At 44.3% G+C, this 45459-nt stretch carries 48 protein-coding genes and 1 other annotated feature; of the genes, 16 read left to right on the top strand and 32 right to left on the bottom strand.

Going from position 1 to position 45459, the window contains the following annotated elements; translation table 11 throughout:
- Positions 1 to 342: 342 nt before the first annotated feature.
- The 3 genes from AS888_RS09320 to AS888_RS09310 all read right to left on the bottom strand — a co-directional run bounded on the left by AS888_RS09320 (position 343) and on the right by AS888_RS09310 (position 2295).
- Positions 343 to 1110 (bottom strand): HAAS domain-containing protein, encoded by a 768-nt coding sequence (locus AS888_RS09320; RefSeq protein ID WP_061141908.1) that lies wholly within the window; start codon positions 1108 to 1110, stop codon positions 343 to 345.
- A 2-nt stretch (positions 1111 to 1112) separates the two neighbouring features.
- Complete coding sequence (locus AS888_RS09315) at positions 1113 to 1442, bottom strand: PadR family transcriptional regulator (RefSeq protein WP_061141913.1); 330 nt, start codon at positions 1440 to 1442, stop codon at positions 1113 to 1115.
- 166 nt (positions 1443 to 1608) lie between these two features.
- Entirely contained in the window at positions 1609 to 2295 is a 687-nt protein-coding gene (locus AS888_RS09310; protein WP_061141912.1) for an ArsR/SmtB family transcription factor, read from the bottom strand.
- Between the two features lie 103 nt (positions 2296 to 2398).
- Here AS888_RS09310 and AS888_RS09305 point away from each other — a divergent pair, with 103 nt between their 5' ends.
- Positions 2399 to 3010: a flavin reductase family protein gene (locus AS888_RS09305; RefSeq protein WP_061141907.1), complete on the top strand. Its 612-nt coding sequence runs from the start codon at positions 2399 to 2401 to the stop codon at positions 3008 to 3010.
- 107 nt (positions 3011 to 3117) lie between these two features.
- On the opposite strand, the gene AS888_RS09300 is transcribed toward AS888_RS09305, so the two are convergent.
- The 4 genes from AS888_RS09300 to AS888_RS09285 all read right to left on the bottom strand — a co-directional run bounded on the left by AS888_RS09300 (position 3118) and on the right by AS888_RS09285 (position 7277).
- On the bottom strand, positions 3118 to 3774 hold the full coding sequence (locus tag AS888_RS09300) for a phosphatase PAP2 family protein (protein WP_061141906.1): 657 nt from the start codon (positions 3772 to 3774) through the stop codon (positions 3118 to 3120).
- A 180-nt stretch (positions 3775 to 3954) separates the two neighbouring features.
- Complete coding sequence (locus tag AS888_RS09295) at positions 3955 to 5304, bottom strand: amino acid permease (RefSeq protein WP_061141905.1); 1350 nt, start codon at positions 5302 to 5304, stop codon at positions 3955 to 3957.
- A gap of 60 nt (positions 5305 to 5364) precedes the next feature.
- Positions 5365 to 5602 (bottom strand) — a binding site (T-box leader).
- 677 nt (positions 5603 to 6279) lie between these two features.
- Complete coding sequence (locus AS888_RS09290; RefSeq protein WP_061141904.1) at positions 6280 to 6984, bottom strand: cytochrome c biogenesis CcdA family protein; 705 nt, start codon at positions 6982 to 6984, stop codon at positions 6280 to 6282.
- 47 nt (positions 6985 to 7031) lie between these two features.
- The gene (locus AS888_RS09285) at positions 7032 to 7277 is read right to left on the bottom strand and encodes a hypothetical protein (protein ID WP_061141903.1); all 246 of its coding nucleotides are present in this window, start codon (positions 7275 to 7277) and stop codon (positions 7032 to 7034) included.
- A 200-nt stretch (positions 7278 to 7477) separates the two neighbouring features.
- Between AS888_RS09285 and AS888_RS09280 the strand changes: the two genes are divergently transcribed.
- A complete protein-coding gene (locus tag AS888_RS09280; protein WP_061141902.1) occupies positions 7478 to 8638 on the top strand; it encodes an MFS transporter in 1161 nt (386 codons plus the stop codon).
- Positions 8639 to 8690: 52 nt separating this feature from the next.
- Here the strand turns inward: AS888_RS09280 and AS888_RS09275 are convergent, their stop codons facing one another.
- From AS888_RS09275 to AS888_RS09250, 6 genes are all read right to left on the bottom strand, one after another.
- A complete protein-coding gene (locus AS888_RS09275) occupies positions 8691 to 9332 on the bottom strand; it encodes a response regulator transcription factor (protein ID WP_061141901.1) in 642 nt (213 codons plus the stop codon).
- On the bottom strand, positions 9325 to 10371 hold the full coding sequence (locus AS888_RS09270; protein ID WP_061141900.1) for a sensor histidine kinase: 1047 nt from the start codon (positions 10369 to 10371) through the stop codon (positions 9325 to 9327). Before AS888_RS09270 ends, AS888_RS09275 begins: the two co-directional genes overlap by 8 nt.
- Positions 10368 to 11114 carry a cell wall-active antibiotics response protein LiaF gene (gene liaF / locus AS888_RS09265; RefSeq protein WP_061141899.1) on the bottom strand — a complete coding sequence of 249 codons (747 nt, stop codon included), beginning with the start codon at positions 11112 to 11114 and terminating at the stop codon, positions 10368 to 10370. Before liaF ends, AS888_RS09270 begins: the two co-directional genes overlap by 4 nt.
- Before the next feature lie 156 nt (positions 11115 to 11270).
- Positions 11271 to 11906 (bottom strand): PspA/IM30 family protein, encoded by a 636-nt coding sequence (locus tag AS888_RS09260; RefSeq protein ID WP_061141898.1) that lies wholly within the window; start codon positions 11904 to 11906, stop codon positions 11271 to 11273.
- A gap of 19 nt (positions 11907 to 11925) precedes the next feature.
- Positions 11926 to 12270, bottom strand: a complete 345-nt coding sequence (locus tag AS888_RS09255) for a lmo0954 family membrane protein (protein WP_061141897.1) — start codon at positions 12268 to 12270, stop codon at positions 11926 to 11928.
- A 357-nt stretch (positions 12271 to 12627) separates the two neighbouring features.
- The gene (locus tag AS888_RS09250; protein ID WP_061141896.1) at positions 12628 to 13242 is read right to left on the bottom strand and encodes a TetR/AcrR family transcriptional regulator; all 615 of its coding nucleotides are present in this window, start codon (positions 13240 to 13242) and stop codon (positions 12628 to 12630) included.
- A gap of 176 nt (positions 13243 to 13418) precedes the next feature.
- Here AS888_RS09250 and kynU point away from each other — a divergent pair, with 176 nt between their 5' ends.
- From kynU to AS888_RS09220, 6 genes are all read left to right on the top strand, one after another.
- Complete coding sequence (gene kynU, locus AS888_RS09245; RefSeq protein ID WP_061141895.1) at positions 13419 to 14696, top strand: kynureninase; 1278 nt, start codon at positions 13419 to 13421, stop codon at positions 14694 to 14696.
- 68 nt (positions 14697 to 14764) lie between these two features.
- Complete coding sequence (locus AS888_RS09240) at positions 14765 to 16186, top strand: amino acid permease (RefSeq protein ID WP_061141894.1); 1422 nt, start codon at positions 14765 to 14767, stop codon at positions 16184 to 16186.
- 48 nt (positions 16187 to 16234) lie between these two features.
- Positions 16235 to 17089, top strand: coding sequence for a tryptophan 2,3-dioxygenase (gene kynA / locus AS888_RS09235; RefSeq protein WP_061141893.1), 855 nt, complete (start codon positions 16235 to 16237; stop codon positions 17087 to 17089).
- Positions 17090 to 17113: 24 nt separating this feature from the next.
- Positions 17114 to 17740: an arylformamidase gene (kynB, locus tag AS888_RS09230; RefSeq protein WP_061141892.1), complete on the top strand. Its 627-nt coding sequence runs from the start codon at positions 17114 to 17116 to the stop codon at positions 17738 to 17740.
- A 174-nt stretch (positions 17741 to 17914) separates the two neighbouring features.
- Positions 17915 to 18160: a DUF2164 domain-containing protein gene (locus AS888_RS09225; protein ID WP_061141891.1), complete on the top strand. Its 246-nt coding sequence runs from the start codon at positions 17915 to 17917 to the stop codon at positions 18158 to 18160.
- Positions 18161 to 18320: 160 nt separating this feature from the next.
- Positions 18321 to 18953 carry a LysE family translocator gene (locus AS888_RS09220; RefSeq protein ID WP_061141890.1) on the top strand — a complete coding sequence of 211 codons (633 nt, stop codon included), beginning with the start codon at positions 18321 to 18323 and terminating at the stop codon, positions 18951 to 18953.
- Positions 18954 to 19127: 174 nt separating this feature from the next.
- Here AS888_RS09220 and AS888_RS09215 read toward each other — a convergent pair whose 3' ends face one another.
- Both AS888_RS09215 and AS888_RS09210 read right to left on the bottom strand, forming a co-directional pair.
- A complete protein-coding gene (locus AS888_RS09215; protein WP_061141889.1) occupies positions 19128 to 19979 on the bottom strand; it encodes an MBL fold metallo-hydrolase in 852 nt (283 codons plus the stop codon).
- Positions 19980 to 20050: 71 nt separating this feature from the next.
- A complete protein-coding gene (locus AS888_RS09210; protein ID WP_260320174.1) occupies positions 20051 to 21481 on the bottom strand; it encodes a phospholipase D-like domain-containing protein in 1431 nt (476 codons plus the stop codon).
- Between the two features lie 186 nt (positions 21482 to 21667).
- On the opposite strand from AS888_RS09210, the gene AS888_RS09205 reads away from it, so the two are divergent.
- Positions 21668 to 22108, top strand: a complete 441-nt coding sequence (locus AS888_RS09205) for a hypothetical protein (protein ID WP_061141888.1) — start codon at positions 21668 to 21670, stop codon at positions 22106 to 22108.
- 252 nt (positions 22109 to 22360) lie between these two features.
- Here the strand turns inward: AS888_RS09205 and AS888_RS09200 are convergent, their stop codons facing one another.
- From AS888_RS09200 to AS888_RS09185, 6 genes are all read right to left on the bottom strand, one after another.
- The gene (locus tag AS888_RS09200) at positions 22361 to 22921 is read right to left on the bottom strand and encodes a peptidoglycan-binding domain-containing protein (RefSeq protein WP_260320173.1); all 561 of its coding nucleotides are present in this window, start codon (positions 22919 to 22921) and stop codon (positions 22361 to 22363) included.
- A 165-nt stretch (positions 22922 to 23086) separates the two neighbouring features.
- Positions 23087 to 23608 carry a DUF4871 domain-containing protein gene (locus tag AS888_RS09195; protein WP_061141887.1) on the bottom strand — a complete coding sequence of 174 codons (522 nt, stop codon included), beginning with the start codon at positions 23606 to 23608 and terminating at the stop codon, positions 23087 to 23089.
- A gap of 160 nt (positions 23609 to 23768) precedes the next feature.
- Entirely contained in the window at positions 23769 to 23918 is a 150-nt protein-coding gene (locus AS888_RS25640) for an FbpB family small basic protein (protein ID WP_100530648.1), read from the bottom strand.
- A gap of 4 nt (positions 23919 to 23922) precedes the next feature.
- A complete protein-coding gene (locus tag AS888_RS25005; protein ID WP_081092368.1) occupies positions 23923 to 24078 on the bottom strand; it encodes a Fur-regulated basic protein FbpA in 156 nt (51 codons plus the stop codon).
- Entirely contained in the window at positions 24059 to 24610 is a 552-nt protein-coding gene (locus AS888_RS09190; RefSeq protein ID WP_061141886.1) for a flavodoxin domain-containing protein, read from the bottom strand. Before AS888_RS09190 ends, AS888_RS25005 begins: the two co-directional genes overlap by 20 nt.
- A 246-nt stretch (positions 24611 to 24856) precedes the next feature.
- On the bottom strand, positions 24857 to 27892 hold the full coding sequence (locus AS888_RS09185) for an efflux RND transporter permease subunit (protein WP_061141885.1): 3036 nt from the start codon (positions 27890 to 27892) through the stop codon (positions 24857 to 24859).
- A 266-nt stretch (positions 27893 to 28158) separates the two neighbouring features.
- Between AS888_RS09185 and AS888_RS09180 the strand changes: the two genes are divergently transcribed.
- Positions 28159 to 28824 carry a cupin domain-containing protein gene (locus tag AS888_RS09180; RefSeq protein WP_061141884.1) on the top strand — a complete coding sequence of 222 codons (666 nt, stop codon included), beginning with the start codon at positions 28159 to 28161 and terminating at the stop codon, positions 28822 to 28824.
- Between the two features lie 81 nt (positions 28825 to 28905).
- On the opposite strand, the gene AS888_RS09175 is transcribed toward AS888_RS09180, so the two are convergent.
- From AS888_RS09175 to AS888_RS09165, 3 genes are all read right to left on the bottom strand, one after another.
- A complete protein-coding gene (locus AS888_RS09175) occupies positions 28906 to 29091 on the bottom strand; it encodes a hypothetical protein (RefSeq protein WP_061141883.1) in 186 nt (61 codons plus the stop codon).
- Between the two features lie 167 nt (positions 29092 to 29258).
- Positions 29259 to 31850: a polynucleotide kinase-phosphatase gene (locus AS888_RS09170; RefSeq protein WP_061141882.1), complete on the bottom strand. Its 2592-nt coding sequence runs from the start codon at positions 31848 to 31850 to the stop codon at positions 29259 to 29261.
- A complete protein-coding gene (locus tag AS888_RS09165; protein WP_061141881.1) occupies positions 31850 to 33199 on the bottom strand; it encodes a 3' terminal RNA ribose 2'-O-methyltransferase Hen1 in 1350 nt (449 codons plus the stop codon). The genes AS888_RS09170 and AS888_RS09165 overlap by 1 nt, the downstream gene beginning before the upstream one ends.
- Positions 33200 to 33558: 359 nt before the next feature.
- On the opposite strand from AS888_RS09165, the gene AS888_RS09160 reads away from it, so the two are divergent.
- A complete protein-coding gene (locus tag AS888_RS09160; protein ID WP_061141880.1) occupies positions 33559 to 33981 on the top strand; it encodes a DUF4944 domain-containing protein in 423 nt (140 codons plus the stop codon).
- A 71-nt stretch (positions 33982 to 34052) separates the two neighbouring features.
- Here the strand turns inward: AS888_RS09160 and AS888_RS09155 are convergent, their stop codons facing one another.
- The 4 genes from AS888_RS09155 to AS888_RS09140 form a co-directional block, all read right to left on the bottom strand.
- A complete protein-coding gene (locus tag AS888_RS09155; protein WP_061141909.1) occupies positions 34053 to 34502 on the bottom strand; it encodes an ASCH domain-containing protein in 450 nt (149 codons plus the stop codon).
- Positions 34503 to 34534: 32 nt separating this feature from the next.
- Positions 34535 to 34993 (bottom strand): VOC family protein, encoded by a 459-nt coding sequence (locus tag AS888_RS09150; protein WP_061141879.1) that lies wholly within the window; start codon positions 34991 to 34993, stop codon positions 34535 to 34537.
- 12 nt (positions 34994 to 35005) lie between these two features.
- Positions 35006 to 35458 carry a GNAT family N-acetyltransferase gene (locus tag AS888_RS09145; RefSeq protein ID WP_061141878.1) on the bottom strand — a complete coding sequence of 151 codons (453 nt, stop codon included), beginning with the start codon at positions 35456 to 35458 and terminating at the stop codon, positions 35006 to 35008.
- Between the two features lie 126 nt (positions 35459 to 35584).
- Positions 35585 to 36343 carry an SDR family oxidoreductase gene (locus AS888_RS09140; protein ID WP_061141877.1) on the bottom strand — a complete coding sequence of 253 codons (759 nt, stop codon included), beginning with the start codon at positions 36341 to 36343 and terminating at the stop codon, positions 35585 to 35587.
- A gap of 185 nt (positions 36344 to 36528) precedes the next feature.
- Between AS888_RS09140 and AS888_RS09135 the strand changes: the two genes are divergently transcribed.
- Positions 36529 to 37155: a TetR/AcrR family transcriptional regulator gene (locus AS888_RS09135; RefSeq protein WP_061141876.1), complete on the top strand. Its 627-nt coding sequence runs from the start codon at positions 36529 to 36531 to the stop codon at positions 37153 to 37155.
- 38 nt (positions 37156 to 37193) lie between these two features.
- Here the strand turns inward: AS888_RS09135 and AS888_RS09130 are convergent, their stop codons facing one another.
- From AS888_RS09130 to AS888_RS09120, 3 genes are all read right to left on the bottom strand, one after another.
- Positions 37194 to 37457: a YesK family protein gene (locus tag AS888_RS09130; protein ID WP_061141875.1), complete on the bottom strand. Its 264-nt coding sequence runs from the start codon at positions 37455 to 37457 to the stop codon at positions 37194 to 37196.
- 78 nt (positions 37458 to 37535) lie between these two features.
- The gene (locus AS888_RS09125) at positions 37536 to 38336 is read right to left on the bottom strand and encodes a GNAT family N-acetyltransferase (RefSeq protein WP_185113064.1); all 801 of its coding nucleotides are present in this window, start codon (positions 38334 to 38336) and stop codon (positions 37536 to 37538) included.
- A gap of 137 nt (positions 38337 to 38473) precedes the next feature.
- Complete coding sequence (locus AS888_RS09120; protein WP_061141873.1) at positions 38474 to 39382, bottom strand: LysR family transcriptional regulator; 909 nt, start codon at positions 39380 to 39382, stop codon at positions 38474 to 38476.
- Positions 39383 to 39505: 123 nt separating this feature from the next.
- Here AS888_RS09120 and AS888_RS09115 point away from each other — a divergent pair, with 123 nt between their 5' ends.
- Positions 39506 to 41509: a YhgE/Pip domain-containing protein gene (locus AS888_RS09115; RefSeq protein WP_061141872.1), complete on the top strand. Its 2004-nt coding sequence runs from the start codon at positions 39506 to 39508 to the stop codon at positions 41507 to 41509.
- Between the two features lie 97 nt (positions 41510 to 41606).
- Positions 41607 to 42275 (top strand): MOSC domain-containing protein, encoded by a 669-nt coding sequence (locus AS888_RS09110; protein WP_061141871.1) that lies wholly within the window; start codon positions 41607 to 41609, stop codon positions 42273 to 42275.
- 80 nt (positions 42276 to 42355) lie between these two features.
- Here the strand turns inward: AS888_RS09110 and AS888_RS09105 are convergent, their stop codons facing one another.
- Positions 42356 to 43861 carry a DHA2 family efflux MFS transporter permease subunit gene (locus AS888_RS09105; protein ID WP_061141870.1) on the bottom strand — a complete coding sequence of 502 codons (1506 nt, stop codon included), beginning with the start codon at positions 43859 to 43861 and terminating at the stop codon, positions 42356 to 42358.
- Between the two features lie 200 nt (positions 43862 to 44061).
- Between AS888_RS09105 and AS888_RS09100 the strand changes: the two genes are divergently transcribed.
- Together AS888_RS09100 and AS888_RS09095 are read left to right on the top strand one after the other, a co-directional pair.
- A complete protein-coding gene (locus AS888_RS09100) occupies positions 44062 to 44958 on the top strand; it encodes a TetR/AcrR family transcriptional regulator (RefSeq protein ID WP_061141869.1) in 897 nt (298 codons plus the stop codon).
- 301 nt (positions 44959 to 45259) lie between these two features.
- A partial coding sequence (locus AS888_RS09095; RefSeq protein ID WP_061141868.1) for a transposase occupies positions 45260 to 45459 on the top strand: 200 nt, incomplete at its 3' end.

Raw genomic sequence — 45459 nt, 5'->3', positions numbered from 1 at the left:
GCTGAATAGAATCATGTTTAGAAAGCATCCTCATCACCTCAAGTTTTAATACTTCAATTTTAAAACAAAAATGACTCCAGTCAAAAGTGTTCTATCTAAATGGTAAGACAAAGTTGATTGGAACGGAAGGTACGAGACTCCTGCGGGAAAAGCGCGTCTAGGGGAGACCCCGCAGGCAAAGCCGAGGAGGCTCCCCGACCGCCCGCGGAAAGCGAGTGCCTGGAGTGGAAATCAACGTCTAAATTGTACAGGCCATAAAAATAGACAAACTCGATTTTCATCGAGTTTGTCTAAAGTCTGAGGCACCAAACCTCCCCTAAAGGAAGTTTGGTGCCTTTTCATTTATGATTGCACGTTTTTCAATTTCTTGAGCGTAATTCCACAATAAAGCAGGATGCCGAGCATCGTTATCAGGCTGCTCAACACCACCTTTACACTTTCCTGATAATGGGTGTTGTCCATTATAAGGGTGGGACCAAAAAGAAGGATGGGGATAATGATCGAAATCCACGTTCGACTCCATATGGATAAAATGATTAATATCGAAATAGCTGCTATCACGGCAACAACGTTACCTGTATTTTCAAGTTTTACAAAAGGTGTGCCATGTGTTCCACTGAGAATCATGACACTTGCAAACAACGCTATCGAAATTATGCCTAGGGTGGATAGGAGTACACTTTGCCTTACCATGGATATTGTGTGACTTGCCATATACCTAAAAGATATCATATAAACTGCGATTGAAAGAAGTCCGGCTAAAGGATAACCAATAAGCTCCAAAAATGAAAATTCGATTCCGCCATTTAGAGCTTTATCCATTATCAAATAGGAAGCTGCACCGAATAAAATCATTACGATATATTTTAGCGAGCCCATAAAATCAACCGGCATTTCAGCAGAAATTTGCTCCATATATTCTTTTGGGCTACTGCCTACAATATGTTCGACACTCTTATCGTTACTTTCAGCCTCTGTAAGGTGAACCTCCAGTTCCTCCATGATCTCCTCAATTTCATCCGTATTCTTTCCATTTGCAATAAGGTATAACCTGAGATTTCCCAAGAAATGCTGACTATCCTTGGACAACGACGTGTTCAGATCAAGCAACGCTAAATTCCTCCTTTGTTCCTTACTATCTGGTTTACATTGAAACTCAGCCTATTCCACCGTTCAATAAAGATGTCCAATTCCTTTTCTCCCTTTTCCGATAAGGAATAATACTTTCGGCTAGGTCCTGCTGTTGATTTTCTTAAAGTTGTATGGACCAGTTTTTCTTTCTGCATACGAATCAATAACGGATAAATCGTGCCTTCACTTAACGATTCAAAACCATACCTATTAAGCTTCTCGGCTAATTCATAGCCGTAAACTTCCCCTTCATTCATGATTGCCAGTAAACAGCCTTCCAGAATTCCTTTAAGCATTTGAGTCGAGGACATAGAAATCGAATTCACTTCTTTCATTATCTTGTATAACCAGGTAGTGAATGGTGATCATTTACCTTGCATTGCAAGATAGGTTTATTTTACTGCTGCATCCCATGGATGTCAAACCCTTTAATTACAGATAATACCTATTTTAAATACAGATTTAACCTCTTACAGGCTAAATCTGCAAAAAAAATGTTTCTTTGAGTCCCTTTTTTCCGTCAGGCGTGATTTTTATTGCTCGTGTATTGGGTAAACGTTGAATCCAATTTAATTCTAGCAGTCTTTCTAGAAGGGCATTTCCTAATGCTCCCGACAGGTGATGACGTCTTTCACTCCAATCTAAACATTTGTGAGTGAATGAACGACGCTTTTTCTTAATTTTTTTACAATCAATTTGAAAATTTGAAAAGAAAGCCTCTCCTTTTTCAGTAACGGAAAACCCGTTCTTATCTTCATAAAGAACACCCATTTTAACTAAAGATTCTGTTAACTGCACTCCCAAATTCCCTGCAAGATGATCATAACATGTTCTGGCAAGACGCATCGCTTTAGCTTCCGAAGCTTGTTTTAATGATTTTATTTCGATTGGTGGAGCTATGGATAGAAACGACTCCATAACTTGGGCAACTTCTTGATTTTGAATTCCATAATATCGATGTCTTCCCTGTTTTTCAACCGTCACTATATTAACATCCACCATTTTTGCTAAATGGAAACTAGCCGTTTGTGGTTCGATTCCTGCCATATAGGCTAATTCACTTGTAGTATGGTATCTGCCATCCAATAAGGTTGTTAATATGGCTGCACGAGAAGCTTCACTTACAAGAGTTGCAATCATTGCTACATTTGGATTTGCGTTCATTAATTGGCCAATCCTCCCCATCATGTAATCCATATTTCGATAACCATCGAAATATTTATATTTTACAATAAAGGAAATCATATGGATAGGAGGAGTAATAAATATGAATGATATTCTAAACTCAAGCATAATTAAACCTAAAATTCTCTATTATGGTACTCCAGTCATTTTACTGAATTCGCTAAATGAGGATGGGACGGTGAATATCAGCCCAATGTCATCGTCATGGGCTTTAGGTGATTGCATTATATTAGGAATTGGGCTTGGAGGAAAAGCAATAGAAAACATAAAACGACACCCCGAATGTGTCATCAATGTTCCGAATCCTTCATTATGGGAACATGTAGAAAGTTTGGCACCTTACACAGGAAAAAATCCGGTTCCAGATTATAAGAAAGAGATTGGCTTCAGGTATGGAAAGGACAAATTTGCTCTTAGTAACTTAACACCTATTGAGTCCATTTCAGTAAAACCTTCTCGAATCATGGAGTGTCCACTTCAAATCGAAGCAACAGTGAAGCATATTCGAATTCCTGAACACTCTCCTGATTTTGCCATTGTCGAGACGCAAGCTGTACATGTACACGCTCATGAAGCCATCATTATTGAAGAAAATCATATTGATCCAACTAAGTGGAGTCCACTTATCTATAATTTCCGCCATTATTTTGGTCTTGGTAACCAGTTAGGTAAAACCTTCCGTTCCGAAATATAATGATGCCACACGGGTTACTAAAAAAGAACAAGAGAAGAAAAACTAATGGTTTTTCTTCTCTTGCGAGAGTGACTACTCTGTAAATGAATCAGCTGCTTAGCCTGTGCTCATTTTTTCATTTGCCTTGCTGGAAAATGGTTTGCCTGATAAGTAGATATGGCTTGGAACATGTACTGTATGGCAGCGTACATTCCGCAAGCAAGGAGTATTCCAGCCAGGACATCCAGAACGGCATGCTGCTTCGTGAATAGGGTCGATAAGATAATCAGTGTTCCGAATGCCGTTACGCCGGCATGCTCCCACTTATGCTGCTCCCTCCGTTTATGAACGACGATCATCATGATGAATGTTGTCAGTACATGAATGCTGGGCAAGCAGTTGACGGGCTGATCATGACTATAAACGACGCGCATCAAATGGGCGAAGATATCATTCCCCATCACTTCCGGACGGGGGACTGTCGACTGCCAAAGGCAATAGATAAGAAAACAAATTAGCTTCCCCGATACTAAACTGCCTAATGCCACGAAATAGTGTTTCCGGTCAACGAAACAATAGTAAATCAGCAATCCATAAATATACGGATACCACAGTAAATAAGGCACGACAAATTCTTTAATAAAGGGAATCTCTCCATCTATTATAGTCGTAACATCGACAGCGTGACCTGAAGATTGATTGATGATTGAATAAATGGAACTAGTAACCACCAACAGCAATAAATACCATAGCGGGTGTAAAGGTAAAATAGATTTGTTTTTCATAGTTTGCGCCGACTTTCAATATTATGGTTATTTTCCAAGGATTATTATACTACATTTCTCGTTTAATGGACGCTTTATATGCAAATGTTAATGATTCCCTTGAACTACTGCTGCGCCAGATTTCCCATCCTTCCGAATGTCCGAAGCAAAAGCCATGGTCAGCTGCCATGGCTTTGCATGCTAGATTTTGTGATGACGTTTTTTCGATACATACGTCAAGGTAATAAAGATGTAAATGCAAAGGGTAATCATCGTGACGATCATCGACGTCGTGAAAATGATGCCGATCAAAATCATCAGTAATGCGATAATTGCAGCCCAGGTCGTATAGGGGAACCATTTGACCGCATAGGCACTTGGTTTTCCTTGTTGCTGCTTACGTGACTTCAAATGGGCGAAGGCGATGATCAACCAAATGAACAAGACCGTGTATCCTAGCGATCCCATCAAGAAATCGAAGGTCTTGCTGCCGGCAAATAAGGAAATCAATACACCGATATATAAAGCGGACGTACACATTAGAATTGCGTATACCGGGACCTTCTTCTTGGATAAGCGGGAGAAGATTTTCGGGATGCGACCGTCCACGGCTTGTGTATACAGGACTCGGGATGAACCATATAACCCTGAGTTCATCGATGAGATGATCGCCAGTAAAACAACGGCGTTCATAATGTGATCGGCGCCTGGAATCCCTATCATTTGAAAGACCATCACGAACGGACTTTCCGGTACACCGTTCACCTCGTTCCAAGGAATCAAGCTGACGATGATGAAAAATGGGATGATATAGAAGGAAATGATCCGTATCAATGTACTGCGAACCGCTTTTGGAACCACTTTTTCAGGATTTTTCGTTTCCGCCAATGTGACCCCGATAATTTCCGTGCCACCATATGAATAGATGACCACCAACATCGCCGTGATCAATCCCTTCGATCCATTCGGGAAGAAACCGCCGTTGTCAGTCAAGTTGGAAAAACCGACTGCAGCATGGTCGCCAAACGTTACAAGCAATAACAATAAACCAGCCAGGATGAAGACAATGATGACGGTGATTTTAATTAAGGCAAGCCAATACTCCGTTTCCGCAAAAACCTTTACCGACAGCAAGTTAACCGCCGTGACTAACACGGAAACAGCTAACGCCAACATCCAGATCGGATATCCAGGCAGCCAATATTGTATGAAGATTGCCGCAACGATTGATTCCGCCGTGATGTTCAATACCCACATTTTCCAGTAAATCCAATCCAGGAAGTACGCTGGATACTTTCCTAAAATCGACTGAACCAAATCCCGGAATGTTCTTGCACCGCTATTAGCGACTGCCATTTCAGCTAAACCCTGCATGATGAATAAAAGGATGATCCCTCCTATCAAGTATGCAAGGATGACGGCCGGTCCTGCCATATCAATCGCTGAACTGCTCCCTTTAAATAAACCGGCACCGATTGCCCCGCCTAATGCCATCATCGTAATATGCCGTGAAGTCATGGTCCTCTGTAAATTCCTTTTGTCCGTTTCCATATCCTTACCTCCCAAAATATCAAAAAAAGCATATCGTCTCTTCCTTCATAATCAAATGAAGAAAGAGACGATATGCCTTATGCTTACCGCGGTACCACTCTTTTTGGCTCTTTTAGAACCCTGCTCTAAAAACCCTGTAACGAAGGTTACCCGTCAAAACAAAGAGAAAAAAATAATCTTTACCCCCTTGCTTTACCACTCCCAGGCAAGTTCAAAGTCTCATTGGACTGCGTTGCACCACCCCGCAGCTCTCTTTACCGAATGATGAGCTTTTACTACTCCTGATCATTGCGTTTCATAAAAAATTATATCTGAATATTTTTATAATATTCAATACTATACGGACTCCGAGTAGCTTTGTCAATAACTTTTTTAGGATAGTATTTTAAGAGGCGAAAATATTAGCAAATTGTGTTGCCCACTGTATGGAACCAGTCAAATACTATTCGAAATAAAGCTTGTTGTTATATCCGAGAAAATCACTTTACTTCCATGCAAAGGACAGCAGAACGAGAGGCATGAGACTCTTGCGGGAAGCACCGAGGTGGCTCCCCGACCGCCCCCGGAAAGCGAGTGCCTGAAGTGGAAAGGAACCGCCTAAGGTACAAATCCATTGAATTTGTGAACAATCAAAATCTATCTACGTTTTCACGCAAAGTGGATTGGAACGGAAGGGGCGAGACTCCTGCGGGAAATGCGGTCTAGGGGAGACAACCGCAGGCGCAAGAGCCGAGGTGGCTCCCCGACCGCCCGCGGAAAGCGAGTGCCTGAAGTGGAAAGGAACCGGCTAATGTATCAAACCATTGAATTTGTGAGCAATCAAAATCTATCTAGTTTTTTCGCAAAGTGGAATGATTCCGAATGGGGGAGATCCGTTTGGCATGATTTATTTAAAACGATTCATCAAAAAAGAGGATATACCGCAAAGCTTTAAGCGGCCATCCTCTTTTCGTTTTTTATGTATCACCCAAGAACTCAAAAACCCGTAAAACCGCCGAATACACGGTTTGTCAGGAAAGTCGTGATGTTCGTCATCCAATCAAAAAACAAGAAAATCCCCATAACGATCGTGAGATATCCGCCCATTTTAGTTAATCTATGACTATACTTCCTGATCCAGCCTGATTTGCCGATAAAAAATGACATGATGAAGAATGGGATGGAAAATCCAAGAATATAAGCAATCATATAGAGCAGGCCTTGTCCCGTATATAAACCGAGAGCCATGACTGCCCCCAAAATCGGACCGACACATGGAGTCCAGCCAGCAGCGTAGCCAATACCAATCAGTATCGAACCGATATATCCCGATGGCCGGTTTTTAAAATGGATTTTCCTATCCTTCATCAAGAATTTCGGCTGGAAAAATCCGATGAGGATCAGTCCGAACATGACGATCAATATAGCCCCTGCCTGCCTGATCAAATCAATATATTCATAAAAAAGGTCATAAAAAATCGTGGTCGAAAGCCCAAGTACCACAAATATGATGGAAAACCCGACCAAAAAGAAAAAGGTATGAAGCAATGCCTTTCGATTGAAGGTGCTGCTTCCTTCTTTTAACTCACTAACCGATAAACCTGTAATATAAGATAAAAAGGCAGGATATAACGGTAAACAACATGGAGATATAAACGATAGTATACCCGCACTGAATGCCAAAAAAATAGTTAAATCCATCTGCCAAATCCCCCCTCGGCTCCTCTATTTTCCGCGACTCTCGTAAACTACCAACTATCCAGCCCCAACCATGATGCCGCAACCATCAGCACCCCGATCACGACCACTGCAACGGGTCCCACAATAAATAATCCAAATAGCAAAGACACCACTGCGTCCAAAAAGGTTCGAACGACACCTGGCTTTTCCTTTTTATTCGCTTGCTCAGTCAATAAGTCTTCCAGATGGCTGACCTTTTGCTTTAGCTCCTGTAATTCTTGAACCACTTTTGTATCCTGATCGATCACTCCCATACATCCCTCCACGTTAACATTTAGTGTTAATTTTATCATCTTCATCCATTTATAAAAAGGTAAAGTAACTATTTTCCAGCAAGAATCAGATTTCGGCTGAATGGACCATAAAAACTTTTTTTTCAAAATCTGTCATCAATGTTACAATAGCAAGGTTGAACCCATCCAATCTATAGAACAGGCGAGGTATCATTTTTTTTATGAAAGCTTTACGATTATTAAAAAGTTTTAACTTTTTATATTTTGGACTGCTTGCCATTTTCATTCCATTTCTTCCCGTGTACTTGGCAGATCAAGGCTTGCGGCCAGCCCAAATCGGATTCATCATCGGTACAGGAGGATTTGTCACCCTGATTACCCAGCCATTATGGGGAATGATCAGCGACAAAACGCGGACGATCCGCAAAGTCCTGCTGCTGCTCATTTTTTTCTCCAGTGTAATCGGTTATTTTCTATATGACTCAAGCAGCTATCTTCAGCTGATCCTGTTTGCCATGCTGCTCTATTTCTTTTTGATGCCGATCGATCCCCTGACGGAAAGCCTCAACTTTACGATTGCGGAGAAATCCGGAATCAGCTATGGCTCGATCCGGACTTATGGCGCATTGGGTTATGCGGTCATATCGCTGATCACTGGCTATGTGATGTCCTATTTCGGAGCAAACAGCCTGGCCTTTCTTTTTGCCGGGATCGGGCTGATCAGCTTCATCATTAGCTGGATGATGCCGGATGCACCGGTGTCGGGGAAACCTGTCACCTTGAAGAGCCTGAAGCACTTTTTCAGCAATAAGGAGACGCTGCTTTTTTTATTGTTGGTGTTTATCTGTGCTGTTCCTGCAAGAATGAATGATACGTTCCTAGGAGTGTATATCCGGGAGCTTGGCGGAAGCGCCAAGCTTGTCGGCTTGACCTGGTTCCTGGCGGCCGGAAGTGAAATCGTCGTATTCGCCCTAAGCTTCTGGTGGCTGCGCAAAGGCAAGGAAATCATCATCATTTCGTTTGCAGCGGCGTTTTTCTTTATCCGCTATTTCGTCTCTGCCTGGATTACCGATCCGCATCTGCTGGCTTATTTACAGGTTTTGCAAATACTGACTTTCCCGATTTTCTATTCTGCGGCGATTCAGTACCTGTACCGCATCGTACCGGTGGAGTGGCGCGCCACAGGCCAGACTGTACTGGCGCTATTATTCTTCGGGGTATCGGGAATCATCGCTTCTTATGTAGGCGGATCCATCTATGAGGCATTCGGAGGCAAGACTTTATACTTGTTCATCTCCTCGATATCCTTTATCGGCATGGTTTTCGCCTTGGTGCTTTATCGCATATACGGCACAAGGCTTGACACGGCAGAGGAAGCTTGATTGAACTGTAAGAAAAAGAGCATGTTTTTAAAACATGCTCTTTTTTCTTGCATCATTGTTCATCATCGACGAGTGAATGCTTAAATGCGTAAATCACCGCTTGGGTGCGGTCCTGCACTTCAAGCTTACTTAATATATTGCTAACATGCACCTTGGCCGTTTTCAGGGCAATGTATAGTTCATCGGCTATTTCCTGATTCGTTTTCCCTTGTGTCATTAAAAGCAGGATTTCCATTTCACGGTTTGTCAATTGTTCATGCCGCTCGTTTTTCTTCGGGCGGCGTAACTTCTCCATCATCTTCCCGGTCACCTCAGGCTCCAGTACGCTTTGTCCTTGGAAGGTGGACCGGACGGCTCTGGCAATTTCGCTTGCCTTCGAGGTTTTCAGCATATAGCTCGTTGCCCCGGCTTCCAAGGCCGGATACACTTTTTCATCATCCAGGAAGCTTGTCACGATGATGATCTTGGCTTCGGGCCATTTTTCGATAATTCGCTTCGTCGCTTCTATGCCATCCATTTCCGGCATGACCAAATCCATCAAAATGATATCCGGACGCAATTCCAAAGCCAGTTCGACTGCCTTCAAACCATTGTCCGCTTCCCCGATCACTTCGATGTCCGCTTGGGCCGTTAAATAGGCCGACACCCCAATCCGAACCATTTCATGGTCATCGACAAATAATACTTTAATCATCCTGATCACCTCCTGTATGTATCAAGGGGATTTTCACCTCGAGCTTTGTCCCTTTATTCGGAACGCTTACGAGCTGCATGGTCCCCCCCAACTCTACGGCCCGCTCATGCATGTTTTGCAGTCCGTAAGATCCGGCTTTTGCCTCCTCCGTGTTAAAGCCGATGCCATCATCCGTGATCCGGAAAATGATCAAGCCATCACGAACGATCAATAGCACTTCAAGCGAGGTCGCCTTTGCATGTCTCAGTGTATTGGAAATCGATTCTTGTAAAATCCGGAACAGGTGGTCTTCAATCCCCTTATCAAGGATAACCGGCTCCGCCTTCCAATCTATATCCATCGTCACTTTTTGGGCCAATTCTTCGAGGAGCTCCTTCATTCCCGCTTGTAATGATTTTCCCTTCAACGCAACGGGTCTTAAGTGAAGCAGGAGCGCCCTCATCTCGAGCTGAGATTGATGGATCATCTCTTCCACAACCTTGAATTGCTTCATTTCGGTTTTATCCATATCCGTTTGTGACTCTGTAATGGCCGACATGAACATCGAAGCGGCAAACAATTGCTGGCTCACCGAATCATGCAGCTCCCGCGCCAGGCGGTTCCGCTCCTGGGAAACGATTTCCTGGATCTGTTTCTCCTGGTCGATCGCCTTTTCATTGGCCATTTTTTGCGATAATTTTGTCTGTTCATTGATTTGCTTATGAATTTGATTCATCCGTTCCACCATGGTCGCGAGCTCCGAGATCGGATAGGTTTCCGGCTGTGAAGGCAAGCGGCCCTGTTCCAGCAAGTAAAGGCCTTCATCCACCCTTTGCAGCTGCCTTTTAAAAAACATTCCTGAAACGGCTCCATAAATCAGCCCTGCCGTCATGACCAGACTTGGCAGGAAAATGACGAAGGGAAGCCCCATGACCACTTTCTCCCATAACAAGCCCCAGTCGGACAGCGGGAAAATAAAGAAAATCACTGCCGGCAAAAGAAGCGAAAGAACGAAGGAAACACCTAGGGCACTCAAGATCTGGCGTGTCACGATGCTCATACCCGCTTCACCTCTAAATCCCCAACAAGGATGGACGTGATGATATGCACTTTATGGTCCGCTTCATCGAAGCCCGCTGTTTGAAAAGAATGGATTTGATTAAAGACCCTCGATTCAGGCTTGTTTTCAAAAATCCGCGCTCTCCCCGCCATGACGGAATGATGGACCCTTATTTCGATGCCATACGGGATGAGGACCGTGATATTGCCAACGATATTCCTAAGGGAAATGACGGCATCCCCTTTCGGCAGGATCGTCCGGCTCAAATCAATGACCGTATCACCGACCCCGCTTTGAACATTCACGGAATTCCATTCGTATACCTGCTCACCCGTTTGTTGGTGGCCGAACAACTTATTTTGAAAGAGATGCCCACTTTTCAATAACGGCTCCTTATGGACTTGTTCTTCGTCAAACCCTTCATTGGTGATGATCGGGTTGATCCAATCGGGATTCTTTTTCGACTGATAATATAAAAGTAAGAAATAAATGAGAATGGCGAAAAGGAAAAACTTAAAAACGAACATATTCAAAACTGTGATGATCAGTGAGATCAGTCCTGTAAAAAATAAAATCTTCCCGATTGTCCGCTTAGTGAATTTCCTGCCCAAATAGATTAAGACAACCGAAAAAGCAAGCGGAAACAATAAGCCTCCACCCTTGAAGGAAATCTCCAAAAAAAGCAAGACGATTCCGATGAGGAAGATCCAACCCATATAATCCGTTTTCATTTTGTTCAACATCGGCCCGCCTCCCTTATAATTGATCATGATACTCTTAAAAGGCGCAGTCAACCGCGCCTTTTAAGAATACCACGAATCGATTAGGTTCTAACAGAGCGTTTTCCCTCATCCTGCGCATTTGGAGGATAAGGGATCACAGCCATGCATGAATAATATTTACGCTTCTTTCTGTTCCAATTCCTTTTCAAGCTGGGCGATTCTCGCATCGATGGTATGCCGGTTATAATCGGCATCGACTTTATGCTCGATGCGGTCAATATAGTGCTCCATCTCTTCAAACATCGCTACCGGTTTGGCCTCCGTGCGGCCGGCATCCAACACTCGATTGATCCGGTGGTTTGCCCGGGCAATATTTTCCCTTCCCATCAATTCCATCCGCTTTAAATGCATATCCTTGAGCTTATGCTTCATTTCTTCATATTTACGCTCCAGCTCAGCCAACTGAACCTCCGCACTCTTATGCGCCTCCATCAAGCTTTGCGCACGATCTTCATAGTGCAGGCTTTCCTTAAGGGCAAACTCCATTAAATCCGTTTCACCGGACTGCTTCGCAACCTCGGCTTGGTTTTTGCGTTTTTCAGCTAAACTTTGCGCTTGATTATATTCACGCGTAAACTCTTCTTTCAGAAGATATTGACGCTCAAGCAGCTTGCCGACCTTCTCCGTCTCCTGCTCACACTGCCGCAAATATTGATTCAGCATGCCGATCGGATTCTTTTGCTCCTTCTTATCAAGCAAATCATGAAAGTCCGCCGAAATCGTTTGTTTCATTCTAGAAAATAAATTACCCATTACCTATCCATCCCTTCTATTAGTTCTTATTCAAATCTTTCCACTCTCTTTCAAAATTGGAGAATGGATCATTTTCAGTTGATGCATTTTCATCATTGTCATTCCATTTTTTATAGACGAGGTAAAGTACATAAGCTGCCACCAATCCCAAAATCGCCGGAATATGGGAAATAGAAACAATCAGCACGATTACGCAAACTGACCCCCACGCGACCTTGGCCCCTGTCGAATCGGACTTCATGAACTGCTTGAACCCAAAGTATAAAATCGCCAAGCAAATCGCCAAACCGATCAATGGACCCACATTCGCCAGCAGCACGAACAATGCAATCAAACCTACAATAAACAAACCAAATTTCTTCATCGTTTTCGTCCTCCTTTCCATGTATATATCTTATCTATTTTTCCAAATTCGTATAATGAGCCTTAGCTATATTTTCATATAAGACCTAAGGCGTAGCGTATATAAGTCCCCCAACACTGAGAAGGAAAATTAAGCTGGTCCACTCTCCAATTTGGCGGTTTGACTCGCGATTTGGCTGGCTTTATCGCCAATTTGGGTGCTTTGCTCGCGAATTCGGGCGGTTTACTCGGAAATTTGGCAGTTTTACTCGCGAATTGGGCGCCCGGCTCGTTTTTTCCGTTGCTTCATTATTGCCTGGCGATAAAAGACAAAAAATCTTCCGGTTGTATTAAACCGAAAGATTTTTAGCGTTATCCATTATACATATAGGCCTTCGACGTAAACGGAGGTGATGGTTTGAGCGATTTCTTCGACAGAGCTTTGATGCTCGTTCCGGACAATTTCCCAGAGGTACATTTCATTTGTGAAAAACCAGCCTTTTGCAACAATCTCATGGTTCAATTCGGCTCTTGCCAGTCCTTTTTGCTGTGCATAGGCGACGTCCTTTGATATCCGCTGGGTGAATTTCAGGCGGATGGCTTTCCATTTATCTGAAATGACGGCCGACATTCCTATGGCCTGTTCGAAAACCTGGAGCATATTGCGTTCAGCCTCTGCCATTAATAAAAAAGCCTTGGCTTGGTTGTTTATGATTTGTCTCGCTTCGTCTTTTGATTTCGGAAAGAAAGAGGTCTCGGCAATTTCATAGAATTGCCCCATCACATTCTCCATTAATACTATTAATAGATCCTCTTTTCCTTTAAAGTGCACATAGGCCGTTCCATATCCGATATTCGCCCTTTTGATCATCTGGGATATGACTGCGGCTTGATACCCTTCTTCAAGAAAAATTTCTTTTGCAGCTTCCAATAGCTTTTGCCGTGTCATCATCGAGCGTAAATGACGTTTATCCCCTACTTGGCCATCAATCATGCATGCCCCCCCCCCTTATATCTAGCATAAAGGATTTCCATTAAAATAAAAACGTTTGCAGTAAATTGCAGTCTTTTTTTTATTGTTTTAATTTTCTGATTTTTTTATTGACATGATGTCATATTCTTTGCTACGATTTTCCTAGAAAGATAAGTATTTTTATATAGGAGGTCACTATGGTTACAACATACACGTTGGATTACGCGAAACAGCTGGATGAACAAGATGCCCTTCATGCATTTAGGAATGAGTTTTATTTAAAGCCTGATTCCATCTATATGGACGGGAACTCCTTAGGTCTGCTTTCAAAAAGGGCTGAGCGCACTCTTTTGGAATCTTTATCGGATTGGAAGGAACATGGGATCGACGGGTGGACACAGGGAAAACACCCATGGTTTTTCATGGCTGAGGAACTGGGGGCAAAAATGGCCCATTTGGTCGGTGCTTCCGCCGATGAGGTCATCGTAACCGGCTCGACTACGGTGAATCTGCATCAGCTCGTGTCCACCTTTTATAAGCCTGAAGGATCCCGCACAAAAATCCTGGCGGATGAGCTGACCTTTCCGACAGATATTTACGCACTCCAAAGCCAGCTGCGCACTCATGGGCTCGATCCGGAAACCCATCTCATCCGAGTGAAGAGCCGGGACGGCCGATTCCTTGAAGAGGATGATATCATCGAAGCCATGACCGATGATATCGCTCTCATCATCTTGCCGACGGTCCTGTATCGCAGCGGCCAAATATTGGATATGAAACGTCTGACCGAGGAAGCCCATGAAAGAGGAATCATGATCGGATTCGATGGATGCCATTCGATTGGTGCGATCCCGCATTCATTCAGGGAATGGGATGTTGATTTTGCTTATTGGTGCAATTATAAGCATTTGAATGGCGGTCCTGGCGCCGTTGGCGGCTTGTATGTAAACCGTAAACACTTTGGGACGATGCCTGGATTGGCCGGCTGGTTCAGCTCAAGTAAAGAAAAACAATTCGATATGGAGCATACGTTAACTCAAGCCGATTCCGCTGGTGCCTACCAAATTGGGACACCGAATGTGTTAAGCTGTGCCCCTTTAATCGGATCCTTGGAAATTTTTATGGAGGCAGGAATTGAAAACATCCGGGGAAAATCTCTCAAAATCAATCAATATTTAATCGACTTGGTCGAATATGAGTTGAAGGACATGGGGTTTTTCATCGGGACGCCTAGAGAAGAAGCGCGGCGCGGCGGCCATGTCAGTTTAGAGCATAAAGAAGCTGCACGCATTTGCAAAGCATTGAAAGCTAACGGCGTGATACCGGATTTCCGGGCGCCCAACATCATTCGCCTAGCTCCGGTTGCGCTCTATACCTCCTACGCGGAAGTTTGGGAAGTCGTCCGAATCCTCAAAAGAATCATGACAGAAAAACAATATGAAAAGTATAAAAATGAACGTGAAGTCGTGGCATGACAATAAAGCCTGGGGGACACCCTCCCCCAAAGGTTTGATTGGCTTTACATAAAGAAAGGGGATGAAATATGGAGAACAACAATATACAATTGAATAGGAAAGATGATCCAGAAAAAGGATTGAAGCGATCATTGGAAACCAATAAGCTTTCGATGATTGCCATGGGCTGTGCCATCGGGACGGGTTTATTCCTTGGCAGCGGGCTTGCCATTCAAGCGGCAGGTCCAAGCGTATTGCTCAGCTATGCACTGGGGGCGTTCATTGTCCTGCTGTTGATGGGCTGTTTGGCAGAAATGACAGTGGCTCATCCCACTTCCGGATCGTTTGGGGCCATTGCTGAAACGTACGTGAATCCCATGGCGGGTTATCTTGTTCGCTATTCTTACTGGATAAGCAATGTCTTGGCTGTTGGCGTGGAAGTTAGCGCAGTCAGCGTGTATATGAAATATTGGTTCCCTGCCGTACCGGGAATCGTATGGATTTTACTGTTTGCAGGTGTCCTTATTTATGTAAATGCCACTAGCGTAAATACCTTCGCTACATTTGAATATTGGTTCTCCTTTCTTAAAATAAGTGCCATCGTTGGTTTTATCCTCCTTGGAGCCTATGTACTACTCGGTACATCCGAACAGCCACATATAGGACCGGAGAACTTCGTGAATGAAGGCGGTTTTTTCCCATTTGGCTGGTGGGGAATGTGGGTAGCCGTATTCATTTCATTATTCAGCTTTCTTGGAACAGAAATGATAGCGATTACATCAGGCGAAGCAAAAGATCCCGATGTAGCCGTTCCGAAAGCATTAAAAGCTACGGTTTTTCGTTTATCCACTTTCTATGTCCTGACAATTGGGATCATGTTGATGATCGTTCCATGGAAAACAGCTGGAATCGAGGAAAGCCCCTTCGTAAAGGTGATGGAGATCTTGAACATCCCCGGTGCTTCCGGAATCATGAATTTCATCATTTTAACGGCCGCGCTATCTGCCATGAATGCTCAGCTCTATGCTTCGACACGCATGATGTTTTCGTTGGCGCGGCGGGAAAATGCACCTAGCATTTTAGGGAAATTAAACAAAAGGAACGTTCCGGCAAATGCACTGGCTGTCTCGACAATGGGGATTTTCATTGCTGCAGGTGTTCATGCTTTACTTCCAGGTTCCTCCTATGCCTTCATGATGGGCATTTCCATGTTCGGTGCCATCTTCACTTGGTTCATGATCTTCATCTCCCATTTGTATTTCAGGGTGCAATGGGAGAAATCAGGCGGCCGTAGGCTACCGGTAAGAATGATTGGCTTTCCCTATCTAACCATTTTAGGTGCAGGCCTTTTATTCTGCCTGATGATTACGACTTGGTTTACGGATTTCAAAATCATGCTTCAATTCGGGGTTCCTTGGCTGTTATTTTTATCTGTTGCTTATTTCGTTTCGAAAAAAAGAAATTCGATCCAGCATCCAGGACAGGAATCTCCCAATAAAAAGATAAATTAGAATGACATATCACCGTCTTTGTATATGAAAAGTGAGGGGATTAGCGGAATGAAGAATAGGAATGACAAGGAACAAAACGGATCTGGACTAGAAAGAAATATCCAAACCGATTTTCAAAAATCGATGTCTTACGGGGATTATCTCCACCTCGATCAGATTTTATCGAGTCAGCATAGGTGCTCCGATCATCATGATGAAATGCTTTTTATCATTATCCATCAAACGAGTGAGTTATGGATGAAACTCATTTTACATGAATTGAAAGCTGCGACGGAGTGCATCCGCCATAACAATCTGGAGCCCTCGTTTAAAATGCTGTCACGTGTTTCGAGAATCCAACAGCAGCTGATTCAGTCATGGAATGTCCTTGCAACCTTGACTCCGGCTGAATACATGGAGTTCAGGGATAAACTGGGACAATCCTCAGGATTCCAATCCTATCAAAATCGCCTGATTGAATTTGCGCTGGGAAACAAAAATGCCCATACGCTAGCAGTCTATCAGCACGAGGCCGACCTCTTTGAGCAAATGCAGCAGGCCCTTCATGAGCCAAGCATCTATGACGAGGCGATCACCGCTCTTGTCGCGCGTGGTCTGCCTGTTGATCAAGACGCCATCAGTCGCGATTGGTCGCAAAAATATGAACCGAATGCCAGTGTCGAGGATGCATGGCTGACCGTTTATCGCGATGTCGAGCAATATTGGGACTTATACGAGCTCGCAGAGAAGTTAGTGGACATCGGCCACCAGCAGCAATTATGGCGCTTCAATCATATGAGTACGGTCGAAAGGATCATTGGCAACAAAACCGGAACCGGTGGATCATCCGGTGTTACGTATTTAAAAAGGGCTCTCGACCAACACTTTTTCCCAGAACTTTGGAGCTTAAGAACGAAGCTTTAAGAAGAATACTGCTGGAGGTAACGCATGAGTACATGGATTGATATTTCACAGCGACTGGATGAACAAGTCGCAACTTGGCCGGGCGATAAACCATTCTCATACAAAGTAAGCTGGAGCAAGGAAGAAAGCGGATCGGTCAATGTAGGCCACATCAGCATGAGCGTCCATACTGGTACACATATCGATGCACCGTTTCATTTTGATAATGAGGGCAAACGGGTGATTGAATTGGATCTCGATTTATATATCGGGTGTTCCCGTGTCATCCACTTACCAAACAGGACGAACATAGGCGTCACTGATTTGGCCAATCACGACCTGCAAGGCGTGACCCGGCTGTTAATTCGGACGGATGCTTGGAAGGATAGGAGCGTATTTCCGGAAACCATTCCCCCTATCCAACCGGAAATAGCCACTTATCTTTCAGGTCTTGGCATTCGGCTTCTTGGCCTAGATTTACCTTCGGTCGATCCATTGGACAGCAAAGAGCTGTCTGCCCATCATGAACTTGCCGTCCATGGAATTCACATTCTTGAGGGCCTTGTTTTGGACGGGATAGATCCCGGGAATTATGAATTGGCTGCCCTTCCCCTGCCATTGGTTCATGCAGATGGAAGCCCGGTTCGTGCTGCATTGAAAAAAATCCCTTGAATGGGATCATCCGAAAAAACGGAAGTGGCTCCCGGATCATGCGGGAGCCATTTTTTTTATCACGGTGTCGCCGACGGGCTATGTACATAAATTTTTTTGAAAATCCAGCCTGTGATTATCTCGGCTCCACATGTATAGTTAGAACTACTAAACTAATTTCAAGGAGTGTTCTGAATGTTTATAAAGCTAACAAAAGAGCAACAGGAATTAATGATAGCCGATATCCAATATTTTTTTTCGCAAGAAAGAGATGAGGAAATAACTGAATTCGCTGCAGAACGAGTATTGGACTTCGTTAAAGAATCGCTCGCCCCCCATTTCTATAACGCCGCCGTCCATGATGTCAAACATGTCGTCGAACAGCAATACTCTTCCCTTGAAGATGAAATATTAACGCTCGAACGCCCGATTAAAAGATAAGCGATTTCACGAGCCTTGATTTATTGAAACTCGCGAGTAAACGGCTGAAATTCATAAATAAAACGCCCCATTGATGAATTTTTGCCTTTCGTCGCTCCCTCAACTGTGTTTGTTTATGTTATAATCTTCTGAATTCAACAACAAGAATGGAGGTCCGTATATGGATAACTTTTATTTGTTCGTGCTTATGTGCATTCTTCTCATTCTTTTGCCTGGTCCGGATACGGCAATAGCCACTAGGAATACGGTTACCGATGGGACGAAGGGTGGGTTTAAGACGATGCTGGGCACTTGCTGCGCCTTGCTTATTCATACTTCAGCAGCCGTGTTTGGTCTTTCTGCGATCATCGTGAAGTCGGCTTTGTTGTTTTCCGTCTTCAAATATGTGGGGGCCGTTTATCTGGTCTATCTAGGGATCAAAACGTTATGGGGATTAAAGAATAATCAAGCCGACAATGGCACAGTGGTACCCGCGAAAAGCAGGTATGAGAGCCATTCATGCTTCAAGCAGGGGTTTCTTACCAATTTACTCAACCCTAAAGTGGCCGTGTTTTTCTTGACTTTCCTGCCTCAGTTCGTGGATCCGGGCAATAAGACCTTTTTGCCGTTTTTGATCATGGGGATAACGTATACCGTTTTGACGGCGTTGTGGTTCATTTTTTATATCTATCTGTTGAACCAGATCAGCACTTTTATGAAAAAGCCGAGGACGCAGGCTATTTTTGAAGGACTGACTGGAACCGTTCTGATTGGTTTTGGGATAAAGCTGGCACTGGAAAAAGCCCATAATTAATTGGAACTGCACATCAATTGAGACATCTGTCATAATTGGTGTGCAGTTTTTCCCCATCTGAATGGGAGATATTCTTTTAATTGCTATCGGATTAAACGCTTGGCCGAATGGAGATTCCGGCATCATCGGTCATGACGCTTTCCGTTCTCCCCTTTCCCCTCTTCATATTGCCTTTCATTCAACGTATCCATTCACAAAAAAACCAATCGTTTCGAGTTCATGTTCCGTTAATTCCCGGTTTGCCTCTGTTGCCAAATCCCGCTCGATTTTGGCTCGATCTCCTCGATGCTCGACGACAGCTCTGGTGCATTGTTTCATCAAATTTAGTTCAGCCTCCATTTCCTGCTTCGTGCAAGGCTGATCATGATGGGAAAGGATATATGTATCGGCATCATAGGCTTCCATTTTCTCGACGAGCCTCGAGGCCTGTTCAGCGGTATAATTCCATTTTTCCGCATAGAGATTGGCGTATAAGCAGTCTCCAAGAAATAATGTTTTTTCCTCTGGAACATAAATGATACAGGAATCCTTGGCATGATCACCGCCGACGTGATCAATTATACAGGTTACATCGCCGAGATCGATCGTCAGCTTTTTTTCAAACCTGATATCGGGCAGCGGCATGGAAATTTCTCGATTTCTTCCAAGCTCCAGCTTGATGGCATCCGCACAAAATGGGATCTCCGTGCCTTCTTCAACCCGCTCGTCAAGAGCTTGATCTTCCCAAGAGAGCGGCTGCATTTCCTTAATATGCTGATAGGTTTTTTCGTGACAAATGACTGGAATTCGGATATGCTCCAGTCCGAATACGTGGTCCCAGTGGGAATGGGTCAATACAAGCAAATCCCCGTTTATATCATGTTTAAGCAATTCGTCCTGAAAGAGCTGTGCATGCCCCACGGAGTTACCGGCATCGATGAGGAGCGTTTTCTTGTTTCCCGTGACGGCGGCAAGAACCGGCCGATCCGTTTTTTGGACCGGCGTCAGGTAGACGATATGTTTCGAAAGGTGCTGTAAAGTTTGCATGATTGTTTCTCCTTCGGATAGGTATTGTGGATGGAAGCCTAAGTATACCAAACCGGTGCAATTCCATGGCATTAAATGAACCTGTTGCAATATACCGTTATTTTAGAGAGAGCTTTCAAAAAAGTGGCTTTAAAGTAGGATTCATCCTTTTTTATGTCTTCCGGTGGCTCGATATATTTTTTATCGGCAGCAACTAGTGTACTATCCGCAATTTTCGAATCCATCGCCTCAATTAACTGCGAGGCGAATGGTTCACTATCAATGATCACCATCGATTCCGTATTTAAAAAGGCAGATCGTGAATCCAAATTGAAGGAACCGACTGCACTTAACCGTCCATCATATACTACTGACTTCCCATGCAATGAATACAGCTTCGAATATTCATAAAGCCTTGCCCCTGTCTCGACGATACGATCCCTAAGCCCTAAATAACCGGAAAAAGCGATCACATTCGGAGTCGAAGTCACCGAATTGGTCAATATCGTCCACTCGGCTTCAGCATCCAGCCGGTTTGGCACGTACTCCTCCAACATGTCGGCCGGGACGATATAAGGGCTCTGGATGAATACCGATTGCTTCGCCTCCGCTGCAATATCCACTAATGATTTCCACACAAAAGGATATTTATAGAAACGCTCGATTGGATTATGAAGGAAAGAAACTTTTTGCGTAGTGGCTGTTGACGTGTTCCAATCGTTGATCGGATGAACGAAATCGGCATTCGCATGCCGGGCCTCACGATATTGACTGGATAATCTCGCCCTCATCTTTTTTCCTTTTTCCGTTTGTTTCTTGGAAAGATCCGCAAAAACCTCGCTCGTATATGGATGATTCCATAATTCATTCAAATAGCCCTTCATATCAACGATGACACTGTCTTCTTCTTGTTTCGCATTAAAAATCAGGACATCGCGGTCGTAGACAAAATCCTTAGGCGGCTTGCTTGCCAAATACTTATCGGCAATATTCCTGCCCCCGATGATGGCTAACTTGCCGTCCACTGTCATGATTTTGTCATGAAGCCGATTGTGCCAGGTCCATGGCCTGAATGGCTTGAAGGTTTCGTAGTACCTTAATTCGATATTTTCATGTGATGACAATGCATAGCGGGCATTCCGCAATTCACCCCTCAGGCCATGGCAAATTCCGTCCAGGAGGATCCGGACCTTGACGCCGCGATCGGCTGCTTCGATCAAAGCTCCCAGAAGCAGTTCGCTCGTTTCCCCTTTTGCGATGGAGTAGTAGGCAACATCGATCGATTCCTTCGCTTCCTGAATCATTTGCATGCGGGCCAGTCCTGATTCATATCCGTCTTCAAGAAGCTGCACACGATCGACGGTTGATCCTTTTGTTCCCATATAGGTACTTATGTGATCCGTCATCCTGCCTGCTTCTTTTTCCTTGGGAAAGCAGAAAATGACCACTGCCGCCACCACTACATAAAGAAAATATACTAAAAGAACAAGTAAAAAACCCTTCCATGCCATTTTGGCAGCCACTGACCATCCCCCCTTACCCGATATGTTACTACTATTCGTAATAAGCAAGGCTGCTATTCAGTTTAAATAAATAACCCTACCTGGCGGCTGAAATGCTGGAAACTTGGACATTTATTTTTTTAAAAAATGTGACAAAGTCGTGAACATGTAAGCAGTTGCATACTATTATATAGAAGGAGGGATTTTATGAATAACAAAATAAGCATCTTCAATTATTGCTTACCATTAGGTGTGTCAGAGGTGTTCTTCTTATCCAGCTTTTATCTTTCCATCCTAGACGTCTCTCTATTTGCTTTAGCTTTACCCTTTTCCGCCTTGTTTCTCCTGATATCCGTGTACCTATTCCTTCGAACGAATAAAGCGGCCAAAGCCCTACTTAACCAAGAAGAACGAAGAAGGGAAATTCATGCCTTTTACCATCAGTCCTTCGGGATTTTTGCGATCATTTTCGCTGCGTTACTTTTTGCTTCCTTAGCTTATATTCCCCTAATGGAAAACGGAGGGCACTTCTACCTTCTTTATTGTTTACCCATGGCGTTATGCTGCTTGATTCCTGTGGTCGCCTCTTATAAAGGGATGAAACAAAATAAACTGGAAATCGATCGGAATGCAACGACGAAAATCTAGATTTTACCAAAAAATAACAAGCACGGGAGTGACAATCAACCTCACTGCATTACTGGGTGAATAGGAACAAAGAAAACAGACATAAAAAAAGACACTGGTTTAACCAGCGTCTTGACTGAACAGCAAACTGCATAACGAGTGGCGGCTTTCCGTCGTAAGTCAGTAGCCACTAAGATCATGAAAGTAACCCAACCCTCCACGCATCTTTCCTGGTGGTGTGCAGGGGGTTGCTTTTTTTTATACCAAAACTGCTTATTGCTCCACTACTCGGCCATCTTTATATATGTTGAACCAGCCGATCGTACCTGTACCGCCTTGATCGATCCAATCCTGGTTGGCAGCTTTAAATAGGTAATAAGCTTTTCCTTTGCCATCTTTCAGCAATCTGCCGTCACCGCTAAATACGATTTTGCTCCCTAGCTTTTTCTTGCCTAGCGCAATTGCATCCTTATCCGTGAACTGTTTTCTTTCGACCTTATTTTCATCCAAGGCTGCCCATGTCTTCGGCCCGACGATACCATCCGAGCTCAGATCGTGCTCCACTTGAAATTCCCTAACGACATTTTGCGTTTGCGTACCAAAGATGCCATCAACACCCACGGTATATTTAACATCCTTAAGGCTTTGCTGCAGGTCGGTTACATAGCTTGAGCGCGAGCCTTTGCGGAGGGTCGGACGCGTTTCCGCCTTCGTTTCGATTTTCTGGACTTGGCTATCCTTTGAAGCTGCGTGGGTAATTGATGCAGCCCCTGTACCTAGTGGCGCAGCCATCAAGGCAACGGCAGGAATCATCACCAATAATTTTTTCTTCACTGTCCTATTACCTCCATTCATATAATCATCAGCTGATTTTCCGACTATCTTTCTATGGAGCACATTCATTATAACGTATGCGCTTGATTTATTGGGTTTAAATTACTTATTTTTAATAAAATGGTAATAAGTGTTCACGAGAGCCGAAGGTCTTCTGACTGATAGTCAAGCGTTGACCTCGATTACCAAAGTATCGAATAATTGGCCATCGATATAAACCAATATCGCCCATTTACCTGCTTTCGGCAACACAACGTTAGTGGGCAGGCTGGCATCCGCTCCATTAATTTTACCGCCGCCAATCCCGTTCCTTGACCAAACTCCTTCACTGAAAACGGGACTGATATCCTTCGATTCTTTATGATAGCCGACAAGAGACAATGGCCCCTCATCCATCCCCCAAAAGTGCCACAGCCATTTTTGGATTTCGTTTGCCTTTAATTCAGGTCCGATTATGCCGACTTTGTTCTCATTTCCTGACATGGCGCTGCCTGTATTTGTGTCAAACTCAGCGGCCGTCATTTCCCAATCGACCTCTTCAAAATCCTCTTCCGCAACAAAGCCGGGCGCATCATTGGAAAGATTCTGTTTAGGGGATTGTTGGGACTCCGGAACATTGGTTGCGGTACAGCCACTTACACCCATTAAACATAGCAATAAGAAAACCAGCCCTTTTTTCCCGCTCATAACTAAATTCCACCCTTTCTTTATCGTTTCATTTTGGACGCCGGCTGTTGACCTTCTTAGCAACCTAGCTCTATTGGTAAATTATAACATACTGAAAGAATAGACGTTTCATTCCATAGAAAAAACCGAAATCAACGCTGGATTTCGGTTTTACATGAACTCATGAGTGCACTTGCTTCGTTTTTTTGACTTCAACGACGGCCTTTTGATCGATTTTTGTAAAAATGCGCTCGACCTCCGTTTTATCATGCAACAAATGCTCGCGGTTTTCATTTAGCAGTTCTTTATACGATTTTCTTCTCCTAGACATGCTTTCATTCACCTCTCAAACGATTGAATTCTCTCTGCAGGACAACCATCGGCAGTTCGTAGAGCTGTTTATTATATTTCTTGAATAGGCCAAATTTCAGAAGTTCTTGGATAAGTTCTTCTTTCTTCCATTCTCTCTTATTATTTAATTGGGTAATCATCCATCACCCTCCTTAATAAGTAGGCAGTCTTTCGGTACTTATGGTTATTTTGCATCCGATTCCAAACGAGATACCGCCATTTCTTCCTTTTGCTTCCCCAACTAAGAGCCCGATCTGCAAAGTCTTCACATTGCCTTACCCGATCGTGTGCAGGTGCTCCCTGATCGATTTTCAAAACACGATCATAAACAGCAAATCCACATTGCTTCATCTTATTGGAGAGGATATTGATGGCACCGCAAGGCTTTGGCTGGCTCAAGTCACCTGCACCGAATAATGCGACCTTCACTCCATGAAAGTTGGCTTGATCGAGCTCTTCATAAAATTCGTTTGCCTCATATGGCAAACCTCCTTGATTCCATGTATATAAACCGATGAAGGACAAATCGAACTCCTTCAACGCTTCCACTTCTACCGTATCCAATCTTTCCATATATACGTCACAGCCGACAGCCAGCATTCGATTCTTTATGTTTACAGCCATTTTCTCGGTATTACCGGATAAACTGACGTAACCAATGAATACCTTCATCTATATCGCCCCCTAATGGAGAATAGCTTTCATTATACCTCTACTATAAATGAAAATGATTCTCATTGTCAATTATATATCCCCATAAATTTGATTCAGGATGAACGGAAAGGCCGGTTATGATTTTTTCACCCAAGTCATTGGTACGATTAGTCTCCGTTGGCCTTGCAATGATTGACAGCTCCAAAGAAAAAAGGGTTGCAGGGAAGGCGTCTCGTTCCCTGCAAACCTTTTGATAAAGCTTCCTTACATTTCGGCGCTCTCGCTGACGGGCTCATTCTTTTTCATTCTCTGTTTCTTTGATTTTTTGAAGTACAGCAATTCATAGATACATGGAATGACGATGAGTGTGAGCAGCGTAGAAACTGCCAGCCCGCCAATGACAACGATGGCCAGGCTTTGTGAAACGAGGCTTCCCGTTTCGGCCTTTTTATATAAAAGAGGCAGCATGGCACAAATGGTGGCTACAGCCGTCATGATGATCGGACGGAATCTTGTAGCTGTCGCTTCAATGATTGCATCCCGGATGATCATACTATCTTCGTTTTGCCTGACACGATCGAGAAGCACGATCGCGTTAGTCACGACGATTCCTATCAGCATGAGTGCGCCCAAAAGCGCTGTAATATCCACGGAAATCCGGCTGATGACCAATCCCAGCACTGCGCCGATTGCAGCGAACGGCAATGAAAATAGAATCGCGATTGGTGCCTTCATTGACTTGAATGTAAGAACCATGATCAGAAAGACAATGCCTATCGATAGGAACATCGTCAGGAACAAATCGGAAAAATCATCCGTCCGCTGAGCACTTGCTCCCCCGACATAAATATCTACATCCTTGGGAATCTTAAGGCCCTTGGTCTCTTTGTCTCCAAATATCTCAGCATTGACTTTATTTGAAATGTCAGACAGTTTAGCCGGATCTACCGTTGCCGTCAATCGGAGATACGTTTCTCCATCTTTATGGAACTGTGTCGTGGCACTCTCTTCGCTCGTCAATGAAGCGACTTTTGAGACTGGGACTAAACCGCCATCTGTCATAATGGGAATATTCTTTAAGTCATTGGGTTTTTTCGGATCCAAAATAGGTTCAAGTATTACCGGTGTCTGCTTATCCGCAAGCTTCATATGGCCAATCGGGGTTCCATTCAGCATGACACCCAGTTGTTGGCCTATTTGTTCTGCATTTCCTTTGGCCGGATCCACCTTGAAAGAATAAATGGTTTTCTTTTCATCCTGGTTCGTTGCAACATCCTCAATTCCCTTAATATCTTGAATGTTTCCTTTGATCTTATTGGCGGTCCGCTCCAAATCCCCCACATTCTTGCCAATGACATCGATCGTTATGTTCGTCTTTGAAGCCCCCATCATGAATGAGGAAGCGCTGGCTGTAAGCTTTGCCTCGGGATAGTTTTCTTTTTGCTTGTCGATTTCCTCCAGTATTGCATCCATATTTGCTTCATCTTTGACTAAAATACCGAAAGTCGCTTCCGTAGGCGAGGTGACGGCGCCATATTGAGCCGCTTCGGCAGAGTTTCCTAATTGCATGAACACATTATCCACTTCGCTCAAATCACGCATTTTTCCCTCGAGTTCAATTGCCTTCTCTTTTACTTGATCAAAGGGCTCATCATTTGGATAAGTTAATGTCACGGATACATAATCAGCTGAAGAATGATCGATCGCCCCTTTTGGCATCGCAAAATATGTACCAATCGAACCGACGAACAAGAGCAGCGCAATAATCAAGACAAACCATTTATGGTTTAATGACCAAGTGACAAGCTTCGTAAAATGCTTGGCCGGTCGATGTTTTCGCAGCTTCGCCCGTTTCAACAATCCCGCACTCATCAATGGAACGACCGTCAATGCGACGATCAAAGATGCCAGCAAAGAATACGTGACGGTTAAAGCAAAGGGAAGCAGGAATTCCTGAAGCCCGCCATTCAATAAAGCGACCGGCAAGAAAACGGCTACCGTCGTAAGCGTTGAAGCCGTGATTGCCACTCCGACCTCTTTTACCGCACCCATTACCAATTGGACCGATATCTTCTCCTGCTGCATTTTCCGGAAAATATTTTCAATCACAACAATGCTGTCGTCCACCAAGCGTCCAATCGCTACCGCAACACCGCCCAGCGTCAAGATATTCAGCGTCACCCCCGACAATGAAAGCAAAAATAAAGTAAAGCCAAGTGATAACGGAATCGATACGATCGTAATGAAGGTAGAACGTACATTTCGTAAAAAAACCATGATGACGATCGTGGCGAATAGTGCACCGAGCAGCACTTCTTTAACCATCGAATGGACGGAGGTCTCCACCATATCCGCTGTAGATAAATAGACGGTCGATTTCTGTTCCTTGTACTTTTCATTGATTTCCTTTGTTACCTTTTCAACTTCTTTACTGATTGTGACAGCATTGGATTGACTGTCCTTGATGATGCTGATATCGATGCTTTCTTTTCCGTTAAAACGGCTGATGAGGTTACCATCCTTCGCTTCTGCCACTTTTGCTATGTCTCCAAGTGTGACATCTGATGTGACCTTCAGCGCTTTTACTTTTTCTATGCTCGTTACATCACCGATGACCTTAATATTACTTGTCTTCCCATCGATCACCTTCTCACCAACGGCTAGAGCGGCATCCTGTCCGTTCAGTACGCTCATGACATTTTGGATCGAGACGTTCTTTTTAGACAATTGTTCATTATCGACCTTGACAGAAAGGACCGATTGGGAGATTCCAAATGTCTGTACATCCGAAACTCCTTTAATATCTTTATATAGAGGCTCCAGTTCCTTCTTCGTAAGATCCAAGCTTTCAGCTGTCAAGCCATCCTTGAACGTCACAGCTATGAACGATATCGGAATCATGGATGTATTTAACTGGGTAACGGTAGGCTTTGTCATACTTTGCGGCAACGCCACACTGCTTAAAGCCTCTTGAACATCCAGTTTTGCCTGTTTCATATCCGACCCTGATTCAAAGGAAAGATCGATTTTTGAAAATCCATCGCCAGTGGTCGAGTACATGGCACTCTTTCCTTTTACTCCCGTAACCGCGCTTTCAATCGGTTCGGTAACCTGCGCTTCCATCGTTTTCGAATCCGTGCCCTGACCCATCGTGATAATCGTAACTTGTGGATTATCGGCAGAAGGTAAAAATTCCATCGGCAGCTTAAAATAACTGATGATTCCGATCATTAAAATAAAAATGGTTACCAATGAAACGGCAGCCTTGTTCTTGAACGACCACTTTGTAAGAAATTCCACGTACACACCACCCCTGATATCATAGTCAACTAAATTATTCCAGTTTTTATATTACCATATATTACTAATGTTGACTAAGGGGTTTTATAACGATTTACCTAAAATTTAATATTCATTAATGAAAAAATACCTACTTTGGATCGATTCGTCGACACCTCTCTCTCACAATTTCAAACAATCCATGATATTCATTTCACAAATCACATCGCCCAAGATTTTCACATATAAAATAAGCATCACCAACATTAGTAAGGAGGAGATTGACCGTGAATCCTGGTTATGTTCCAGATAACAAGAACCTAAAAAAATCAAGTGGTACCCCGAATCTCTTTTTTGACTCAAGAGATAATGTTTTTTTCGAGCGCAATCCAAATAATGTCGCTTATGAAGTCACCTCGACCCAGTTACCGGCAATGGTCGGCGGGGCTTTTGTGGACCTGTATCTAACCAAGGGACATATACGGGAACCTCATTGGCATCCGAATGCCTGGGAGCTGGATGTCGTGGTTTCCGGCGAGGCCCTGATCTCCATCGTTGATCCCGACACGAAGAAATTGCATAACTATGTAGCCAAACCCGGTCAGGTCGTCTTCATTCCGATGGCTTGGTGGCATTGGATCAGACCCGTTTCACAAGAACTGCATCTCCACCTCTTTTTTAACAATGATCAATTCGAAACGGCGGAAGGATCCGACATGTTGCGTCTGACGCCGCCAGAGGTGTTCCAGCTTTCCTATGGCGTCAATGCCGAGAAAATCGCCGATTCATTGGCGCCCATTAACGAGTCGGTCGTCATCGGCCCCCCTGCGAGCCATACGAAAAATCAGGTCCCACACTATCCGGACCGGAACGAATTAACATACACGGAAAGACCCCATGGAAAAACGGAAGGAATAACGATTAACATCAATGATAAACCGATCGATTACTAATGGAATATATTCGGTATGGCAGTTTAGGATTACACCCCACAGAAAAAAAGGCTGCCACTGCAGCCCCCAACTTTTTGGCCATCACCTGAAACCTCTGAAGAAAAGCAAAATGATCGCCGAGATGATCAAACCGATAAATAATAAAGGCCCGATGCCTGAACTATACACGAAGTATACCGTAATATGGCGAAAGGCCATCACAACAAGGTAGAGGAATAGCAGGATGCACAAAATGATGACCAGAGCGGCATTTTTATTCCGATACAACGTAACCAGCCCCAATTTACAAGCATTATTTACAAGAAGGGAAACAGCAGCATTCCGTTAAGAAATGATATGCCTCCACCATTTTGTACTATTCTGTAAAAATGAATGTTTCAGCTTTGCTTCCCTTCAATAAAAAAAGGGCTGCCGCAGCAACCCATGTTCTTTCATTACAATCTAGGATCTACAGGGTCCGACTCCATGGCCAGCGTCCCCAAGACACATTCATGCACACGCTCGATCGATTCACCTTTAACATATCGTTGAATGCCCTCGATTCCCAGGGAGAATTCCCTCAGGGCCAATTTTTGCTTTTTGCCCGTATTCCTGTTTTTCAGCCTCTCCAGGTTTGCCGGAAGCAAGTAGTCCATGCCATAAATGATGTTCAGATATTTTCTTCCCCTTACTTTAATCGCAGGCTGCAGTAGCTTGCCTTTATTTCTTGCCATGAAGAATTCAGGCTTGATGACAATCCCCTCATGGCCCTCGCTGGTGATATCCTCCCACCATTTAATGACCTCTTCTTCACTCGCTTCATCCGTGATCAATTTATATTCGGTTTCGACGAATAAACTTGAACACTTTGCGAACTCCTGGTTTCTCTCCATATGCCAAGTATGAGGCTTATCGAAGAAGGCTTGATCACTATGGGCGAGCACATGGAATGGTGCGATTTGGATCGAATCCATATCCTCAATATCCCAGCAATACTTTTGAAAAACTTCTTTGAACGTATGGGCGTTTTCCAGTTTCAGCTCATACTCCTCCAGCCAGCCATGTATATCGGCATTTTCCAGAGACGCTGCCTCCAGTTTGTCCTTTAGCATCGTGCGGTCAAGAATCGCATTTTCGGATACATGGGCATATTGACGGCTGATGAGCTCTTTTGCCTTTAAGTTCCATGGCATGATTTCAGCATCGAGTAGGACATAATCCGTATCATACGTTTCAAAATAGCCGCTTTCATGCAAATCCTGGTTGATTTTGAAGAGAAGCTGTTCCTCCGTCTGAACGTCGAAGAAACGCCTTCCCGTTCTCGTATGGATAACTCCCAATGATTCAAAGCCGGTATATGTTTTCGATGCTTCCATATCCCGGAATAGGAAAAGGATGGCACGGCTGCCCATATGCTTCTTTTCCGCAATCATGGTTTGGATCCCATTGCTTCTATAATAGTCGATCGCCTCTCTTGGATGTTCCAAATAGTGAGCGTCTGAAGATGGACTCGGTGTCGGGCTCATCGTCGGCGGGATATAGATCAATTGTTCAATTGGTATCGTATGGTGGGACAGCTTATCGATGGCCGATTTTACGATGTCCTGCTGGACCTTGATCTCACCCATTTTTTCTGTCAAGACCGAATAGCCGTTGATGAATCTCCCGAGATTAGGCGGATTCAGCCTGTTTCTTTCCCATTCTTTCAAAGGGTTTTCGTCATCGCCGGAATGGTTTTGACTCGCTTGTACGGATATGACTTCCCCTTCCGGATAGCGGAAGGCGGTAAGTGCCCCGCCAAAGACGGCACCTTGATCAATATTGATGGTATTGTTGATCAAAAGCGGCTGCGGCTTGGGATCGTGTCCCCAGACGATAAGCGTGCTTTTCTTATGGGAATTATACCAATCCTTGCGCACGGGCTTTCCTCTTTCATCGAAGCCATCCGTATCGCCATACCGGCAAAAGTCGCTTATCGCCTCGGATTGTTTTCCGATGAATGCGTCCTTGATTCCGGCATGCACACAAATCACGGTCTGCACGCCATTCTTGGTGAATACGTAATGCGAAGGCGCCTGCAATAGGAATTTTTTAAGCGCCTGCTTCGTTTCCGCCGTTTTTTCGCTGCCATGCTCTTCTTCGTACCTTTTGAAGTCTTCTGCCACCTTTTCATCGCCATGATGTAAGGTGACGTTTCTTCCATCCAGCCATCTGGCAATCTTCCAGCCGTGATTACTGTCAATCATGTAGGCAACGCCCTTTTGAACATGTTCATGGAAAAAGAGCATCGTTTTAAGCGACTCCGGCCCCCTGCTCATGACATCTCCAACTGAAACGAACTTCCGTCCATCCGGATGCAGATAAAGACCTTCCTGATTTTTTTGATAGCCGAGCTTTTCAAGCAGGAGGATCAACTCTTCATGGCAGCCATGAATATCTCCGATGATATCGATACCGTGCCCGATGTCTTTTTCAAGAGGATTCGTATTCCTGCTGACGTCAAGGTTTTCTGCTTCCTTAATCGTGTAGATCGATGAAAAGTCTTCTTTTTTCAAATTTCGCTTTTCTCTTTTGAACGTTTGGCATTGCTGTTTGATACGCCTTTTTCCCCTTGGATGCTCTCTTCCCCCATCCCTTGCAAGCAATACTTCTTCAGGGGTATCGAGTACAATCGCCTGAACGGGTACATGATGCTTTTGGGCAATCGCGATATATCGCTTCCGATCGTCTGGATGAAGATTGGTTGCATCGAGCATGGTCAATTTATTCAAGCGGCATCTAGCCTCAATGACGGCATCCATCATGGAAAAAGCTTCCGCTGAAATCGTTTGATATTCGTCCATCAGACTCTCCGCTTCGTCCTTTGCCCGATCACGCCAATCAATGAATTCGATGTCACTGACCATAATCCTGAAATCATCCGAACTTATGACCTCCGAGGGTACAATCTCTTCTTTTTCGATCATGCTTTTTAATAAAGTTGTTTTACCGCTATTGGATGGACCAACCAACAAGACAATTCCTGCATAGGGCAATACGATAGGCATTATTCGTCCACCTTCCTTTCAAAAACGCACATTTGAGTCGGACAGCCTTGTGTGACATGATCATCACCAATTCCTTCGAAGCGAAGGTCGTAGTAGCCGCGATGATTCCGCGCTGCACACCATTGCTGAAATTCCGCCCTTGTCCACTCGAAACGATGATCCGTATGTCGAAGAACGTCCTCCATATCGTATACCTCATTATATTCCCGGTTTGGCGTTGTAAGGATCAGGGCTTTCGGCTGATAATCGTGCAAGATCGTATCCATCACCTTAGGAAGGCGGTGCTCGTCGATATGCTCGATGACCTCGCATAAAATGATGACATCCTTGTCCTTCAATCTTTCATCATAATAAAAAAGTGAGCCCCATAGTGTCTCGGGCACGACGAATTTTTCTTTATCCTTCACTTTATCGAATCGCTCTAATGCTTTGAGAGATGCAGATTGGGATGGCTCGACGGCCAGGATTTCTTTGATCCCCTTGACAAACCCGAGCCGTACGGAAAGCTTTCCTTCGCCTGACCCGAAATCGACCACGCTTCTTGCATTCATTTCACTTACCGTATCCACGATTCTTTCATAGCGAAGGTCATTCAACCGAACCTTACTTTCTTTTTCAGCTTGCTTCTTTTCAGGTTTCTTGTTCTCGACAATGCTGTATACTTCCTTGAATCTAAGGGATTGGCGATAGATAAAATCGCGCATGGGATGATTCTCTAGCCAGCCTTCGCCATATCTTTCAAGTTTTTCAATTTCCTTTTCGTCAATGTAATAATGCTTATAATCGTCGATGACCGGAATCAAGACAAACAAATGCCTCAACCCTTCCTGTAACGTCTTCAGGCCCTTCAAGGAAATAAACCTTGCCGAACTCTTATCCTTCATATCGAAGGAATATTGGATTTCGGGACGCGTAATTTTCACTTCATAGCCAATCGGCTCGAATAGATCACATAATTGCCGGTCCGAAAGAGCAGAAACGACCGGACCGAAGTCGAACTGGAACGCAAACGGATGTGTCACCCACTCTGCGTATTCCTCCTTCGGCTGTCCATTCAATGCTGTCCCCAATGCAGACCTGATCAATGAGCAAAAAATGCTGCTAACCGCAAATTCGCGATCATTTATGTAGTGGGTGATATCATACGAATGAGCATCGCTTTTCACTAATTCCAGAGGGTCGGGGGTAACAAAGATGGTCGCCTCCAATTCCGTTTCCGAGCACTTACTATAAAAAAGGCGCACTAAATGCCCTTTATGATTTCTTTCATAGAGGTTATTCGGGTTCTTCGACAATAAGTAAGAGATCGCCTTCACATTGTCCCCCGTCGCCATAATCGTCAACTGCATGTAAAACACTCCTTTCAAAAGAACAGTCCATCAACTTCCAAATTCATCGCTTTCTGCAAAAAACATACTAGCAACCTTAATCTTACCATAAAGTGAAGGTGTGTTTCCGATAGGTTGGCGTTTTCTGTGCCTCAAATGTAGGGACGACTAAACCTACAGGAAAATGATAGATTGTCAGATTGACACCCCATTTGACTAGAAAAAAACAACATAAGCACGACCGACTAAAGAAATGGATCTTTAGACCTATTGTTCGGACGGCACCCTTAATTATAATCAATATATAACTATTTTGGGAAAATTTAATAAAGATGCTTTCTTAAAGCGATGAGAACTTTTCCAGCGATGAGGTGAAATGTTTGAAGAAAAAAAATATATTCATTGTCGGAATATTATTTTTTGTGATCTTTGTAGGGCTTTATATGTATAGTTCTTCAGGAAAAATATCGGGGAAGTCTGAGAATGGCATGTGGAAAGCAACCTACAAAAAACTTAGAGATCCTAGTGAAGGGTATGGATGGGTGGCTTCTATTAAGCAGAGCAGCAAGAATAAAGATGCCGTAGTTAAAAAGGTGATTTTCCAGGAAGGTGATAAAGTCTTAGTTGAGGTAACCGACTTTACTCCTGGTGAAAGCGAGGATGGTAAAGTCAACAAAATTAACCCTTTAGTCTACCCTGACTTTTACCAAGCAGATGCTCCTAAAAAGGGATTAACCTATAGAATTTCCGTAACATGGGAAAAGAATAACAAACAACACACGGATACATTTACTCTCGATTAATTTAGAAAGAAGGAGCAGGTCAGGTCCTGCTCCTTCTTTTTTTGTATCGTCCATCATCAGGCTTTCAGCGTTCACTTCACATGTATCAGTTCAAACCGCTCACAAACGAGGAGCATATCTTCTTTAAAGGTGTGGCCGATTTTGTGCAGTTCTTCTTTAAAAAAATGTTCATGTGCATTCCACCAGTATGTATACGTTCCATCGCCTTCACCTTCTGCAATCGCGAACTCCTCACTCACTTCATTCATCGGCAACTTTTCGACATTCACTGTTCGTATGATCGCTAAAGGAATATCCTCGCTGCTTAAAATAATGCTATAATCGCCTACGGAAGGCAATGGTTCATTTTCCTCTTCATAAAAAACATGACCGGAGCACGTTGCCGTTTTTATCCCGTCGATCACCAATTGAGCCAACTGATCGGGATCAGCGCCGAATTGCCACGCACTGACTGACTTTGGCATTTCTGCGCCTTTCTTTTCCCAAAATTCATTCCAATATAATGCCGCTTTCTGATTCATTTTATGAGCTTCCTCCTTGATTCGCATGGAAGTTATCCTTCCTGCATTCGTTCCCATTCACTTAGATACATCCGTGTCATGATCTTTTTGCGGTTTTCCAGCTTGCAAATGAGCTCCAAGCTATTGCCGTCCGGATCATTGAAATGGATTTTCGCATGCGCATATTCCCCATGAGGCATCACGAAAGGCTCGACCGGTTCAAAGCCAAAAGCCTCCCTCGGCTTATACCCCTTGCCTTCCAGCCATGCGACAGAGCGTTTCAAATCTTCCAAGGATACTTGAAAAGCAATGTGGCGCAATGAAGGATGATACTCAACCTCCGCTTTCTCCGTTTCCCATAGACCGAGCCAGCTTTTATCTTTTTCAATCCATAAAAAAGCCAAATCGTCCTCCACCTTGTGATCCAGCTGCAAGCCAAGTGCTTCATAAAATGCTATCGAACGAGCCAAATCACGCACAGGTAAATGCGCTTCATATAATCCTTTTATCATGCAATCACCCCCTTAAAGCTTCAGCTTCAGCCCTTCATGAGTGGCCGTGAATCCTAAGCGTTCATAAAAACGCAGCGAATCTTCCCGCTTTTTATCTGTCGTCAGCTGAATGATAAAACATTCACGCGCTTTCGCACGCTCGATTGCATATTGAATCAACTGGCTTCCAATGCCCTTCCCCCGCTCTGAAGCTACTGTCCTCACCCCTTCGATCGTAGCTCGCCAACCGCCTTGATGCGTAAGATATGGAGTGAAGGTAATCTGTTGCACCCCGACGATTCGCCCATCGAGGCAGGCAACGATCAATTCATTGTTCTGATCGGAATCAATGGATTGAAAGGCATCGATATAGCTTTCTGGAAGCGGGTTTTCATATCGCTCCCGCTCCTGACCTAATACATCGTCGGCGAGCATTTTCACGATTTCGCTTAAGTCCGTCGTTTCTGCATTCCTGAATGTGACCATATGATCCCTCCGTTCCGTTATAACTTCTGCTAATGGTCCGCCGTTCCCTCTTTTTCCTCCTCTCTTCCATAAAAAAAGACTTCTGCAATCCGTAATTTGCAGAAGTCATTATAATTGATCACTCGTTTAATAGGCGCTCCACCCTGCATCCGCTGTAATGACGGTGCCATTGACGAAACTTGAATCCTCAGAAGCCAGGAACAAAGCGATTTTCGCGATTTCCTCAGGTTTTCCATTGCGGGGATTGATAGCCATTCCCAATTGCTGACGAGATGCACCGAATCCATTGATATTCGTCATGCTTGAGCCGATATTGGTTTCAACTCCACCCGGTGCTATCGCATTGCAGCGTATGTTCTTGTCCGCGTACATGAAGCCCGTGTTTTTCGTGAAGCCCACCACTGCGTGCTTCGATGCCGTGTATGCTCCCCCTGCACGAGCGCCATGTAGACCGCCGGCGGAAGCGATATTGATGATCACGCCTGTTTGTTTTTCCAAAAAGATCGGCAGCACCTTTCTGGTCGCGCGCATGACGCTCGTCGTATTGATGGCAAAAATCCGCTCCCATTTAGCATCTTCAATATCACCTGCCGGTTCCATGCCATCCATGATGCCGGCGTTATTGACGAGGATATCGACCGTACCGAACGTACCAACCGTCGTATCGATCAAATGCTGAATATCCTCTTCCAATGCCACGTTCGTTTTAATCGCAAGTGCCGCCCCGCCAGACGCTTTAATTTCTTCGACCGTTTCATTCGCGCCATCTAGGTTCACATCCGATACGACGACTTTGGCACCTTCTCTTGCATAAAGCTTTGCAATTTGTTTACCCATACCTGAAGCCGCACCTGTGACAACGGCAACCTTGTCCTGTAATTTCATCTAATCTCCCCCAATGAATGATTGTTATAAAAATGTAACTTAGTGTACAAATGTTCATTAACTACCTTCCTTTATAGTATAATTAGTTTCCATAACGTTATACAATCAGCAAATGCAGCTCAAGATGTTGAACAATGAACAGTCAGGATGCATTTTGATCATTAACGGAACAAGGGGTGTTGAAAATGACCAATCAAAACATGGGGATTGATAGAAGAATCAGGAAAACCAAAAAGACATTAAAGGCTTCCCTCATATCGTTGATGCAGAGGAAGGATTTCAGGGAAATATCGATTACAGACATCGTAGAGCTCGCCGACCTGAATCGCGGTACCTTCTATAAACATTATCAATACAAAGAGGAGCTGCTCGAAGAAGTGATGGAGGACGTCATCGCAGACTTGATCATCTCTTACCGCGAGCCTTATAAACATGTCGATGTGTTCACGATCAATGAGCTCACGGCTTCAGTGATCAAAATATTCGAACATGTCGCTAACTTTGCCGACATTTATACACTCGTCCTAAAGTCGAACGCATTGCCGACTTTACATGATCGAATTTGTGAGGAATTAAAGAAGCTTCCATTGGAGGACCTGGAGGATTACCGGCCGAACCCTAAAATTAATAAAGAACTTGCCTCCAGCTACCAAGCCTATGCCATTTTGGGCATGATCATCGAATGGGTCCACACTGGATTTGAATATAGTGCAGACTATATGGCGGAACAATTACTTGAGATCATCACGAACAAACCAGTTGATGCTGTCTATAAAATAAGCAATACATTTAAAGAGGGCGGACAGGAATAAGAGGCATGCACCGGGCACCCCTCTTGTTCCTTCCAATACTAGACACGAACCTTTTTTCCGATCATGAACGATAGAAAAGCAAATAAAATGAGGAAAAAGGATAGAATCCCGTATGCTGCCCCCTCAAATCCCCTAATTTGGACATATCCGATATAAAATAAAATGAAGGCAGCCATCATTGATACGGTCCCTGGCAGCTTTATTATGAAGGGCGAAAAACCTCTTTTACGAAGCCACCAAGTGAGCGTCAAAACAACCATTCCCGGTATGAAAGCGATCAGCAACGGCACTAAAATCAGCATGAAATCCACTCCCCTCCTCCAGTTTAACATATTTTACCGGTTAGCTGTCATAGGCCTATGGGCGCCATCCATTCCCTTTTATAATTGTTGCTGATTTTTCACAAAAATGGAATAGACGCTAGGATCATGGAATCCCAATCGATCTGCCAGCTTCATGGATGCAAGATTTTCAACTTTGCAATCCCAGCGAGGTATCATCCCATTTTTTAAGCAATGATCAATAAAGGCTTGGCCCGCCTTCTTGGCTACACCCATTCCCCTATATTCGTCATTGGTATAAATATCGATTTCGGCATAGACCTTTCCCCTGAAAATCGACGTGCACTCACCTGCCAGTGCCGCATCCCCCTTCATCACGGAATAGCCAAATCCCTTTTCCAGAAAATGTTCTGCCGAACCCCAAAAACGCTCATAGTATTCAAGGTTGAACTCACGGCTGCTCCTTATCGTTACTTCATCAAGCCTGTGTACAGTGAATGATTCCTGCAGATGAATCTCTTCGACATCGTACTCTTCGGGATGAAAGGTAAAGGAATATCGGCTGCTTTGTTTCAGTTCTTTCTTGAAGCAATCCAAGATACGCCCGTCCCAACCACCATTCCCTGAAAAAAGCGTAAACCGCCTTCCTTCTTTCAGCTTGCTGCTGCAAAACTTCAAAAAGTGCTTATGGAACTCATCATTCGAATCCACCCCGCCAACAAAATACAAACCCGAATCCGTTCCCACAAAAATCGTTCTGGGCGAATCGGAATCATCGGCATAAACAAATCCCGGAATGAACCGTTCCAGGACCGAGAAAGCAAATGTCGGGCATGGTTCCTTACTTTTATATAGGTAAGGCAACAGCTTTCCAAATTCACTTTTTTCTATCTTCTGCAATCGTCTTCCCCCTCCTTCGGCCTTCATGCCATTTAATTCGTCCTTACACACCCTTTTTTCGACCCTCACGCCATTTTTTTCGACCCCCACACCTTTTTTTCGACCCTCACGCCCTTTTTTTCGGCCGCCTCACCCTTTTATTCGTCCTTCTTCTTCAGCCTAAGGCTGTTGACCGCTGAGAAGTAGTCGATGACAAATAGGCGGAATTGCTGGGCTGTTGGGGTGAAATAGCGTTTTTCCGACCAGCATAGACCGATCGTCCTTTGGCACATCGGCTCGGTTATCCGGATTTTATGTGAAGAGGATCCCGTTTGGTGCAGCCAGGTGAGTTCGGATACAAAGGCGACGCCCAGTCCTTTTTTGACCAGATCGGAGATGACAGCCGGTTCATCGCCTTCAAACGCGATGTGCTGGACAAAACCGGCCTCCAGGCAAAATTGGTCGGTTAGGCTGCGAAATCCGAAGCCTGTGTTCATGCTGATGAACGGTTCATCCTTCACTTCATGCAGTTCAATACTTTCCCTGCCTGCCAATCGGTGATCCGGTGGCACGATCAAGTATATTTCTTCAGTGATCAAGGGCTCCCACCTAATATCTGCTCCTTCAATCGGGACGGACGAAATGCAATAATCGATTTCTCCTTCAATGAGCAGCTGCTTCATGGATGTTATCGATTTCAGGAATTGCTGAAAGCGGACATCCGGATATTTGGTTAGAAAAGTGCCCAATAAATCAGGCAGGACCCTGGGAATGGTGACGGCCAGCGTGATGTTCTTTTGGCCTTGATCGGTTAATTCCTCGATTTCACGCCTGCCTTCATTCAGTTCGGCAAAAGCCCGGTCGACCCTGTTCAAGAATTTTCTCCCGGCTGCATTGAGCCTGATTTTCCGGTGTTCCCTATCGAATAGTGATACTCCCAAATCCTCTTCAAGGCGAGATATCGTTTTACTAAGGGAGGGCTGGGCTATTTGAAGCTTTTCGGCGGCCTTCGTCATATGTTCCAGGCGCGCTACGGTTTGAAAATACTGAAGCTGCAATAATTCCACTTTCCCCACTCTTTTCATATAGATTTAAATCTATTATTACATAATGAATTATGTATTATACAGCATTAAAAAAAGCCCTTATGATGAAATAATCTCATTTAGTTGGAAAGGGCAGGTTCGATAATGAAAGGTATACAACTTGTATTACATGATATTAAAGCAATGTGGATGCACAAACACGGGAGAATCGCGTTGATCTTCCTTTTGGTCGTTCCTTTGATATACTCAGGTTTCTTCCTGGCAGGCTATTGGAATCCTTATGGACAGTTAGATCAGCTCCCAGTAGCTGTCGTCAATCATGACAAAGGCGCGATGATGGACGATAAGCCGGTCGAAGCGGGTGAAGACTTCGTCAAGGAATTGAAAAAGCAAAAAGAATTGGACTTCCACTTCATCTCGCAAAAGGCGGCTGATACCGGCCTTAAAAAAGGTACCTATTATATGGTCGTGACGATTCCGAAGGATTTTTCCAAGAACGTCACGACATTAATGGATGAAAAACCGGAAACGGCCAAGCTTTTATATACGGTCAATCCTGGCAAGAACTTCGTTGCCTCACAGATCAGCACAACAGCGGTTGAAAAGATGACGACAAAAATCAATGCAAGCATAACAAAAGTCTATTCGGAAGGCATCCTCTCGAAGTTCCAGGATGTTTCAAAAGGCTTGGCCGACGCCGGGGATGGGGCGGAAAAGCTTCATCAAGGAACGGTGGCTGCGAAAAGCGGCAGTGAGAAGTTATCGGACGGCATTCAAGCTTTGAATAGTGGTGCCGAGAAGCTGCAATCGGGAAGCAACGAGCTTGTGGATGGGCAAGATGCCTTGGCTAACGGGGCCGACGGGATCTCGGACGGTTCCCAGAGCTTGTATTCCGGGATGAAGCAGCTTTCGACTGGACATCAATCATTGGAAAATGGGATGAAGGATCTTAACCGAGGGGTGAAGAACTGGTCAGCCGGTAATGAAAAATTAAGCCAAGGCCAGGACCAGGCAGCCGAAACGGCGAATACGCTAAAAAAACAATTGGCTGAGTATGGCAAGAGTCATCCTGATGCAATAAAGGATCAAGACTTCAAGCAGATTCTTGCCCTATCGGATGGATTATCCAAAGCAGCCGCCACGTTACAGTCCGGACAAAAGCAGCTGGGCGAGGGCGCTGCCAAAGTGGCTGATGGGCAAGATGCGATTCAGGCCGGGATGAAAACCTTCGGCGATAAAATGACACTAGTCCAGTCTGGGGCTAAGCAATTACATGACGGGTCTGTTGATTTTGCCAGTGGGTTCTCGCAATGGTCAAACGGCTTCACCAGTTTACAGGGCGGAATCGATTCACTTGCAAGCGGAAGCAACAGGCTCGCACGCGGCACGATGGATCTTCAAGACGGACTGGCTTCATTGGAAACCGGATCGAAGCAGTTATCGACGAAGCTAAATGATGCCGCCGACAAAACGGCCAGTTTGCAGTATGATGATTCGACCACGACGATGTTCTCTGAACCTGTTGAATTGGTCCAATCCAATCTTTCCGAGGTTCCTAATTATGGAACGGGAATTGCACCGTATTTCCTATCTTTAGCCTTTTATGTAGGAGGCATCATGGCTTCAAATATCTTGCCGCTCGGCCGCAGACAGAATCTCAAGGTGACCGGAACGGTCCATTTTACAAATAAGCTGGGGCTTGTCTATGTAATCGGCTTGATCCAGGCACTGCTGGTGGATGCAGTCGTCCTACTTGGCTTCCACTTGCATGTCGCAAGTGTCCCTGTATTCATCCTATCAAGCATCATCGTTTCCTTTACCTTCATGACGTTCATTCTCATGCTGGTCACCGTATTCGGCGTGGTCGGGAAATTCGCAGCCGTCACCCTTCTTGTTTTTCAATTGGCTACCTGCGGCGGAACATTCCCAGGCGAGTTGGGCATGTCATTATTGACGCAAATCGGTCAATTTTTACCTATGGCCCACTCCCTGCAGGAGCTTCAAGAAGTCATTTCATTAGGCGGCTGGGAAAACCTGCAAACACAAATAGTGATCTTGCTTGCTTACCTCGTTATTGCAGCGGTCATCGGCTGGATAACCAGTCATATCCAGCATGCTAAGCCGGCTCACGACGAAGTGACCTCATGATCTAAGAAGGTGCCGTGTCATTCCCAACAAAATGGCACGGCTCTTCGCCTTTTTGTATAATGGTCATAAAACAAGCGCAGATGGAGGGCGAGTGGAGATGCTTGTACAGCGATATGAAGTGATATCCTTGAATATGGGGAAAACGGAAACCTACCAATTCGGAAAAAAGGTGTATCGATCCGCAATTAAAAAGGAGCCAGTGAATGGTCCAGTATTCTTAAGCAAGGTGGGTTTGGCTGGAGATGAACAAGCCTATGAACATCACGGCGGGGAAAATAAGGCCTTATGTGTATACCCGTTAGACCATTATGAACATTGGAGGCCTGTTTTTCATAATATGGTCGATACCGCCCTTTTTGGCGAAAATCTCACGGTCAGCGGCCTGACGGAAGATATAGCCCATATCGGTGATATTTTTTCAATTGGCGAAGCCATTGTCCAAATATCCGAGCCGCGTAATCCCTGCTATAAACTTGCGGCCAAATATGAGGTGCCCAGCTTGATCGTCCAAGTTAGAAATACGGGCTACACAGGATTCCTGTTAAGGGTGCTGAAGGAAGGGATGATCTCGCCGCATGACGCGATGGAATTGATCGAGCCCCATCCGCAGCGGGTTTCGGTTGCTTTGGTCAATGACGTCAAATTCCATGACCGTTTCAATCGTGATAAAGTGAACCGGGTGTTACAAGTCAAAGAGTTATCTGAAAGCCTTCACCTTGCCATTAAACAACAGTTCGATTCCGGACAGAAAAATGGCTGGGGATGATGGCCCGGAACTTTTTTGAAATGGCATGGAAAAAGCCCCCATATGGCTGCCGAAGCAGATCATATGGGGGCTTTTTCACATTAAGCGGTTTGTTCTTTTTTCTCGGCTGGCTTTTCTTCAGCCGGCCAGGCACGCTTAATGAATATGGTTAAAATCAGCGCCACGCCCGCAATGAAGGTAGAAACAAGGAAGGAGAAGTTAATTCCATCCAGCATGGCCTGCATCCCGATTTGGGCTTTCATTTGTGCCATAACCTCAGCGGAGGGCTGGCTTGTTAATTTGCTCATTGCTTTCGTCATTAGTTCCTCACCGGTTGAAGCTGCACGGTTAGACATGACCGTAACAAGCAATGCTGTACCGATGGCACCGGAGATTTGGTTCAGTGTATTGTTCATGGCTGTACCGTGCGGGTTCATACGGGCTGGCAGCGAGTTCAATCCATTTGTCATGATCGGCATCATGGACATTGACATCCCGAATGAACGAACGGAAAACAGAATGACAATTTCTGTATAAGATGTTTCCATTGATAATTTACTTAAGTAATACGTAGTTGCTACAGTGATGAGCAAGCCGATTGAAGCAAGGATGCGGGCACCGAACTTATCGAAAAGCTTACCGGTAACCGGTGACATCAAGGCCATTAATAAGGCACCTGGCAGCATCAATAATCCTGAATCAAATGGTGAAATGCCACGCACTGTTTGTGTATACATCGGGATTAAGATCATCCCAGAAAACATTGCCATGTTCAGCACGATTGAAATCGTTGCGGATAGCGCGAACATTGGGTGCTTGAAGATCCTGAATTCAAGCATCGGCGTTTCCATTTTCAGCTGGCGTGTAATGAAAAGAACCAGGGAAACGGCACCGACTAAAAGTGTCCCATATACCCATGGGCTATCCCAGCCCTTACTGCCTGCGGAACTGAATCCGTACAGCAAGCCGCCGAAGCCCAAGCTTGAAAGGATGACCGATATTTTATCAATGTGAATATCGACTTTATCCTTATGGTCTTTTAGTTTAAAGAAACCAAAAATGAGCACGAGTAACGCAAGCGGAGTAATGAAATGGAACAGCATTCTCCAATCATAATGTTCAATGATCCAGCCTGAAAGCGTCGGCCCGATTGCAGGGGCAAACATCATGACTAAACCGAATAATCCCATGGCCGATCCCCGTTTTTCGACAGGGAAAGAAGTTAACAGCACGTTCATCAATAGCGGCATCATGATTGCCGACCCCGCAGCCTGAACCATACGAGCCCCCAATAATAATGGGAAGACTTCCGCTACACCGGCAACGATCGTACCGATGGAGAATAGCAGCATGGCTGTCAGGAAGAGATTACGTACCGAATATTTCCTTATTAAGAAGGCTGTTGTGGGAATCATGATTCCATTGACGAGCATATAGCCCGTTGTCAGCCATTGGACTGTTGATGTCTCAATTCCCAAGTCCGTTTTAATTGATGGCAGTGCAATATTTAAAAGGGTCGAATTTAATATCGATATGAACGCACCGATCATCAGGATGATCAAAATGCCATAAGAGCCCTTTTGTTCTTTTGTTTGTGCAGTACTCACTTTTTATCTATTCCTCCATTCAAACAATTGGTTCATTTAATTATACGACGGGTACACCCCAATCTCATAAAATCAATAATATACCTCTGGTCTATTTTTTGCAATAAAAATTTCATGGTTTAAATAAGGGTTTGTGCTGTGATTAAAAATAGAGTACGATTACTTTTATACAAGCAGTATAAAGAAATTAAGGTGATACGATGAAGAATCGAAGGCAGAATGTCATCGATACGGCTCATAAGCTATTTATTGAAAAGGGCTACCAAGCCACGTCCATCCAAGATATTTTAGACGGCAGCGGCATTTCAAAAGGTACATTTTATAATTATTTCCCTTCGAAGGGTGAATTATTTATCGCCATTTTCCGATCCTTCTACAAAAGGATCCGCCATGATCGGGAAAAACTGCTGGATGGTCAAGATTCAGCCGATATTGAAATTTTCATTCAGCAGCTCGAACTGCAAATGATGGGCAACAAGCAAAGCAAATTGCTGATCCTGATCGAAGAAGTCCGCGTTTCCAACGATGAAGAATTAAAGCAATTCATCAATCAAATCCTTTTGCTGAGCATACGCTGGATGCATGGCCGTTTCCTCGATATATTCGGGGAAAGCAAAAAAAACTATCTTCTGGATTGCGTCATCATTTTCCACTCGATGATGACCCATATGAATTACTTCAATCATAAGGCGAATGAAGTCCCGAAGCCGGAGATACAAATTATCCGCTACTGCATGAACCGAATCATCCAAACAGTCGATGAGGCGGCAAAAAGCAAGGAACAAATTCTTGATCCCGACTTAATGGATACGTGGTTCCCGAAGTTTGAAAACAATCTTTACCCTTGCCATAATGATTTATTGAAGGCAACCTTGGAATTAAAAAAGGCGATCAATACAGCTTTTCCCTGCGGTGAAAATCGGACAAGGGCCATTGAGCTGGTCGACTTTATCCAGGATGAGCTGATGCAGTCCGACACACCACGAAGATTTTTGATAGAAAGCCTGCTGCTCACCCTAAAGAATCAATATTCGGAGCAAGTTCAAACATACATGAAGGACTTTGAGGAAAGCATTAACGCTTGTCTGGTTCAATGAAAAATAAGAAGGCAGCCATTTGGCTGCCTCAGACTGTAGACAAACTCGATGAAAATCGAGTTTGTCTATTTTTATGGCCTGTACAATTTAGACGTTGATTTCCACTCCAGGCACTCGCTTTCCGCGGGCGGTCGGGGAGCCTCCTCGGCTTTGCCTGCGGGGTCTCCCCTAGACGCGCTTTTCCCGCAGGAGTCTCGTACCTTCCGTTCCAATCAACTTTGTCTTACCTTTTAGATAGAACACTTTTGACTGGAGTCATTTTTGTTTTAAAATTGAAGGATTAAAACTTGAGGTGATGAGGATGCTTTCTAAACATGATTCTATTCAGCGAGATCAACTTGAAATGATTACTTTAGATCAACTGGTGCCACCGAACCATTTGGTTCGTAAAATGGAGGCTACCATTGACTTCACTTTCATTTATGACTTGGTGAAAGATATGTACTCAGAGGTAGGACGCCCAAGTATTGATCCAGTTATTTTAGTTAAACTGACTTTCAT

It is taken from the genome of Peribacillus simplex, assembly GCF_001542915.1.
GTDB lineage: Bacteria > Bacillota > Bacilli > Bacillales > DSM-1321 > Peribacillus > Peribacillus simplex_B.
Note: the sequence above shows the minus strand (reverse complement) of the source record. Positions and strands in the feature narration are given on the sequence as shown.

Excerpts from the sequence above, each read along its gene's own strand:
- AS888_RS09280 (WP_061141902.1), top strand. The coding sequence starts at position 7,478 with ATGAAAGCTTTACGATTATTAAAAAGTTTTAACTTTTTATATTTTGGA.
- kynA (WP_061141893.1), top strand. The coding sequence starts at position 16,235 with ATGAAGAATAGGAATGACAAGGAACAAAACGGATCTGGACTAGAAAGA.
- kynU (WP_061141895.1), top strand. The coding sequence starts at position 13,419 with ATGGTTACAACATACACGTTGGATTACGCGAAACAGCTGGATGAACAA.
- AS888_RS09115 (WP_061141872.1), top strand. The coding sequence starts at position 39,506 with ATGAAAGGTATACAACTTGTATTACATGATATTAAAGCAATGTGGATG.
- AS888_RS09270 (WP_061141900.1), bottom strand. The coding sequence starts at position 10,371 with ATGAGCATCGTGACACGCCAGATCTTGAGTGCCCTAGGTGTTTCCTTC.
- AS888_RS09135 (WP_061141876.1), top strand. The coding sequence starts at position 36,529 with ATGACCAATCAAAACATGGGGATTGATAGAAGAATCAGGAAAACCAAA.
- AS888_RS09110 (WP_061141871.1), top strand. The coding sequence starts at position 41,607 with ATGCTTGTACAGCGATATGAAGTGATATCCTTGAATATGGGGAAAACG.
- AS888_RS09225 (WP_061141891.1), top strand. The coding sequence starts at position 17,915 with ATGTTTATAAAGCTAACAAAAGAGCAACAGGAATTAATGATAGCCGAT.
- AS888_RS09205 (WP_061141888.1), top strand. The coding sequence starts at position 21,668 with ATGAATAACAAAATAAGCATCTTCAATTATTGCTTACCATTAGGTGTG.
- AS888_RS09295 (WP_061141905.1), bottom strand. The coding sequence starts at position 5,304 with ATGGAAACGGACAAAAGGAATTTACAGAGGACCATGACTTCACGGCAT.
- AS888_RS09275 (WP_061141901.1), bottom strand. The coding sequence starts at position 9,332 with ATGATTAAAGTATTATTTGTCGATGACCATGAAATGGTTCGGATTGGG.
- AS888_RS09130 (WP_061141875.1), bottom strand. The coding sequence starts at position 37,457 with ATGCTGATTTTAGTGCCGTTGCTGATCGCTTTCATACCGGGAATGGTT.
- AS888_RS09190 (WP_061141886.1), bottom strand. The coding sequence starts at position 24,610 with ATGAAGGTATTCATTGGTTACGTCAGTTTATCCGGTAATACCGAGAAA.
- AS888_RS09215 (WP_061141889.1), bottom strand. The coding sequence starts at position 19,979 with ATGCAAACTTTACAGCACCTTTCGAAACATATCGTCTACCTGACGCCG.
- AS888_RS09315 (WP_061141913.1), bottom strand. The coding sequence starts at position 1,442 with ATGTCCTCGACTCAAATGCTTAAAGGAATTCTGGAAGGCTGTTTACTG.
- AS888_RS25005 (WP_081092368.1), bottom strand. The coding sequence starts at position 24,078 with ATGATTACCCAATTAAATAATAAGAGAGAATGGAAGAAAGAAGAACTT.
- AS888_RS09310 (WP_061141912.1), bottom strand. The coding sequence starts at position 2,295 with ATGAACGCAAATCCAAATGTAGCAATGATTGCAACTCTTGTAAGTGAA.
- liaF (WP_061141899.1), bottom strand. The coding sequence starts at position 11,114 with ATGTTGAACAAAATGAAAACGGATTATATGGGTTGGATCTTCCTCATC.
- AS888_RS09220 (WP_061141890.1), top strand. The coding sequence starts at position 18,321 with ATGGATAACTTTTATTTGTTCGTGCTTATGTGCATTCTTCTCATTCTT.
- AS888_RS09240 (WP_061141894.1), top strand. The coding sequence starts at position 14,765 with ATGGAGAACAACAATATACAATTGAATAGGAAAGATGATCCAGAAAAA.
- AS888_RS09170 (WP_061141882.1), bottom strand. The coding sequence starts at position 31,850 with ATGCCTATCGTATTGCCCTATGCAGGAATTGTCTTGTTGGTTGGTCCA.
- kynB (WP_061141892.1), top strand. The coding sequence starts at position 17,114 with ATGAGTACATGGATTGATATTTCACAGCGACTGGATGAACAAGTCGCA.
- AS888_RS09285 (WP_061141903.1), bottom strand. The coding sequence starts at position 7,277 with ATGGGAGTGATCGATCAGGATACAAAAGTGGTTCAAGAATTACAGGAG.
- AS888_RS09145 (WP_061141878.1), bottom strand. The coding sequence starts at position 35,458 with ATGGTCACATTCAGGAATGCAGAAACGACGGACTTAAGCGAAATCGTG.
- AS888_RS09195 (WP_061141887.1), bottom strand. The coding sequence starts at position 23,608 with ATGAGCGGGAAAAAAGGGCTGGTTTTCTTATTGCTATGTTTAATGGGT.
- AS888_RS09290 (WP_061141904.1), bottom strand. The coding sequence starts at position 6,984 with ATGGATTTAACTATTTTTTTGGCATTCAGTGCGGGTATACTATCGTTT.
- AS888_RS09305 (WP_061141907.1), top strand. The coding sequence starts at position 2,399 with ATGAATGATATTCTAAACTCAAGCATAATTAAACCTAAAATTCTCTAT.
- AS888_RS09100 (WP_061141869.1), top strand. The coding sequence starts at position 44,062 with ATGAAGAATCGAAGGCAGAATGTCATCGATACGGCTCATAAGCTATTT.
- AS888_RS09300 (WP_061141906.1), bottom strand. The coding sequence starts at position 3,774 with ATGAAAAACAAATCTATTTTACCTTTACACCCGCTATGGTATTTATTG.
- AS888_RS09150 (WP_061141879.1), bottom strand. The coding sequence starts at position 34,993 with ATGATAAAAGGATTATATGAAGCGCATTTACCTGTGCGTGATTTGGCT.
- AS888_RS09250 (WP_061141896.1), bottom strand. The coding sequence starts at position 13,242 with ATGATTGATGGCCAAGTAGGGGATAAACGTCATTTACGCTCGATGATG.
- AS888_RS09140 (WP_061141877.1), bottom strand. The coding sequence starts at position 36,343 with ATGAAATTACAGGACAAGGTTGCCGTTGTCACAGGTGCGGCTTCAGGT.
- AS888_RS25640 (WP_100530648.1), bottom strand. The coding sequence starts at position 23,918 with ATGTCTAGGAGAAGAAAATCGTATAAAGAACTGCTAAATGAAAACCGC.
- AS888_RS09155 (WP_061141909.1), bottom strand. The coding sequence starts at position 34,502 with ATGAATCAGAAAGCGGCATTATATTGGAATGAATTTTGGGAAAAGAAA.
- AS888_RS09165 (WP_061141881.1), bottom strand. The coding sequence starts at position 33,199 with ATGCAGTTGACGATTATGGCGACGGGGGACAATGTGAAGGCGATCTCT.
- AS888_RS09255 (WP_061141897.1), bottom strand. The coding sequence starts at position 12,270 with ATGAAGAAATTTGGTTTGTTTATTGTAGGTTTGATTGCATTGTTCGTG.
- AS888_RS09260 (WP_061141898.1), bottom strand. The coding sequence starts at position 11,906 with ATGGGTAATTTATTTTCTAGAATGAAACAAACGATTTCGGCGGACTTT.